This is a genomic window from Pseudomonas sp. LAIL14HWK12:I10, from assembly GCF_900184205.1.
Lineage (GTDB): Bacteria > Pseudomonadota > Gammaproteobacteria > Pseudomonadales > Pseudomonadaceae > Aquipseudomonas > Aquipseudomonas kermanshahensis.
Window position 1 is genome coordinate 36,245 of record NZ_FXWU01000013.1, and the last position, 55,863, is coordinate 92,107.

Below are 55,863 nucleotides of genomic sequence, written 5' to 3' on the forward strand. Positions count from 1 at the left end.
CGATCTCATAGGCGCTAAAAATCTATCGCCATCCCCCTGGCGGCCCTAACGCTATCACCTAACAAACACCAGGCAAAAAAAAGGCCGCTGCAATCGCAGCGGCCAATCGAGACGTTAGATCAAGGAGCTTCAAAATCTACGTCGGTGAACCTCGCAGGCCTGAAGGGCGGGGGGGGGTAGTGCCCTTCAGGCCGGCCAGTGAGTTAAGAATAAGCGCTTGATCCTGTAGGAAAAATAGCCGCTTACGACATTCACCTTTACGTTTCGGGCAACAGTGCCCATTCCGCTCACCCTTCAGCCGCGTACCCCATCCGCCAGCTGGTATCGCGCGCTGCAGCCAGCAACCGCTGCGCCGCAGGCCCGTGCTCGTCGGCATGGAAAATCGACGTCGGGCCGACCACAGTCATCACCGCAGCGATCTGCCCCAGGGCATTGAATACCGGTGCAGACAACGCATCCACACCCGGCATCAACAGGCCATGCACATGGTGCAGGCCACGTTCACGGATGCCCTCCAGCACGGCCGCATAATCGCTGGCGCTGTGCTGCAGCGCTGCCAGCTCCCGGTCGCGCAGCTCGTCAGTTTCGCGCGCCGGCAGGTAGGCGGCGAACACCAGGCCGGTGGACGAACTGAGCAGCGGCAGCACCGACCCGATCTGGGTCACCACCGTAACCGCACGCACCGCAGGCTCGATGCTGACCACGGTCGCGCCCTGATTGCCCCAAACGGCAATGAAGCAGCTCTCGTTCAGTTCATCGCGCAGCTGCGACAACGGCAGCGCCGCGATCTTCAGCACATCGATGCTGCCCAATGCCGCCAACCCCACGCGCAACGCCTCACGCCCCAGGCCATAGTGGTTGGTGGCCGCATCCTGTTCGGCAAAGCCGCTGGCAATGAGCGCCTGCAGGTAGCGGTGCACCTTGCTGGCCGGCATCTGCACATGCTCCGCCAGGCGTGAAAGGGACGTGGAGGGGGAGAGTTCGGCGAGTGCCTTGAGGATATCGGTGCCGACTTCCGCCGAGCGGACCTTCTGCTTGCCGTTATCGGTGGGTGAGCTGGCTTTGGCCATGGGCATAGGTATCCGGATTCGTCGAGTCGCGCCTTTATAGCTTGACGCCTTGCTCGTAGCAAATTACGTTATTCGTAATCTGATTACGATAAAAACAATGCAGACGTGCTGCCACCCCAGCAGCCAGCTGCCAGCAACGGCTCTGCCAGAGCCCGGAGGCATCGATGAACCGCGACACGTCCCCCGACCTTCACTACCTGAGCGGCTTCGGCAACGAGTTCGCCAGCGAAGCACTGCCAGGTGCATTGCCGGTCGGGCAGAATTCGCCGCAGAAAGCCCCCTACGGCTTGTATGCCGAACTGCTTTCGGGCACGGCGTTCACCATGACCCGCAGTGAGTTGCGCCGCACCTGGCTGTACCGCATACGCCCGTCTGCACTGCACCCACGCTTCGAGCGCCTGGCACGTCAGCCGCTGAGTGGGCCGCTGGGCGCCGTCACCCCAAACCGCCTGCGCTGGAACCCGCAGCCCATCCCTGCCGAGCCCACCGATTTCATCGAAGGCTGGGTGCCGATGGTGGCCAACGCGCCCGCAGATAAACCGGCGGGCGTGAGCATCTACATCTACAGTGCCAACCGCTCCATGGAGCGGGTGTTCTTCAATGCCGACGGTGAACTGCTGCTGGTGCCGGAACAGGGCCGCCTGCGCATCGCTACCGAGCTTGGGGTCATGGACGTCGAGCCGCTGGAAATCGCGGTGATCCCACGGGGCATGAAGTTTCGCGTCGAGCTGCTCGATGGCCAGGCGCGTGGCTACCTGGCCGAAAACCACGGCGCGCCGCTGCGCATTCCGGACCTCGGGCCCATCGGCAGCAATGGCCTGGCCAACCCGCGTGACTTCCTCACGCCGGTGGCGCATTACGAAGAAGCCGAGGGCCCGGTGCAACTGGTGCAGAAGTTCCTCGGCGAACACTGGGCCTGCGAGTTGCAGCATTCGCCGCTGGACGTGGTCGCCTGGCATGGCAGCAACGTGCCCTACAAATACGACCTGCGCCGCTTCAACACCATCGGCACGGTCAGCTTCGACCACCCGGACCCGTCCATCTTCACCGTGCTGACGTCGCCCACCAGCGTGCATGGCCTGGCCAACATGGACTTCGTGATCTTCCCGCCGCGCTGGATGGTGGCCGAGAACACCTTCCGTCCGCCATGGTTCCACCGCAACCTGATGAACGAGTTCATGGGCCTGATCCAAGGTGCCTACGATGCCAAGGCCGAGGGTTTCCTGCCGGGCGGCGCTTCGCTGCACGGGGTGATGAGCGCCCATGGCCCCGACGCCGAGACGTGCGACAAGGCCATCGCCGCCGACCTCGCGCCGCACAAGATCGACAACACCATGGCCTTCATGTTCGAGACCAGCCAAGTGCTGCGCCCGAGCCGCCATGCGCTCGAATGCCCGCAATTGCAGGCCGACTACGATAGTTGCTGGGCCACCTTGCCGAGCACCTTCAACCCGAACCGGAGATAACCCATGAACCAGACCGCCATTACCCGTAGCTGGGTCGAGCATGCCAACGGGCACAGCGATTTCCCGCTGCAAAACCTGCCGTTGGGCATCTTCAGCCGGCCGGGTGAAGCGCTGCGCTGCGGCGTGGCCATCGGCGATGCCATCCTTGACCTGGAAGCGGTGCTCGCTGCGGGTTTGTTCGACGGCGAAGCCAAGGCAGCGGTGGAGGCTACCCGCGGTGGTGCGCTGAACGCCTTCTTCGCCCTCGGCCGTAGCGCCCGTGTCGCCCTGCGTGAGCGCCTGCTGGCGCTGCTCGGTGAGCACAGCGAACACCAGTCGGCGCTGAAAGCCGCGCTCTACCCAGCCAGTGATTGCCAACTGCATGTGCCGGCGAAGATCGGGGACTACACCGACTTCTATGTCGGCATCGAACACGCCAAGAACGTCGGCAAGCTGTTCCGCCCGGACAACCCGCTGCTGCCCAACTACAAGCATGTGCCGATCGGTTACCACGGTCGCGCTTCAACCATTCGCCCCTCCGGTACCGATGTGCGCCGCCCCAAAGGCCAAACCCTGCCAGCCGGGCACACCGAGCCAAGCTTCGGCCCCTGCGCGCGCCTGGACTACGAGCTGGAGCTGGGTATCTGGATTGGCCAGGGCAACGACATGGGCGAGTCGATCCCGGTGGGTGATGCCGCCGAGCACGTCGCCGGCTTCTGCCTGCTCAACGACTGGTCGGCGCGTGATATCCAGGCCTGGGAATACCAGCCACTGGGGCCGTTTTTGTCCAAGAGTTTCATTACCAGCATTTCGCCCTGGGTGGTGACCGCCGAGGCCCTGGAGCCGTTCCGCACTGCGCAGCCGGCGCGCCCGCAAGGCGATCCGCAGCCGCTGTCCTACCTGATGGATGCACGTGACCAGGCCAAGGGTGCGTTCGATATCGAACTGGAAGTGCTGCTGCTGACCGAGCGCATGCGCGAGCAAGGCATTGCGGCTCACCGGCTGACCCTGAGCAACACCCGCAGCATGTACTGGACCGTGGCGCAGATGGTTGCCCACCACAGCGTCAACGGTTGCCAACTGCAACCGGGCGACCTGTTCGGTTCGGGCACACTGTCGGGGGCAACGCCAGGCTCTTTTGGCAGCCTGCTAGAGATCACCGAGGGCGGCAAGCAGCCGGTGGAACTGGCCAGCGGCGAGGTGCGCAAGTTCCTCGAAGACGGCGACGAAATCATCCTGCGCGCCCGTTGCACGCGTGATGGCGTGGCCAGCATCGGCTTCGGCGAATGCCGCGGCAAAGTCATCGCAGCCAACTGAGGGGGCAGGGGTATGGAGCTGTACACCTACTACCGTTCCACCTCGTCCTACCGGGTGCGCATCGCGCTGGCGCTGAAGGGGCTGGGTTACCAGTCCTTGCCGGTCAACCTGCTCAAGGGCGAGCAGCGCGGTGCGGACTATGTCGCCGTGAACCCGCAGGGCCGTGTACCGGCCCTGCGCACCGACAGCGGTGCGCTGTTGGTGCAGTCACCGGCGATCATCGAGTACCTGGAAGAGGTTTATCCACACCCTGCGCTGCTGCCGGACACGGCCGAGGCGCGGGCCAAGGTGCGCGGTGTGGCAGCGATCATCGGCTGCGACATCCACCCGTTGCACAACGTCAGCGTGCTCAACCTGCTGCGCCAGGCCGGGCAGGACGAGCCTCAGGTCAACCAGTGGATCGCGCACTGGATCGGCCAAGGGCTGTCGGCGGTCGAGCAACTGATCGGCGACCACGGCTTCTGCTTTGGCGACACGCCGGGCTTGGCGGATGTCTACTTGCTGCCGCAGGTGTACGCTGCCGAGCGGTTCAACATCGACCTCGGCGGTTACCCGCGCATTCGTCGGGTCGCCGCCCTGGCGGCCCAGCACCCGGCGTTCATCCAGGCGCATCCTTCGCAGCAGCCGGATACCCCGGCTCAGTGAATCGAACGGTTCACCGTCGGGAGTTTGCCGATCCGCTCGGAAAGCTTCAGGCGTTGGACCGGGTCTTCTGTGAGTAGCAGGGCATGCTCCAAGTCGAAGCGTTCGGCCTGCGGGCAATCCAGAAACTGGTAGAGCGATGCGCGGGTGGTGTAGTCGCTGACTTGCACCGGGCCCAGCTGCATTACCCGTTCGGCGTCGATCAACGCAGCCAGGTGGTTGTCGTTGCTGATGTGCAATTGGCGCAGGTTGCGTGACAGGCGTTGCAGCATTTGCCGTGGGCTGGCCGTGCGCATGTGCTCTGCACTCAGCGGCACGTGTGGGCCGAACTGGCGGGCGAGCAGGTCGCGGCAATCACTGGGGTACAAGCGCCTGCCGCCGCAAGGGTCGAGCAGGTGGTCGGCGCCGGGCACGCGCAGCAGGAAGTGGCCGGGAAATGCAACGCCTTCCAGCGGGATCGACAGCCGCCCAGCCAGCTCCAAGGCCAGGATGGCCAAGGTCAATGGCTGGCCACGGCGGCGCTGCAGCACTTTGTCCATCATCGCCGCGTGCGGCCGCAACGGGTGATATTCATCTTGTTGAAAGCCCAGTGCATTGAGTTGGCGCAGCAGCGGCTGGGCCAGTTCGCACAGGGGCAGCATCGGCAGGTTGGCGCTTATCTCGCGGTGCAGGTCGTGCAGCAGGGCAAGGCTGTTCGCGGGCTCGACACTTCGGTCGTGCTCGGCGGCCATCCACAATGCGGCTTCCAGCAGGGCGACAGGCTCGCGTTCCAGGCAGGCCAGGCAGGCTTGACGTGGCTTCATGGGGCTTCTCCACACACGTTTAACTATTAGCTGTGGCGCGCGGTTTCGTCCAGTGGTCTGACCGAGGCTTCCCGTACTTGGGCCTGCCTATACTGATAGGAGCACCTCGCTGGGGAGCCCGTCGATGTTCGCGCTAATGCAAAGCACCCGTACCCAATCGCTGCACCTGTTCATCGACCCGCCAACGGGGCTGAAGGCGGTGGTGGCGATCCACAGCGAGCAGCTGGGCCCGGCCATGGGCGGTTGTCGCTACCTGCCTTACGCCGATGACGAGAGTGCCATGGTCGACGCGATCCGCTTGGCCCAGGGCATGAGCTACAAGGCCGCGCTGGCCGGTTTGGCCTTGGGCGGCGGCAAGGCAGTGATCATGCGCAACCCCCATGTGGAAAACCGCGCTGCGCTGTTCGAGGCGTTCGGCCGTTTCGTCGATACCTTGCAGGGGCGCTTCATCACGGCTGTGGACAGCGGTACCTCGACGGTGGATATGGACTGCATCGCGCAGAGCACGCCGCATGTGACCAGCACAACAGCCTCGGGGGACCCTTCGCCCCATGCCGCCATGGGTGTGTTCGCCGGCATCCGCGCCACGTCGAAAGCACGGCTGGGCAGTAACAACCTGGAAGGCTTGCGGGTGGCCGTACAAGGGCTGGGTAACGTTGGCTATGCCTTGGCCGAGCAACTGCACGCGGCGGGAGCGGAGCTGTTGGTGAGCGACCTGGACCCCGGGCGGGTGCGGTTGGCGGTCGAGCAGTTCAATGCCCACCCGGTGACCAACGATGCCTTGATCAGCACCCCCTGCGACATCTTCGCCCCGTGTGGTGTAGGGCCTGTGCTGAACGGGCAGAGCGTGATGCAGCTGCGCTGTGCGGCGGTGGCGGGGGCGGCGAACAACCAGCTGACCACCCTGCAGGTTGCTGACCAGTTGGAATCGCGCGGAATACTGTATGCGCCCGACTACGTGATCAATGCCGGTGGGCTGATCTACGTAGCGTTGACCCATCGTGGCGAAGACCTGGGGACCATCACCGCGCACCTGGCGCGCATTCCTACGCGGCTGACTGAAGTGTTTGGCCATGCCCAGGCAGAGAAGCGCTCGCCGGCGCGGGTGGCGCAGATGCTGGCAGAGCGGCTGCTCTACGGCTAAGCCTGACGCTTCCCCTGTAGGAGCAGCCCAAGGCTGCTCTTACTGGGCTTGGCCTTCGAGCAACTCTGCCAACGCATCTGGCTGGCTCTTGAACGCCCGGGCGAACACGTCGCGGTTCTTGGCCATGTAGATACCGGCTTCCTCGACCTGTTGCTCGGTCAGCGATGGCACCGCCTTGTGCAGCACTTCTGCCAGACGCTCGGCCAGTTCGAGCATCTTGTCGTGACGATCTGCTTCGGCCTTATCCATGAACAAGCGCTCCGGGTCGCGGCTGCTGCGGTACACCACTTCGACGGCCATTCATCACCTCTATGCCTTTTTGCTGGTTGGGTTGCGTTTTACTGTATCTTTATACAGTAATGGCATTGGGCATCGTTGCGCAACCAGAATCTTCCCGCAAAAGCGTAGCCCACAGGTGCCTTGCGGCAATCGGTCGCCTTCCAAGGCGAGGGCCTGGCCCTTTAACTGCATGGCACAAGCGTCACACAGGTGACGCATCATCCTTCATGGCGTATCGGGGAATGGGACAATCGTGAACATCAAATGGGCTGAAAAGCTGCGCAAGGGCCTGCACGGCTCGGCCGACTCGCTGGGCAACCTGTGCGTCGAGGCATTCCATTATCTGGCGCTATTCGGCATTGGCGCCATCACCGCCTACGCGGCGGTGATGACCTTCCTGGACATGCTCGGCAAAGGCGGGGTCAGTGTCGATGACATCCTGCTGCTGTTCATCTACCTGGAGCTGGGGGCCATGGTTGGGATCTACTTCAAGACCAACCACATGCCCATCCGCTTTTTGCTGTACGTGGCGATCACCGCGCTGACGCGCCTGCTGATCGGCGATGTCTCGCACCACAAGGCGCCGGACGAGGGGCTGTTGTACCTGTGCGGTGGCATCCTGTTGCTGGCGTTCTCGATCCTGGTGGTGCGCTACGCGTCGTACCGCTACCCCTCGACCAAGGTGCTGGATGCCAATGGCAAGGAAGTGGACGAGGGCAAGTAGCCCTCAGTTGGCCACGAAGTGACGCGGCGCATGCTGCGCATCGCGGGTGAGTGCGGCGAGCACTTGCATCGGGTTCTGGCTCAGTTCGATGGCCAGGCCCAGGCGGATGCTGTCGATGACCCGCTGCAAGCGCACCGGGTCGTTGCGCTGGGCCTGGCTGATCAGGCGCTTGGCGACCACGCCAGCGTCGTCGGCGAGGGTGAGCATGATGCTGCCATCCAAGTCGACGATGCTCAGGTTGACCCGGTACTCGGGGGCGAAGGCGGCGCTGATCTGTGCGAAGGGGTTGTTCATGGTCATGCGTTCTGCAGCGATTGAGTGCAGGGGTTGACCGGCATGAGCGCGCGTTGGTTCAGCGCCGTTGATCGACAGAAACGAAAACGCCCGGCACTAGGCCGGGCGTTTTGTTACCACCCTCAGGCGTCAGGGTCACTTAGCTCCAGCACGCCGCGCTTGCTGCGCAACTTGCCGTAGAAGTGTTCAAGCGCGTGGTTGAGCTTGGTGGCTGCGCCATCGACCGCCTGGTCCAGCGAGGTGGCGGTGTGGGTCACGGAAATCGGTTGGTGGCCTTTCGGGCGAGCCTCCATTTGGCAACGTTTGTCATGCGGTCCGGGTTTGGCGCCGTTTTCGTCGCGCAGGTGCACCTCGATGCGGGTGAGGTCGTCCTCGTAACGTTCCAGTGAGCTTTCCAGCGTACTGCGGACCCACTCGTCGAGCCGGGCGTTACCTTCGATATGGTTGCTGCTGTTGACCTGGATTTGCATGATTCAATCCTTATTCAGCTTGCTCGCATGGAGGCGTGCCTAGGCCCTTGAGACCCTTGGAATTTCTGCGCCTCTTGACTCTAAGGTCAGGCAACGGCGGAATGATTTCAAGCCCTTTTTGAAAATAAATTTCTTGTTGCAACTGCAAGGCGAGGGCCGCGCAGCGACCCCCGTGTTTCGTCAGAAGGCTACCGAGGTCTGCACGTAGAGGGTCCGTGGTTCACCCACATACTTACCCTTGTTGTTGTCGTCGAACGAACGCGTGTAGTACTCGCGGTTGAACAGGTTCTTCACGCCTACCGCCACCTTCAGGTTCGACAGCTGCGGGCCAAAGTCATACCCGGCGCGGGTGCTGACCAGCATGTAGCCGGGGATACGCCCGGTGCTGCCATCGGCACTTTCCTGGCCGGTATTGGCGTTGTCGGCATACTGGCTGCTCTGGAAGCTGCTATCCAGGTCCACCTGCCACGGGCCTTCGGTGTAGCCGACGCCAAAGGTGCCCTTGTGCCGTGAAGAGAACGGCACCTGATTACCCTTGTTCGGGCCGTCTTCGCGAATGGTGGCATCGACGAATGCGTAGCTGGCATGCACGTCGAAGCCGGCCAGTGCCGGGCTCAGGCCGTCGAGGGCATAGCGGATGCTGGTCTCGATGCCTTGGTGACGGGTCTCACCGCGTGCAATCACCGAATCGTTGGTCTGGTTGCTTTCATACTGGTTGTCGAAGTTGATCAGAAACGCGCCGATCTCCGCTTGCACGTCGCCATTGTCGTAGCGGGTGCCGACTTCCCAGGTGCGGGCTTTTTCGGGTTTTACTTCACCGCTGCTGACGCGGTTGGGCATCTGGCTGTACTGCACGCTGCCGAACGAACCCTCGGTGTTGGCATACAGGTTCCAGCTGTCGGTGAGGTGGTACATCACGTTCAACGCCGGCAACGCGGTGTTGTAGCTGCCCTGGTAACGCTGGCCATTGAGCGTGTTGCTCTGTTCGGAGTCGATCATCTCGTAGCGTACGCCCGGGGTGATGGTCCAGCGGCCGATGTCGATACGGTCGTCCAGGTAGATGGCGTGGGCTTCGGTGCTGCCGCGGGTATCGCGGTCGTTGCGGCTGGCAGTGGTCGGCAGGTCGCCGTTGACCGGTTCGCGGAAGCGCAATTCGTGGCCGGCTTCGTTGACATAGCGGTAGCCGATGCCCAGTTCGTGCCAGCTGTCACCCAGCGCAACGCCTTGGGAGAACCGGGTTTCGATACCGCGCACCCAGTATTCGCGCGGCGACAGCGAAACGAAGCTGCCCTGGTCGAGGTAGCCACTGCGCAGGGTTTTGGTGAAGAAGCTGTTGACGCTGAACTGGCGGTCGTCCTGCTTGTAGTCGTAGCCGACGTTGACCAGCGTGCGACGGCCCCAGAACTTGTCCTTCAGGCGCGTCGACTGGTACGGGTCGGCATCGAAATCGGCGGTGCTCAGGCCGCCGGGCATGTCGGCTTCGCCTTCGTAGTATTGGGCCATGGCGTGCAGGCTGTTGGCCTCATCCAGTTGCAGCTTGCCCTTGAGGATCAGGTCATCGATCTGCGTGTCGCTGTGCTCGCGCCAGTCGCCGCCACGGGTGCCAGAGTAGAGCAGGGCGCCGCCCAGGCCGTTGGCATTGGTGCCGCCGACCAGCAGGTTGGCGCTGTTCTTGAAACCGTCGTGGCTCGAGGACGGGCTGATCTGGTTTTGCATGGCGGCCTTGAAGGTGGCCTCCTCAGGGATTGCACGGGTCACGAAGTTGACGATGCCGCCGACGTTCTGCGGGCCATAGCGCACCGCGCCGCCGCCGCGCACCACGTCCACGGCATCCATGTTGCCCATGCTGATCGGCGCCAGTGACAACTGAGGCTGGCCGTACGGCGCGAACGGCACCGGGATGCCGTCCATCAGCACGGTGGAGCGCGACGCCAGGCGTGGGTTGAGGCCACGGATACCAAAGTTCAGCGCCAGGTCGTGGCTGCCGGTGCCGTTGTTGTCTGGCGCATTCACCCCAGGGATGCGGTTGAGCACGTCGCGCGCGGTGGTGGCGCCGCTGCGTTCGAAGGCTTCACGGCGCACGACGTCGCGGGCGCCGGGGTGTTCGAAGACGTTGTCTTGCTGGGCTTCGGCCAACCAGTCGCCGACCACCGTTGAAGCCCCCAGCTCGACGGCGGCGCTGGTGCTGGCGGCACTCAGCGGCTGCAGGCTGAAGGCGTTGTCGGTTTCTTGCCGGGCTTGCAGGCCACTGCCGCGCAGCAGCGCGTCGAGGCCCTGGCGCACATCGTACTGGCCGTCCAGGCCTGGGGTGTTCATGCCTTGGGTCAGTTGCGAGCCGAACGAGATCAATGCGCCGCTCTCGCGACCGAACTGGTTGAGGGCGTCTTCAAGGGAGCCGGCGGCGATGTGGTAAGTGCGCGCTTCGGCGTGGGCCGCGGGGCTGGCGAGGCCGAGGGTGGTGGCGAGCAGCAGGGCGTGGACGAGGGGGCTGGGGCGCAACGGCATGGGTGAGGTCCTGAGAGAAGGGGGTTGCCTTGTCTGTCACGCGAACGTTGGGAAATGGCTCAGGTGAATGCAAAAAATCTGCGGCTGCTGTGCAGCCTATGGCCGGCAAGCCAGCTTCCACAGGGGCCTCACAAGGTCTGAGCCTGCGCAGTTACCTGTGGGAGCGGGCTTGCCCGCGAAGAGGCCGGAACAAGCACCACAAGACAGTTGCTCCCACAGGGGCTGTAGTTATTGCGAGGGTGGCGCTGTAGGTGGGGGCCCGGCAACCTCACGTCAGGCTATCGACCGTCACCCAGTACCGGGTAAACCGTCGCACCCGCACCGGCAATGCCACCTCCAGCATCTGCAGAATTCGCTCACTGTCATCCAGCGGGTAAGACCCGGAAATCCGCAAGTCGGCGACCCGCTCGCTGCACCCCAGTTGCCCCTGCCGGTAGCGGCCGAGCTCGGCCAGGAAATCCCCCAGGCGCATCTGCGACGCTACCAGCATGCCGTCGACCCAGGCCCCGGCATTGCGGTCCAGCGCTGTGACCGCCCGCCAGCCGTTGCCCCCCAATCGGGCCTGTTGCCCTGCCAGCAAGGCCTCACCCGACACAGTGGCGACGCCACTGAACACCGACACCAGGCTGAACCCGTCGTACTGGCGCACGTTGAAACGGCCGCTGTCCAACTGCAGCGCAGCTTCGCCGGTGCGCAGCAGCAAGGGCCGGGCATCCTTGGCCACCTCCAGCGCCAGTTCGCCTTCGAGCAGGCGCACCACCCGCTGGTGCCCATCAAAGCGCACATCGGCAGCGCTACGGGTGTTGAGTTGCAGCATGCTGCCGTCTTCCAGGTTCAGCCGCCGACGCTGGCCGACCGGGCTGCGGTAGTCGGCCATTAGCCCTGGCAACGGGTTGTGCTGCTGCAGCCCCAACCCTGTGGCACTGGCCACACCGAGCAGCAACAGGGCCTTGAGCGCACGCCGTCGAGCGGCCGATGGCGGCGCTTGCAGCGTCGCATGCACCACGGGCGAAGCCACCCCACGTAGCCGCTGATTGACCTGCTGAATATGCGCCCAGGCGCGCTGGTGTTCGTGGTCGGCTTGTAACCAGTGCTCCAGCGCCAACTGCTGGGCCCGATCAAAATCATCACCCTGGGACTCGATCAACCAATGCACGGCCTGCTCGGCTACCTGCGGAGAAAACTGGGTATTCACAGGGCGAAGTAACAGCGCATGGCCGCCTTGTTCAGGTAGCGTTTTACCGTGGCCAGTGACACGTTCAGCTCACGCGCGATTTCGCCCTGGCCCAGGCCGTCGACTTGCGCCAGCAGGAAGGCACGCTTGACCAGCGCTGGCAGGCCATCCAGCAGGCGGTCTAGCTCCAGCAGCGTCTCGAAGATGATCGCTTTCTGTTCTTCGCTCGGTGCCACGTCTTCCGGCACCTGAGCCAAGGCCTGGAGGTAGGCGCGCTCCAGTTCCTGGCGCCGGAAGTGATTGCACAGCACCCGCTTGGCGACCGTGGCCAGGAACGCCCGCGGTTCGATCAATTGCGGTGTCTCGCGTGCTTGAAGCAGGCGTACGTAAGTGTCCTGCGCCAGGTCAGCGGCACTCTGCGGGCAGCCAAGGCGGCGGCGCAACCAGCCGGTCAGCCAGTTGTGATGGGCGTGATAGAGGCCTTCGACCGTGGAGGAAAGGGCGCTGGACACCGTGGATACTCCGGCGCCAAGATGCGCGATTGGAAGTAATAATTGTTCGCATTGTAGTGAGCGACCCGGTGCTCGGCAATCCTCCAGGGGCAGATCGCCGGCCCGCCCGCGATGGGCGGCTAAGCCGCGGCAATATTTTGCTTATGCGAATTGAAATCATTATTATTGCAGCCCCGAAAATGCCCGGACCTCCGCCATGAAGCGCAACGCCGCCGGTATCCCGCTCAATTACCGCCTGGCCGTGGCCTCACGCTGCCTGGCTGCAACGCTGGGTGGTTATCTGCTGGCATCCATGGCCAGTGTCAGCATCGCCCTGCTGGCGCCCTTGCCACGGGTCGACGCGACCCTCACGGGCTTGCTGTTGTCGTTCGTCTTCTACGTGCTGGCGTTCATCTGGTGCTTCGCTTGCCGTAGCGCCTGGCGTGCCTGGTGGGGCGTGCTGTTGCCAAGCGTGCTGCTGGGCGTGGTCAGCGGTTTTGCCTACTGGATGAAAAACCCATGAAAGAAGGCTTTCGCCAGGCCATGGCCTGGTTGCACACCTGGACCGGCCTGATCTTCGGCTGGTTGCTGTTCGCCATCTTCCTCACTGGCACGCTTTCGTACTTCAAGGACGAGATCAACCACTGGACCCAGCCCGAGGTGCGCAGCCATGCGCTCGACCCGGTAAACAGCCTGGGCTTGGCCCAGCGCTACCTGGAGGCCAACGCCGCGCACGCCAGCAACTGGATGATCCGCTTGCCCAACGCGCGCGAGGCGGCGCTGAACGTGGGCTGGCGCGACCCCGAGGCGGGGCGCCGCGGCTTTGCCAGCAAAAGCCTCGATGCGCAGACTGGCCAGCCAGTCGAGGCGCGCGATAGCCGTGGCGGCGAATTCTTCTACCGCTTCCACTTCCAGCTGGAGATGCCGTACCCGTTCGGCCGTTGGCTGTCGACGTTCTGTGCCTTCATCATGCTGCTGGGCTTGGTTACCGGGATCATCACCCACAAGAAGATCTTCAAAGAGTTCTTCACCTTCCGCCCTGGCAAAGGCCAGCGCTCGTGGCTGGACGGGCACAACGCAATCGGCGTGCTGGTGCTGCCGTTCCACCTGATGATCAGCTACAGCAGCCTGGTGTTGTTCATGTACATGGTGATGCCTGCCGGCATTCTGGCCAGCTATGGCGGCAATACCGGCGAGTACTTCAACGAGCTGTTCGGCCGCGACGATGCGCCCAAGGCTGCCAACGTCGCGACGCCCCTGGTGCCGTTGCCGACGCTGTACGCCAAAGTCGAGGAACTGGCGCCGGGTGCACGCATCGGTTTCATCCAGCTGCAAAACCCCGGTGACCGCAATGCCCGGGTCACCTTCACTCAGTCCTCGGCCGACAACGTCGCCTACCGGCGCAGCACCCACTGGACCTTCGATGGCGCCAGCGGCGCGCTGCTGACCCAGGGTGCACCGGAGAGTGGTGCGATGATGACGGCCTTCAGTTTTGCCGGCCTGCACATGGGCAATTTCGCCGGGCCCTGGCTGCGCTGGTTGTACTTTGTCTTCGGCGTGGCCGGCACAGCAGTCATCGGCACAGGGTTGGTGATGTGGCTGGGCAAGCGTCAGCTCAAGCATGCCAAGAGCGCGCACATGCCCGGCGAATTGCGCTTGGTCGAGGTGCTCAACATTGCCAGCATGAGTGGCCTGCTGCTGGCGGTGGCAGGGTTCTTCTGGGCCAATCGGCTGATCCCTGTGGCTGCCGAGGGCCGCGCCGATTGGGAGGTCAACACGTTCTTCCTGGTCTGGGCACTGTCGCTGGTGCATGCCGTGCTGCGTTCCGGGCGCCGCGCCTGGGGCGAGCAACTGGCGCTGGGGGCGCTGGCCTTCGCCTTGCTGCCGCTGCTCAATGGCCTGACCACAGGCCAGGGCCTCGATCAGTCATTGCGGTCTGGCGACTGGGCCATGGCCGGGTTCGACCTCACGGCGCTGGCCACCGGCGTGTTTCTCGCCTGGACGGCCAGCAAGATGCTGCGCCCGGCAAAGCCTGTTACCAAGCGCGCCTCACGCGCTGCCCAAAAACCGACGGTCGAGGGCGGCGAGGTGAGCGGATGCTAGGTAGTGCGCTGATCGGCTTCGCGGGCTTCGTCGCCCTGTGCCTGGCCATGGAAAAACACTTCAATGAGCTGCTTGGGCGCAAACCACAGGCGCAACAGTTGCGTGTGCTGCGCGTTGGTGGTTGGCTGCTGCTGGTGCTGTCGCTGGTCCTCAGCGTGCACATGCGGGGCTGGGCGCATGGCTTGGTGGAAGGGATAGCGGTGTTGATGGCGGGGGTGACCCTGTGGGTGTTCGCCCTGCCGTACCAGCCCCGCCTGTTGCTGGGCCTTGCCGCCGTCAGCGTGGTGCTCGGCCCGCTGTTGGCCGTGCTTGCTGTGTGACGCCTTGAGCGAGCCGGGTGACATGATCGAGCCAGACGCTGACAACACCGGCGGCCGTGCGCGCTTCGTGCAGGTGTTTCTGGCGCAGCGTGCGCGCATGGAGGCATTGGTCAGCCGCCGGGTCGGTTGCCGGGCCACGGCATCGGACCTGGTCCAGGAGTTGTTCCTGCGCTTCTGGCGCCGCCCCGAGGTCAAGGTCGAAGCACTGGACACCTACCTTTTGCGCTGCGCCGGCAACCTTGCCATCGACCACCTGCGTAGCGAAGGCAGCCGCGAGCGTGTGGCCGAAGCCACGCAAGCCGTGGATGAGCAGTCCAGTGCTGCAGAACCTGAGCAAGCCCTGGAGGTCGATCACGACCTGCAACGCATCGAGGCTGCGTTGCGTGCCTTGCCCGATCGCACGCGGCAGATCTTCCTGCTCAATCGTATCCACGGCTGCACGTACAGCGAGATCGCCACGGCCATGCAACTGTCCCAGAGCGCCGTTGAAAAGCATATGATGCGCGCCCTCGAAGCGTGCAAGGCGAGTGTCGCCGAGCCCGTTTCCACCCTACGCAGGCCAGGGAGCGCCCGTCGATGAGCCGTCCGAATCCGATCACTGCCGCGCAGTCACAGGCCGCGCTGCAGTGGCTGAGCCGCATCAACGAACAGCCTGAGCAAGCCCAAGGTGCGGCGTTCAAGCGTTGGTTGCTGGCCGACCCGGGGCATCGAGAGGCGTACGCACAGGCTCAGGCGCTGTGGCAGATGAGCGCGGCGCCAGCGGCGCGGCTGGCCGATGAAGAGCGTGAGGGCCTGCAAAAGTACCTGGATGCCATGGCCAAGGCGCCTGCCCGAGGCCGTTGGCGCCAACGCGTCGCCGCCTTGGCGGTTGCAGCCTGCCTGGTGCTGGCGGTTGGCACCGTGGGGGGGTGGCACCCTGGCTACTGGCTGCAGGACCTGCAGGCCGACTACAGCAGCGCCGGCAACGTCCGCCAGGTGACCCTGGCCGATCAATCGCAGGTGACACTCGATGCAGGCAGCGCAATCACGGTCGACTTCGCCCAAGGCGAGCGCCGTGTGCGGCTGCTGCGCGGGGCGGCGTTCTTCCAGGTCACCCACACCGGCGAGCCGTTTCTGGTCGCTGCCGCAGGCGGTGAGGTGCGGGTGCTGGGCACCCAGTTCGAGGTGCGTGAGCAGGGGGATGGCGCGCAGGTGACGGTGCGCAGTGGGCGGGTCGCGGTGACGCCGGGGCAAGGCGCGGCCGCCCGTGAACTGACGGCCAATCAGCAGCTGGCTTACGTTGACGGCCATGCGGGCAGCACCGTGAGCGTAGACAGCGAGAGCCGCCTGGCTTGGCGCCAGGGCTGGCTGAATTACTACCAAGTGCCGCTGGCGCAGGTGGTCGAAGACCTCGGGCGGTACTACCCGGGGCGCATCCTGCTGCTCGAGGGTGAGTTGGGGCAGCGCAAGGTCAGTGGCAGTTTCCCGGTGCAAGCGCCTTTGGCAGCGCTCGATTCACTTGGCAATGTGATGGGCTTTTCCCGGCAGACCGTCTTGGGGCGGTTGACGATTATCCGCTAGGCACCTGTTCCAGAACCTGTGGGCTTGCCCGCGAAGAGGCCGGCCCAGGAAAAAAATTCAATTAACGGATGAGGTAACAGGACGTGGCATCCGTGTAATGAGTGGAAGTGCGATTCATTCGCAATCAACACCCACTTACAGGTCAGCGTCCATGAAGTTTACCCCGCGTTGCGTCCCCCTCTGGCTCGGCCTTTCGGTGTGCCCGGTCATCGCCATCGCACCGCTGGCCGGGGCGGCCGAGCAGGTACAGGCGTACACGTTTGCCCAGCCGAGCCAACCTTTGGCCCAGGCGCTCAATGCCTTCAGCCGAGCCACCGGCCAGAGCGTGGTGTACACCCTCGAGCTTCCTGGCCTGCAGGCCCCTGCCCTCAACGGCACCTTCAGCGCAGAGCAGGCGCTGCAGCAATTGCTGGGCACTTCCGGCCTGGCCTGGCGCCGCGTCGATGCCCGCACCTTCACCCTCGAAGCCGTGAGTAACGACGGGGCACTCAACCTGCAGGCCACCACCGTGACCTCGCAGATGGACGCCTACAGCTATCAGCCCCCGGCCACGGCCTCGATCATGCGTGGCCAGGGCCCGAACCAGGACATCCCCCAGGCCATCAACGTGGTCCCGGCCCAGGTCATTCGCGACCAGGCCCCGCGCAACCTCGATGATGCCTTGACCAACGTCAGCGGCATTACCCAGGGCAACAACTTTGGCGGCACTTCCGACACCGTGATGAAGCGCGGCTTTGGCGACAACCGCGACGGTTCGATCATGCGTGACGGCATGCCCATCGTGCAGGGCCGCAGCCTTAATGCCAGCACCGAGCGGGTCGAAGTGCTCAAGGGCCCGGCCTCGCTGCTGTATGGTATCCAGGATCCAGGCGGGGTCATCAACGTGGTCAGCAAGCGCCCGCAACTGCAGCAGTACAACGCCCTGACGGTGCGTGGCTCGACCTACGGCAGCGGCAAAAATGGCAGCGGTGGTGGTTTCGACAGCACCGGCGCACTCGGCGACAGCAACTTCGCCTACCGCCTGATCGTCGACCACGAAGATGAGGACTACTGGCGCAACTTCGGTGTGCACCGCGAATCGCTGGTAGCGCCATCGCTGGCCTGGCTGGGCGAGGACACCCAGGTGGTGGTGGCGTACGAGCACCGCGAGTTTCTTTACCCGTTCGACCGCGGCACGGCCTTTGGCCGCAACGGCCACCCCTTGGACATTCCGGCCACGCGTCGCCTGGATGAGCCATTCAACGACATGGAAGGGCGCTCTGACCTGTATCGCCTGGAGGTCGACCATCAATTGGCCGACGACTGGAAGCTGCACTTCGGCTACAGCTTCAACCGCGAGACCTACGACGCTAGCCAGGTCCGCGTGACGGGCGTCAACGAAGCCACGGGCACGCTGACGCGCAGCATCGACGGCACGCACAACGCCATGAGCCGCGACCAGTTCGCCACCCTGAGCCTTGCGGGCAACGTCGAGCTGGGCGGCCTGCAGCATGACCTGTTGTTCGGCCTCGATCACGAAGACCGCAAGGTATTTCGTGGCGACCTGATCCGCCAGACGGCGCAGTCTACCTTCAGCTATGAAAACCCGGTCTACGGCCAGGAAGTGGAGGGCAGCAGCGTGCGCGCCAGCGACAGCGACCAGACCGACAAACTGCGCACCGACGCGCTGTTCGTGCAGGACGCCCTGCACCTGGACGAGCACTGGATCCTGGTGGCCGGTGCGCGCTTCCAGCAGTTCGACCAATACGCCGGCCGCGGTCGCCCGTTCAAAGCCAATACCGACACTAGCGGCCAGGCCTGGGTGCCGCATGCCGGCATCGTCTACAAGGTCGATGACCAGCTGTCGTTCTATGGCAGCTACAGCGAGTCGTTCAAGCCCAACTCCAGCATTGCGCCGTTGACCGGCGGGGTGGTGCTGGATGCGTCGGTAGCGCCCGAAGAGGGCAAATCGTGGGAGCTGGGGGCCAAGCTCGACATGCCAGGCAGCCTGACCGGCACCTTGGCGCTGTTCGACATCACCAAGCGTAATGTGCTGGTCGCCAACTTCGACACGGGTACCGGCGAGACGGTCTACAGCAATGCTGGCGAGGTCAATTCACGCGGTGTGGAGCTTGACCTGACTGGGCAGCTCAGCGAGCGCTGGAGCCTGATCGGCAGTTATGCCTTTACCGATGCCAAGGTCACCAAAGACCCGGACCTTGAAGGCAACCGCCTGCAGAACGTGGCCAAGCACAGTGGCTCGCTTTCGGCGGTGTATGACTTTGGCCGTGTGTTTGGTGGCGACCGGCTGCGCTTTGGTGCAGGTGCCCGTTATGTGGGCGAGCGTTCGGGCAACTCGACCAACACTTTCGACCTGCCCAGCTATACCGTTGCTGATGCATTTGCCACGTACGAGACCCAGCTCGACGAACACAACGTGCGCCTGCAGTTGAACGTGAAGAACCTGTTCGACAAGGTTTACTACAGCTCGGCAGTGAACCAGTACTTTGTCGCAGTTGGCGATGCGCGGCAGGTGAGCCTGTCCAGCACCTTCGAGTTCTAAGGGCTGAAGGCTGTGCGATAGTCGCCAGGCGTCGCTCCGAGTGCCTGGCGGAAGCGGTTGCTGAAATGGCTGGCACTGGCAAACCCGCACAGCAACGCCACCTCTCCCAGCGGCAGGTGACCCAAGCGCAGCAACTGGCAAGCACGGTGCAGCCGTCGTGCCAGCAGGTACTGGTGTGGCGGCAAGCCGAAACTGGTGCGGAACATGCGCGCGAAGTGGTACTCGGAAAGGTTGCAGCGCAGGGCCAGTTCACCGAGGGTGATGGGCTGGTCCAGGTGCGCCTCGATGTACTCCACCAACTGCCGACGCAGGTTCGGCGCCAAGCCGCCTTTCAGGCGCAGCCCTTGACGTTGCCCAACCTGGCTGAGCACTGCGTGGTCGACGATTTCATGCGCCAGGCTGCTGGCCAGCAGGCGCTCGCCGGGCTCGTCCCAGGCCAGGTTGATCAACTGGCGAAAGCGCGCCGACTGTTGCGGGTCATCGAGGAACGTCGCCTCCTGCAGCTCCAATTCCCGCGGCTCACGGTCCAGCAGGCGCACGCAACCCAGGGCGAACTGCGCCTCGCTGACGTACAGGTGCGCCAGGCGAATCGCGCCGTTGACCACCCAGTTCGACTCATGGCCGGCCGGCATGATGCACAGCTTGTTCGGTGCGCCCTTGTCGGCCGGTCGCTGGCGACGGAAGGTGCCGGTGCCATCGGCGATGTAGCACGACAGCGTGTGATGGCTGGGCGCCTGGTAATCGCGGGCATCGTCGCGGTTGCGCCACAGCGCCGCAGCCAAGCCGTCGCCCAGGTGCGCGCTCAGCTCCAGGCGGGCGTGGGGCGAGGCATGCATGGCATTGAAGACGTGCAGCTGGGAGAGTGGGGTCATGGGCGATTCCTCTGAGGCCATCGTACTGCGCTTGCGTTGCGCTGACAGCTACCTGGGTTGGAAAAGCGCAAGTTTGTGCAAGCGCAGGGCAGTGGCCAGGGGGAACACTGGGGGCCCTGGCGAGGGCTGCGCCCTCGTTCGCAGGCAAGCCAGCTCCTACAGGTACGGCGCCGTCCTCCTGTAGGCGCTGGTTTGCCTACGATGGGCCGCAAGGCGGCCCCAGGTTGTATGGTCGAACGCCTGAGGAGGCCCCACCTGTGAACCTGTCCCTGTACCTGCTCACCGTCCTGATCTGGGGCACCACCTGGATCGCCCTGAAACTGCAACTGGGCGTGGTCGCCATCCCGGCGTCCATCGTCTACCGCTTCGCTTTGGCCGGCCTGATCCTGTTCGCCATCCTGTTGCTCACCCGCCGCCTGCAACCCATGAACCGCCGCGGCCACCTGATCTGCCTGGCCCAAGGCCTGTGCCTGTTCTGCGTCAACTTCATGTGCTTCCTCACCGCCAGCCAGTGGATCGCCAGCGGCCTGATCGCCGTGGTGTTCTCCACCGCGACCCTGTGGAACGCACTCAACGCCCGGGTGTTCTTTGGCCAGAAGATCGCTGCCAACGTGTTGGGTGGCGGTGCACTGGGGCTGCTGGGCCTGGGCCTGCTGTTCTGGCCCGAACTGTCCCACCATGCCGCCAGCCGCGAAACCCTGTACGGCCTCGGCTTGGCCTTGTTCGGCACGCTGTGCTTCTCGGCCGGCAACATGCTGTCGAGCATGCAGCAGAAAGCAGGGCTCAAGCCCATGACCACCAATGCCTGGGGCATGGTCTATGGCGCGGCGATGCTGACGGTTTATTGCCTGTTCAGCGGAATTCCCTTCGCCATGGAATGGAACACGCGTTACATCGGCTCGCTGATGTACCTGGTCATCCCGGGCTCGGTGATTGGCTTCACCGCCTACCTGACCCTGGTTGGGCGCATGGGGCCGGAGCGCGCGGCTTATTGCACGGTGCTGTTCCCGCTGGTGGCCTTAAACGTGTCGGCGTTTTTCGAAGGCTATCAATGGACGGCGCCGGCGCTGTTGGGGGTGGTGTTGGTAATGGGGGGGAATGTACTGGTATTTCGCAAACTCAAAGCTACACGCATTTCTACAGTCCCCTTACTCAGGCCGTGATGCTGAAGTATCGGTGGGTGAAATATCACCCGGTACGCATTTCATGATGCGCTGAATATGACAGTGACGGCCTCTGTATCGCTGGAATCGTTACCTGCGCGTGAGAGGGCCGTATACATAACCGTATACTCGCCATAAATAGGTTTGCCAGCAATGAAGAATGTATCTTTAGGTATTTTACCTGTGATGGAGTCACCCTCTTCCGCGCGTGGAGGTGTCGGCAACGTCACGCTAATCTTCTCGGGTCCGATTATAGTAACAATGCAGTGGTCTCCAACTCTGTTATAGGTGAAAGGTGGGGCTGTAAAATCTAAGCTGTCATGCTTGTCGAAGTAGGTGAGGTTGAATGCTGTGGTATCCATTTCCAAGGGGGGTGCTTGGATGGGTTTTTTTAAGTCGACGGTGAAAGAGGTTGTGACATCCCATTCATTATCGTCTCTTTTTGATTTTAATATGTAACGAAGTGATTGTTTCTGGCTCTTTTTGAATCGATTCGAAGGAAGTTGGAAGTTTAGTTTCTCTGGAAGCGGTGTATGGAAGTCTTGTGTAAGGATTGGCAGTTCCGGGGACTCGCTGCTGTGCGTAATGTAAAAAACGGAGGGTACTGGCCATTCGCTTGTTTTGGCGATGGTTATATTTAAAAACTCTGCCATCTTGGCGGTCTTGATGAGGTTTTCTTCAGGTCCCGGGATATCTACAACGTCATCAAATTGGATGTCTTGAAGAATCGGGTCGGTCTTTTTCATTTTGGTAGTCCTCAGAATAGCAATGAAGGTAGTGTTCTTCTGCATTGTTAATCTGAGGTGTAGCGGGTGTCACCTAGCAAAAATGATAGGTGCGTAGCGTTGGCAATGGGCCAATAAGCGAGTTGTTTCAGATTGCTCGCTTATCGCAAGGGGTGAGTGCAGAGGGAGTGCGCCATTCGCCAGCAGCTTTGCGAATGGCGCGATAAAGTCAGTTGAAAACGCTCAATGCTTCCACACCTGCGGGTTCACTAAATCCTGCGGCCGCTCGCCCAGCAGCGCCGCACGCAGGTTGTCCATCGCCCGGTTGGCCATGGCCTCGCGGGTTTCTGCGGTGGCCGAGCCGATGTGCGGCAGGGTCAGGGCGTTGGGCAGTTTGAACAGTGGAGAATCGCTCAGCGGTTCCTTCTCGTAGACATCCAGGCCAGCACCGCGAATCGTGCCGTTCTGCAGGGCTTCGATCAGCGCTGCTTCATCGACCACCGGGCCGCGGGCGATGTTGATCAGGAAGGCGCTTGGCTTCATCAGCTTCAGCTCCCGTGCACCGATCAGCTTGCGGGTGGCGTCTGACAACGGCACCACGATGCAGACGAAATCGGCTTCGGCCAGCAGTTGCTCCAGGCTGCGGAACTGCGCCCCCAGCTCTTGCTCCAGTGCGGCCTTGCGGCTGTTGCCGGTATAGATGACCGGCATGTTGAACCCGAACCGGCCGCGGCGGGCAACGGCGGCGCCGATGTTGCCCATGCCGACGATGCCCAAGGTCTTGCCGTGCACATCGCTGCCGAAGTGCGCCGGGCCGACGGTGGCTTGCCACTGGCCGGCTTTGGTCCAGGCATCCAGCTCGGCCGTGCGCCGGGCGCAGCCCATGATCAGCGAGAAGCCCAGGTCTGCGGTGCTTTCGGTGAGTACGTCGGGGGTGTTGGTCAGGGCGATGCCGCGTTCATTGAAGTAGTCGACGTCATAGTTGTCGTAGCCGACCGAGACGCTGGACACCACTTCAAGCTTGGCCGCGCCTTCGAGTTGCGCACGGCCAAGCTTGCGGCCGACGCCGATCAGGCCGTGGGCCTCGGGCAGGGCTTCGTTGAACTGGGCGTTGATGTCGCCGAGCTTGGGGTTCGGCAGGATCACGTTGAAGTCTTGTTGCAGGCGCTCGGCCATGGCCGGGGTGATGCGGCTGAAGGCCAGGACGGTCTTTTTCATCGGCAACTCTCTGCAAGGCTAGGGTGGACTGCCAGGCAGTTGACCGCGTTGCGGTCATTCGCAGCACAAGGCTGCTCCTACAAAGGTCGGTGTAGGAGCAGCCTTGTGCTGCGAATGGAGGGCATCGCCCTCCCATGGTCCTGGCGCTGGATGCAATGGTTAGCAACCTACCATTGCTCCTCCCCTCAATGCAGCATGTTTCTCAGTTGGCGATCTGCACCTGATGGGTTTTCAGGTCTGCCTCATGCGCGGCCAGAATTTCCGGCAGCGAGTTGCGCAGGTATTCAACCCAGGTCTTGATCTTGGCATCCAGGTATTGGCGCGACGGGTAGATGGCGTACAGGTTCAGCTCTTGCAGCCGATACTCGGGCAGCACCCGCACCAGGCTGCCGTCACGCAGCCCGTCGATGGCCGAATAGATCGGCAGCACGCCCACGCCCATGCCACTGCGGATCGCGGTTTTCATGGCGTCGGCGGTGTTCACCTGGAACGGCGAGCTGGTGATGTTGACCATTTCCTGGCCTTCCGGGCCGTCGAACAGCCACTTCTCCAGCGGGATCACCGGGCTGACCATGCGCAGGCAGGCGTGCTTGAGCAGGTCGGCAGGTTTGTGTGCGATGCCGTTGCGCACGATGTAGTCGGGCGAAGCGCAGACGATGCTGTAGGTGATCCCCAAGCGCTGCGACACGAAGCCCGAGTCCGGCAGCTCGGTGGCCAGCACGATGGACACGTCGTAGCCCTCGTCGAGCAGGTCCGGCACGCGGTTGGCCATGGTCAGGTCGAAGGTCACGTCCGGGTGCGATTCGCGGTAGCGGGCAATGGCATCGACCACGAAGTGTTGGCCCACCCCGGTCATGGAGTGAACCTTCAATTGCCCGGCCGGGCGGGCATGGGCGTCGCTGGCCTCGGCCTCGGCTTCTTCAACGTAGGTAAGAATCTGTTCGCAGCGCATCAGGTAGCGCTTGCCGGCCTCGGTCAGCGCGATGCGGCGGGTAGTACGGTTGAGCAGCCGAGTTTGCAGATGGGCTTCCAGATTGGAGACCGCCCGCGACACGTTCGCGGTGGTCGTATCCAGTTGCGCCGCGGCAGCCGTGAAGCTGCCAAGCTGGGCTACGCAACTGAAAGCACGCATATTTTGCAGGGTGTCCATGGGTCACTCTCAAGGTAGAGGACAAAATTGTGTCACGAAGTAACGACGAAGTTATTAAAAGATGCCTTCGACCAAAGGCTGATTATCGCGCGTTTGGTAACAAAGATTCGCAGGAATATGCGCTTATCGCCAGTCCTGCCGCCCCCTAGAATTGCCCGGCCCCTCCACCTCTTCCTCGGGAAATCGCAGCTGTGCCGCGTCGCATCATCAGAACGCTTCAAGTGTTCAGTGCCTGTGCCCTTACCCTCACCTTGAGCGGCTGTATCGGAACCTGGGGCATTGCCCCGCAAAGCAAGACATTACACGCCAATACCCTGACCACCGACGCGGCGATACGCGAAGCGGCCACCGACGCGCACTGGCCCGACCAGCAGTGGTGGCAGGCCTATCGCGACCCCCAGCTGAACCGCTGGGTCGCATTGGCCGTCGAGGGCAGCCCGAACCTGGCCATGGCCCTGGCGCGGGTGCGCGAGGCCAAGGCCATGGCCGGTGTGGTCGAGTCGGCAGAAAAGCTGCAAGCCAATGGCCAGGCCACACTCAAGCGCCACAACTGGCCCGAGGATCAGTTCTACGGGCCTGGTGCGCTGTCGGGCGCCAATACCTGGGACAACAACGCCGCCATCGGTTTCAGCTATGCCCTAGACCTCTGGGGCCGCGAGCGCAATGCCAGCGAGCAGGCTGTGGACCAAGCGCACATGAGTGTGGCCGAGGCCCGCCAGGCGCAGCTCGAGCTGCAGAACAACGTGGTGCGTGCCTATATCCAGCTAAGCCTGCACTTCGCCCAGCGCGATATCGTCAAGGCTGAACTGGAGCAGCAGGAGCAGATCCTGGCCCTGGCCAAGCGTCGGCTGGACGCTGGCATCGGCACCCATTTCGAAGTCAGCCAGGCCGAAGCGCCGCTGCCCGAAACCCATCGTCAGCTCGACAGCCTTGACGAAGAGATCGCCCTGACCCGCAACCAGCTTGCTGCGTTGGCCGGCAAGGGGCCAGGGGAGGGCGCGCAGATCCAGCGCCCGACCCTGACCCTCGGCGCCCCGCTCACGCTGCCATCGGCGCTGCCCGCCGAGCTGGTCGGCCAGCGCCCGGACGTGGTCGCCAGCCGTTGGCAGGTGGCCGCGCAAGCCCGTGGCATCGACGTCGCGCATGCCGGCTTCTTCCCCAATGTCGACCTGGTCGGCAGCCTCGGTTTCATGGCCACCGGCGGCGGCCCGCTGGAGTTTCTCACCGGGCGCAAGTTCAACTACAACGTCGGCCCGGCAATCAGCCTGCCGGTCTTCGACGGCGGCCGCCTGCGCTCGCAACTGGGCGTCGCTTCAGCGGGCTATGACATGGCCGTCGCGCGCTACAACCAGGCCGTGGTCGGTGCGTTGAAGAACATCTCCGATCAGTTGATCCGCCGCGAGTCGATGAAAGAGCAATCGCACTTTGCCGCCGAATCGGTCGCCGCCGCGCAGAAGACCTACGACATCGCCATGGTCGCCTTCCAGCGTGGCCTGACCGACTACCTCAACGTGCTCAACGCGCAGACCTTGCTGTTCCGTCAGCAGCAGGTACAGCAGCAGGTGCAGGCCGCCCGCCTGATCGCCCATGCCGAGCTGGTCACCGCCCTTGGGGGTGGCCTGCAAGCGGGCAAGGACGTGCCGGAGCAAGAGCGCCAGGCCGCACCGAAAACCCCGGCCACCCTGGCCATTTTCGACAAGCAGCCGGATAACGCCGAATGAGCACCTCAAGCCTGCCCGTGCGCTGGCTGCAGAGCCTGGAGTGGCGCCGGGGCTTCTTTGCCTGGGCGCGCACCGATGGCGTGACCTGGGTCTACATCTTCAAGGTGCTGGCCGCCGCCTTCATCACCCTGTGGCTGGCCATGCGCCTGGAACTGCCGCAGCCGCGCACGGCGATGATCACCGTGTTCATCGTCATGCAGCCGCAAAGCGGCCACGTGTTCGCCAAGAGTTTCTACCGGGTGCTCGGCACCCTGGCAGGCTCGGCGATGATGGTCGCACTGATCGCCATTTTCCCGCAGAACACCGAGCTGTTCCTGCCCAGCCTGGCTTTGTGGGTCGGCTTGTGTTCGGCAGGTGCGATGCGCTACCGCACCTTCCGCGCCTATGGTTTCGTGCTGGCCGGCTACACCGCGGCGATGATCGGCTTGCCGGTACTGGAGCACCCCGATCAAGCCTTTATGGCGGCCGTGTGGCGGGTGCTGGAAATCGCCCTGGGGATTTTGGTTTCAACGTTCGTCAGCGCCGCGATCCTGCCGCAGTCGGCCAGCGCCGCCATGCGTAACGCCCTCTATCAGCGCTTTGGTGTGTTCGCCGGCGTGGTGGTCGAAGCCCTGCGCGGTGATAGCCAGCGCGACCGTTTTGAAAGCAGCAACGTGCGTTTCATCGCCGAGGCTGTGGGCCTTGAAAGCCTGCGTAACGTCACCGCCTTCGAAGACCCGCACATGCGCAGGCGCAGTGGCCGGTTGGTGCGCATGAACAGCGAGTTCATGGCCATCACCACGCGCTTCAATGCCCTGCACCGGCTGCTCGAACGCCTGCGCGCCCGTGGCCCGCTGCAGATCGTCAGCGCCATCGAGCCGGGCCTGGACACCTTGGTCGAACTGCTTCAGCCCTACGTGGGCCGCGCCTTGACCGACTCCGACGCGCTGCGCCTGACGCTTGAGCTGGCCGCCTACAAGGAGGGCCTGCAAGCCCAGGTGCGTGGCTTGCGCGCCGAGTATCAGCAAACCAACCCCAGCGAGTCCGACCTGCTCGACTTCCACACGGCCTTCGAGCTGCTGTATCGCTTTGTCGACGAGATGTTCAGCTACGCCGAGACCCATGCCTCGCTGGCCGTGCACAAGCACGAGCGCGAGCAGTGGGACGAGCCCTATGTGGCGCAGACCAGTTGGCTGGTGTCGTTGGCTGCTGGCGTGCGCGCCTCGGCGGTGCTGTTGCTGCTGGGCAGTTACTGGTTGCTCAGCGACTGGCCCAGCGGCGCCATGATGACGCTGATCGCCACGGTCACCGTGGGCCTGTCGGCGGCGTCGCCCAACCCTAAGCGCATGTCATTCCAGATGGCCTGTGGCACGGCGATCGGGGCCTTCGTCGGGTTCTTCGAAACCTTCTTCGTGTTCCCCTGGATCGACGGATTCCCGCTGCTGTGCATGGTCCTGGCACCGGTCTTCGTGCTGGGGGCGTTCCTGTCTTCGCGGCCGGCGTACGCCGGTTACGGCATCGGTTTGCTGGTGTTTTTCGCCATCGGTTCGGTGCCCAACAACCTGACCGTCTACGACCCTTACACCTTCATCAACGACTACATCGGCATGGTCATCGGCATGTTCGTCTGCGCCGCGGCCGGGGCGATCATCCTGCCGCCCAACAGCCGCTGGCTGTGGAGCCGGCTGGAGCAGGAACTGCGTGAACAGGTGCTGTTCGCCATCAGTGGTCGCTTGCGCGGCCTGGGTTCGGCCTTCGAGAGCCGCACCCGCGACCTGCTGCACCAAGCCTATGGCCTGGCTGCCGGCAAGCCGAAGGTGCAGAGCGAGCTGATGGGCTGGATGTTCACCGTGCTGGAAATCGGCCACGCCATCATCGAGCTGCGCAAGGAACAGGCCCGCGCCCCGATCCACCCGGCCTACGCCGAGTCGCAGCCATGGCGCCAGGCCATCCGCGTCATGGGCCGCGCCCTGGCGCGTTTGTTCCTGCAGCCCAGCGCCAGCAACCACGAGCGCGCACTGGTGGCGGTGGACCATGCCATCAGCCGCGTGCAGGCCACCGACGAACCCTTCGCCCGGCATTTCGACACCTCGGTGCTACGCCGCGCGCAAAGCTACCTGCACTTCATCCGTTCTTCCCTGCTGGACCCACAGTCGCCGCTGGCACCGGCGAAAGGACTGCACCATGCCCCGTGAAATCATGCCCCGTGAAATCGCCTTCCATGGCGTGTACATGCCCACCATGACCTTGATGTTCCTGTTCGCCCTGGGCCTGGCCTGGGGCCTGGACCGCTTCATCGCCAGCCATGACGGCTACCGCTTTTTCTGGCACCCGGCGCTGCTGCGCCTGAGCCTGTTCGTCTGCCTTTTCGGCGCCCTCGCGCTGTCTGTCTACTGGTGAGAAACCTTCGATGAAAAAGTTCTTCAGCCTGATCGCCACCCTGCTGGTGCTGGTGGCCGCCGTGGCGATCGGCCGCCAGTTGTGGCTGCACTACATGACCACGCCCTGGACCCGCGACGGGCGCGTGCGTGCCGACATCATCAACGTCGCTGCCGACGTGCCCGGCTACGTGGTGGGTGTACCGGTCAAGGACAACCAGCGGGTGAAGAAGGGCGACCTGTTGATCCAGATCGACCCTGAGCACTACCAAATGGCCGTCGACCAGGCCAAGGCGCTGGTTGCCTCGCGCAAGGCCACCTGGGAGATGCGCAAGGTCAACGCCAAGCGCCGCGCCGACATGGACAACCTGGTGATCTCCAAAGAAAACCGCGACGACGCCAGCAACATCGCCAACTCGGCCCAGGCGGATTATCAACAGGCCCTGGCCGAACTGGCGGCCGCAGAGCTGAACCTCAAGCGCACGCACATCGTGGCCACGGTGGACGGTTATGTGACCAACCTGAACATCCACAAGGGCGACTATGCGCGCACCGGTGAGCCGGTGATGGCGGTGGTCGACGAGAACTCGTTCTGGGTTTATGGCTTCTTCGAAGAGACCAAGCTGCCGCACGTGAAGGTGGGTGACCAGGCCGAGCTGCAGATGATGAGCGGCGAGCGCATCAAAGGCCACGTAGAGAGCATCGCCCGCGGTATTTATGACCGCGACAACCCCCAGAGCCGCGAGCTGATCGCCGATGTGAACCCGACCTTCAACTGGGTGCGGTTGGCGCAGCGCGTGCCGGTGCGGATCCACATCGATGAAGTGCCGGAAGGGTTTTTGCTGGCGGCGGGGACGACGTGTACGGTGGTGGTGAAGCCTAGCGAGGAATGAATACCGATAGCGGCTCTCAGTCACATGCCAGTGAGAGCCGCACTAGATGTTCAGTGAAGATTTAAATCTGTGTGTTGCCGCGCCTGCCTCTCGCAGTAACGCGTCCCAATCATCAGGAGGGTGGCCGGTGAGCAGCATCTTCTGGAAGACTTTGTAAGCATCGTCAGTGCGCTCGTAGGCTCGCTTGCTCGTCTCGTCATTTACCCATGCCAGCACGATTATCCTGCTGGGGGTGTGGTAGCGAAAGAACAGCCGGTATTGCTGAAAGAACTTCGCTCGAAACCAGTGCTTGTGGTCGCCTCCTAGCGCTGAACCTTGACGGTACTCAGGCTTGGTCGGGTCTTGCGGGATGACGTCAAACGCCAATCGTTTGATCGCGGCCAGCCGCTTGTACGCGTTCTTTTTCGTGTAGCCGATCGGGTCTTTCTGCAGCTGTGCCGCGACTTGCTCACTGAGCGCGTCCAGTTCGGCTAAGAACAGCGGGTGAGCAAATACAGTCCATCCATGAATAGTTAAAGGCTTCCTCGCATCACTCATTCATCTTCCGCCGATAGAGGTTGATCCAGGTCGATCTCGGCGTCGCCCACGAGGCTGTCGAGGCGAGCGATGAGGTCAGCATCGACAACTTGCAGACGTTGCGGATGGGTGGCGATATCGTGGGCCAGAAAATTCAGGAACTGGCCTAGCACAGGGTCGTCTTCGGTTGCTTCTGCGCGGGTGAGTATCACCTCCCCGTCGGGTTGAATCGAGTAATGGATCTTGTCACGCTTTTTCAAGCCCAGCGCGCGACGCACTGTTTCGGGTACGGTTGTCTGGTAACGATCGGTCAGGGTGGATTCAACTTCGAAGGTGGCGGCCATGGCCATATCCTTTGCATTGCAACAATGAATGCAAGGTAATGCGATTGCATTACACGGTCAATGCAGTGCATTGGGGAGCTGATGAATGGTTCAGGCCGCGCCCACCAATACCGGCACTTCTACCCGGTCAATCACCTTCGCGCTGATCGAAGGATCCAGCAATCGCCCCAATCGTGACAGGTGGCGATGACCCATGATGATCAGTTCGCAACGCAGATCTTGCGCCTTGCTGACGATGGCCTCGACCGGCTGCCCGGCCACCATGCAGCCCTGGCTGGTGAAGCCGGCGTCCTGCAGCTCGCGCACGGCCTTGGCTACCGCGTGGTCGGCATGCTGTTGCTCCTCGCAGGCAGCGGGGTATTCCTCCAGTTCTTCGGCGGTGTAGGGCGCGGGTTGCTCGTGCACGGCGAAAGTGCTGTCGATGGCCAGCAGCACATGCAGCTCGTGTTCGGCGGGGCGGCAGTAGCGGCGGGCGAGGGTGAGCAGGGCAGCGGATGCGGGGGAGGCGTCGATGGCGATGAGCACGGAGCTGGGCATAGGGATCCTTGTTGCGGCTGGCTAAGGTTTTGCCTGTCCGGGCCTCTTCGCGGGCAAGCCCGCTCCCACAGGTAATGCACAAACTTGTGAGCATGTGACATTCCGGTGGGAGCGGGCTTGCCCGCGAAGAGGCCGGACCTGCCAATGCTTCATTTATGGCCGAACCCGGCTGCTGAATAAATGCCCCACCACGCACGACCTTATTGCGTCAGACGCAATCCTCCAACCTGCTACCATCGCCGTTCCCACAATCGCCACGGAAAACGGCCATGCAACTCCCGGACATGAACCTGCTCGTCGCCCTCGACGCCTTGCTTGACGAAGGCAGTGTGGTGGGCGCCGCGCAGCGCATGAACCTGAGCCCGGCCGCCATGAGCCGGACCCTGGGGCGCATTCGCGATGCCTTGGGCGACCCGATCCTGGTGCGCGCCGGCCGTGGCTTGGTGCCGACACCCCGTGCGCTGGCGCTGCGCGAGCAGGTGCATGGGCTGGTGGAGCAGGCCGGGCAGGTGTTCCGCAGCCGTGACGATGTCGACCTGGTCAACCTGGACCGGGCCTTCAACATCCGCACCAACGACCTGTTCATCGCCCTGTACGGCGCCCAGCTGTTGCGCATGATGCTGGCCCAGGCACCGCGTACGGTGCTGCGTTTCGTGCCCGAGGGCAGTGGCGACGATGATGCGGTGCTGCGCAACGGGCATATCGACTTGATCATCAGCTCGGCCGTCGAGCTGGGCCCGGAAATCAAGGTGCAGAGCCTGTTCAACACCTACTTCGTAGGCTTGGCGCGCGAGGGCCACCCGATCTTCGATGCCGAGATTACCCCTGAGCGGTTCGCCGCCTACCCGCAGATCAGCGTGTCGCGCCGGGGCAGAGCCAACGGGCCGATCGATGTGGCATTGGCCAACCACAAGGTCGAACGGCGGGTGGCGCTGATCACCACGAGCTTCCACTCGGCGATGTTTTCGCTGCCGGATTCGGACCTGATCCTGCCGATACCGGCCAACATCCTCAACAGTGTGCAGCGCTTGAAACTGCCCCTGCGCTCATTCGAGATCCCGGTGCCACTGGAGAAGGTCAACGTGATGCAGGCCTGGCACCCGCGGTTCGACAATGACCCGGCCCACCGCTGGCTGCGCCAAACGTTGAAGGTGTGCGGCAGCATCGACCCGTAACAGAGTCCGATTGCGTCTGGCGCAATATAAACCTGCCAACAAGTCAGTTTTCGTAAGCATTCGACCTTCTTAGACTTGCTCCAGCCCTGAAATTGTTGCTGGAGATGTATTCCCATGAGTTCCCTGACCGCGCCTTCTGCTGCGCTGGCTGCCGCCCCCGCGCCGGCCGCCCCCGTGCAGACGGCATTCGGCCTGCAGGTGGTGGTGGGGTTGTTTGGGGTGTTGCTGGCAGTACTCTGCGCTGGCCTCAACGAGGCGGTGACCAAGATTTCGCTGGCCGATATCCGCGGCGCCATGGGCATCGGGGCCGACGAAGGCGCCTGGCTGCTGGCCGCGTACAGCGCGGCTTCGGTGTCGGCGATGGCCTTTGCACCCTGGCTTGCCACGACCTTTTCCCTGCGCCGCTTCACCTTGTCTGCCATTGGCGTGTTCGCCGTGCTGGGCCTGCTGCAACCGTTCGCCCCCAACCTGCACAGCCTGATGCTGCTGCGGGTGCTGCAAGGCTTTGCCTCGGGCGCCTTGCCGCCGATGCTGATGAGCGTCGCGCTGCGTTTTCTGCCACCGGGCATCAAGGTCTATGGCCTGGCCTGCTACGCCCTGACCGCCACCTTTGGGCCGAACCTCGGCACACCGCTGGCGGGCCTGTGGACCGAGTACGTCGGCTGGCAGTGGGCTTTCTGGCAGATCATCCTGCCGTCGCTGCTGGCGATGTTCTGTGTCGGCTGGGGCCTGCCCCAGGACCCGTTGCGCCTGGAGCGCTTCAAACAGTTCGACTGGCGTGGCGTGCTGCTGGGCCTGCCGGCCATCAGTTGCATCGTCCTCGGCTTGTCGCTGGGTGACCGTTGGGGCTGGTTCGACTCGCCGCTGATCTGCTGGCTGCTGGGCGGCGGCCTGCTGTTGCTGGTGCTGTTCCTGTACAACGAGTGGTCCGAACCGCTGCCGTTCTTCCAGTTGCGCATGCTCTCGCGGCGCAACCTGAGCTTCGCCCTGGTGACCCTGGCCGGTGTGCTGGTCGTGCTCTCCGGGGTGAGCAGCATTCCGTCGGCGTACTTGGCGCAGATCCAGGGCTACCGGCCGGCGCAGACCAGCCCGCTGATGATGCTGGTGGCCATGCCGCAACTCATCGCCCTGCCGCTGACCGCAGCGCTGTGCAACATCCGCGCGGTGGACTGCCGCTGGGTACTGGCGGTGGGGCTCGGCATGCTGGCGCTGTCGTGCGTGGGCAGCAGCCTGCTGACCTCCGAGTGGATACGCGGCGACTTCTACCCGTTTTACCTGTTGCAGGTGTTTGGCCAGCCAATGGCCGTGCTGCCGCTGCTGATGCTCTCCACCAACGGCATGACCCCGCAGGAGGGCCCGTTCGCCTCGGCCTGGTTCAACACGGTCAAGGGGCTGTCGGCGGTGATTGCCGGCGGCTTGCTGGATGTCTTGGGCACTGTGCGCCGGCATTTCCATTCCAACCACCTGGTCGACAGCCTGGGCAATGCGCCGCTGATCGATGACAGCGTCGCCGGCCTTGCCCGGCGCATTCATGAACAGGCCCAGGTACTGACCTCGGCCGACCAGTACCTGGTGATGGCGTGCATCGCCGTCGCGTTGATCTGCCTGATTCCCTTTGTGCCTACCCGGATCTTCCCGCCGCGTGCGGTGGCTTGAGCCCGTGACTGAATTCGAGACTTAGAAATGACCAACAACCGCAAGACACTTTTCATCGGCTCGGTGCTCGCCGTGGCCGTGCTGGCCGGCATCGTCGGGCCTTGGATGCTGGGCAGCGATCACCGCCAGCGCACCAACGACGCCTATGTGATCGCCGATTACACCGTGGTCGCGCCCAAGGTCGCAGGCTTTATCAAAGAGGTACTGGTCGAGGACAACCAGCAAGTCACGGCAGGCCAGTTGCTCGCGACCCTCGATGCCCGCGACTACCAAGCCGCGCTCGACGCAGCCCAGGCGCAATTGCTGGTGGCCAAGGCGCAGAGTGCCGATGCCCGCGCCACGCTGGAGCGCCAAGCCGCCTTGATCGCCCAGGCCGAAGCCGCCGTGAAAGCCGCCCAGGCCGAAGCGGCGTTTGCCGATCATGAAGTCAACCGCTACAGCCGCCTGGCCGAGCAAGGTGCCGGCACCGTGCAGAACGCCCAGCAGGCGCGCAGCGGGGTCGACCAGGCCCGTGCGCGCCTGGCCAATACCCAGGCGGCGTTGGTGGCCGCACGCAAGCAGGTGGACATCCTCAGCGCCCAGGTGGCCAGCGCCGATGGCCAGCTCAAACGGGCCGAAGCGGGGCTGGAGAAAGCCCAGCTCGACCTGTCCTACACGCGCATCATCGCACCGGTGGACGGCATGGTCGGCGAGCGCGCCTTGCGTGTCGGCGCCTATGTCAATCCGGGGGCCCGGCTGTTGTCGGTGGTGCCGTTGCAACAGGCCTATGTGGTCGGCAACTTCCAGGAAACTCAGCTGACCCATGTGCAGCCCGGCCAACCGGTCAGCATCAGTGTCGATACCTTCTCGGGCGAGCAACTGCATGGCCATGTCGAGAGCATCGCACCGGCCACCGGTGTGACGTTCGCGGCGGTCAAGCCGGACAATGCCACCGGCAACTTCACCAAGGTGGTGCAGCGCATCCCCGTGAAGATCGTGTTCGATGATGGCCAGCCGCTGCTTGCACGGCTGCGCGTGGGCATGTCGGTGGAAGCCACCATCGATACCCGCGGCGACAAACTCGACGGCAAAGAGGTGAGCGCGCGATGAAGCCGGCATTACGCTTGAGCCCGGTGTTGCTGGCGTTGCTGATGGCCGGCTGTACCCTCGGGCCAGATTTCAAACGCCCAGACAGCCAGGCCCCGCAACAGTGGGCAGGCTTGCAAGGTGAGGCCGCGGCCAGCCAGCCGCAGGCCGAACCGCTGGAACTGCGCTGGTGGGATAGCTTCCACGATGCCCGGCTCAGCGCGCTGATCCAGCGGGTCGCCGAACGCAATCTGGACTTGCAGATGGCCAGTGCGCGGCTGCTGCAAAGCCGTGCCTTGCGCAGTACGGTAGCAGCGGATGAAGCGCCCTCGGTCGATGTGAACGCAGGCTACAGCCGCGCTCGCAACAGCGCCGAAGGGCTGAGTGACCCCTCGGGCCACGCGGGCAAATCGGCATTCAACCTGTGGCAGGGTGACCTGGTCGCGGGGTGGGAGCTGGACCTCTGGGGCCGAGTACGCCGGCAAGTGGAGGCTGCCGATGCGACGGTCGAAGTGGCCGAGAATGACCGCCGTGGCGTGTTGCTGGCGCTGTTGTCGGAAACCGCTGGCAACTACATTCAGCTGCGTGCGGTGCAGCACACCCTGGACGTCACCCGTGACAACCTGAAGGTGGCGCAGCACAGCCTGAAGTTGTCCGAGAATCGCCAGGCCGAAGGGGTCGCCACCCGCCTCGACGTGGCCCAGGCCAGTGCCCAGGTCGCCTCCATCGAAGCCCGCCTGCCCAGCCTTGAGGCCAAGCGCGACGACTTGATCAACGCCCTCAGCCTGCTCGCGGCCGAGCCGCCCCGCAGCCTTCAGGCACAGTTGCTCGAAGGGGGTGAACTGCCCGCGCCCCAGCAGCAGTTCGCCATCGGCCTGCCGTCGGAGTTGGCCGAGCGCCGGCCGGACATTCGCCAGGCCGAGGCGCGCCTGCATGCGGCCACCGCCAGTATCGGCGTGGCCAAGGCCGACTTCTACCCGAGCATTCGGCTGTCGGGCAGCCTGGGCTTCCAGGCCATGCAGCTGTCTGACTTCGGCGGCTGGGACTCGCGCCGCTTCGCCTTTGGCCCGCAACTGTCACTGCCGATTTTTGAAGGTGGGCGGCTCAAAGGCACGCTGGAACTGCGTGAGGCGCAGCAGCAGGAAGCCGCGCTCAACTACCGCAAGGTGGTGCTCGGTGCCTGGCATGAAATCGACGATGTGCTGCGCCTGTATAACGCCAGCCAATTGCGTCGCGACCATTTGGCCGAGGCGGTGCGGCAGAACCGTATCGCCTTGGAGACTGCCCAGCGCCAGTATGTGGAAGGGGCGGTGGACTTTCTCAATGTGCTGACCGTGCAAGGTGCGTTGCTGGCCAGCGAAGAGCAGTGGATCGACAGCTCGGCGGCGGTTTCCCAGGCGTTGGTGGGGCTGTACAAGGCGCTGGGTGGGGGCTGGCAGGCGTTTGATACACAGCCTGCGAACAAGGTTTGATAGGTGTTGTGGCTGTACCGGCCTCTTCGCGGGTAAACCCGCTCCCACAGGTACCGCACAGATTTTGAGCACTGTGCAGTACTTGTAGGAGCGGGTTTACCCGCGAAGAGGCCAGTACAGCCACTCAAAAATCAAAGCGGCCGCAGCAACCCAAACCGCTTGCGCAACACCCAGTCCAGCAACCGCCGCGGCAACAGCCTGGCAATCAGCGGCAACGCCGTGCTGCCATTACCCAGCCTGACCACTGCAGGCACCGCTGTTTTGCGTGTAGCCGCCAACACCCCTTGGGCAAACACCGCCGCAGGCGTCGGCCGGTCCTGCGATGCCCGCGCCCGTGCCTGCACATATTCGCGCAGTGGCCACCACGGCGAATCCGCAGCCAACACCTGATCGGCCTGGCGCTGGGCATTGCTGGCGAACTGCGAGGCGATCGCCCCCGGCTGCACTTCCATCAGCCGAATGCCAAACGGCGCCAACTCCAGGCGCAGGGCATCGCTCAGGGCGTTGACGGCAGCCTTCGACGCGCAGTAGGCCCCCGCGAACGGCGTGACCAGCACCCCAGAAACGCTGCCGATATTCACCACCAGCCCACGCGCGCGGCGCAGCAGCGGGAACAACGCGCGGGTCACGCCGACCACGGCGAAAACGTTGGTTTCGAATTGCTGGCGCATGGCGTCCACACCCCCGTCGAGCAATGGGCCCATGGCACCGTAGCCGGCATTGTTGATCAGCATGTCGAGGCGGCCGTGGCGTGCTTCCAGCTCCTGGGCCAGTTGGGTCAGGGCTTGGCCATCATTGACGTCCAGTTGCCGGGCGGTGAAACCGGCGGCGGCTAAATGCGCGACGTCTTCAGGTTTGCGGGCGGTGGCCCAGACTTCATGGCCGGCATCGCGGAAGGCGTCGGCCAGGGCGCGGCCGATGCCGCTGGAACAACCGGTGATCAGGACAGTGGGCATGAGGGAGGCCTTGGGTCAGGGGAAAGTTGTCGTCTTTACCGGCGCGAAAGGGCCGGTAAAAACAGCAGATCAGTTGGCGAATGTACCTTGCAGATGCGCTGCACGAAACATCAGCGTCTGCGCCTTGGGCCTAAAGCGCCGTTTAGTGGGTGGGGGAGGGATTGCCCAGTGTGATATCCACAGAGACTTCAAAGTCTGAGTTGTTTGAGGTGAAAGTAAATTCGCTTTTGCCTTTGAGGTAGGTCGGCGCTCCCAAAGGGTCTATTGGGTTGAATTTAAGTTCTGTCACCTCCAGCCAGCCCGTGCCCTCGGTGGTCGGTATGGGAGTCCAATCGTCGGTCCAGTTGTCGTAGTGAGCAACAGTCTCGGTTGTATTTGCTACAAGGTCGGTTTTGCCAAGTCTAAAATTATTAAACATCGAAATGTAAAACACGTGCGTCACGTGCCCCGATTCGATGAGAATTGCACTAATAAATCCTCTGTGCAAAGACAATTGCGAATAGGTTTCAACGGTGCGGGTTTCATGGGTGTTTGTATTGGTGATCGTTAATTCGACTTTGCCGTCTACAAGGTTGCTGCGCGATAATGCTCGGTTGAATGATGGATGGCTCATGATATATTCTATTTGTGGGTTAGGAGTGGCCAATTTAAACGTGATGCTGAAAGCTAGGTACTCTTATAAGTACTAGGTGGGCACCTTGGCCGATGCTGAGCGACTGTAGGTTCGAGCTGCGTAGTATCGGGCAGATCTTCAGTCAGGTCCGCCTTTTCCCAATGCAACGCTTGCAAACTGGTCGGGTTCGACATGCTCGGCAAGTTGATCGGAGCATACCTCGCATATGTACCAGTACCGCAATCCTTCCTGTGGCGTTAACGTAGTTTCAGGCGACACGCTAATCGTGCGCTTGTCTATCAAACAGTCCTAACTATTAGGAAATCCGTAGGGGAGCTGGATAAATGTTAAATTTTTACGATTACCAAAAGCGGGCGCTGGTGGAGTGTGTCGAAGATTTCAATGCCAGTGCCGTTGAACAAAGTGTCTATAAATATTACCAGGGCGCAGTGGTGGGCGAACTTAGTGTCAAAGGTAAAAATGAAAATAATGAAGGGTCTTGGCCGTTTCGTAGCTCGAAAATCGGGGTGCGATATAATGATCTACCCCCCACTTCTCTCTGGGGCGGTGCAAGTGTCGAGGGTGTCGGAACAGTGGGCGCTATGGTCCATCCGTATTACCGAGGCGGAGAGTTTGCAGGGTTCAGTGTGTTGGCTTTGAAGGGGGGTGGCTTCCACCCCAGTAGATTCATGGATCCCCCTGTTGTCGCGCCGGGGGGGAAGGATAGCTTTTCCTGTAGTTTTGCGGTGAGCTTTAAAATCAACCAGACCGAATACAAGCTGGTGGTGGATAAGTTTGAGGTTGATTTCACCAAGGCGGACATTTGAAATATGCCCGGGTAAGGAATGCAAGGTTCGCTAAGGCGTGCAATAGCGAACCCCGGGTTAGACGGCGCGAAAGTTTTGACCGATTGCCCATGCTCAATCGGCGCCGAAGTGCACGCATATACACCCTCACAGTGCCCGATATAGTCCTCGTCCAGGTGGCTCCCGGATTGCACGTCGATCAATTGGCGAATGTACCTTGCAAGTGCTCGGCGCGAAACTCGAGTGTCTGCGGCCGATAGCCAGAGCGCAGTGGCGGCAAGGGCAGGCAATCCTTCCACTCGGCACCCGGCTGCAGCTCACCCGGCCCCCGGTAACGCGGCGCGCTGTAGGTGTTCTCGGCCAGGTTGACGGTATCGCCCGGCGCATACGCCCCCACCCGCCAACGCAGTTCGGTCAGCGGGGCCTTGTTGCCGTTCTTCATGTGAACCTGCAGCGCACGGTCGGCGGGGCATTGATCCGGGGCATAGCTCAGGCGCAAGTCCAGGCGTGCCAGTTGCGCGGCTTCGCGGGTGTCTTGCCAGGCCACGAATAGGGCGACCAGGCCGATGCCGCACACGGCGGCCAGGGATATCGGCAACGCCTTCGCTGGGTAACGCAGCAGCAGTACCAGCCAGGTGAGAATTAGCAGGGCGCCGATGATCATGGAGACAACCTTGATTGGACTGATCTGGCCATCCTAGCACTTCTGCGAGTACCGCCGCAGCGGCCCCCATCCTAATCTGAAAACGCATTAAAACTGGCTGCCTTAGTTGGCATCTGTGCGACAGGCAGCGTGTTATCACTCATTAAAATCATCAGTTTTCGGAGTCAATCATGAGCGTACTTAATACCAAGACCGGCAACGCATCGGGTGCGATGACTGCCACCCTGCCAACAGGCGAGCAGTTCATTGCTCAAGGCGTCTGGTGCGACCCGCTCGGCGGTGTGCTGGGTATCCGCAACCCCGCGCAGGGCGTTGAAGAATTCATCTACATTGGCTTCCCGTTGGGCATCAAGGATGGTGACCATACCCTCGGTGAGGGGGGCACATCGGCTTACTTGGGGAGTGACGTATCAGGCCATGCGCACAGTGGCGTCATTCAAAACCTGGTATGGAACCGAGAGGAGTGTGGGGTCGCGGGTCAGTTTGACTTCAAAGGCAAAGATGAATATGCGCGTGACTTTCACGTCTCAAAGGGTGTGTTTGATATTGCCTATGAAAAGCCCGCCTCTACGCTGCAGCGCAACATCGCAAGTGCTGCCTCTGCGGTGATCGTTCCAGCACTGAAAGATAATGCCGAGTTCAACGCTAATGAACGGGGTTACAGCGGTGACCGTGAGCGCCCGAACTTTGTCGCAGTCAAGCAGTCCATCGGCCTTGAGGGTGGCCTGCTGGCCCTGGGGGCGGTGTTCCTTCTGGAGTACGATCAAAACAACCAACCTTCGGTCAAGCGCGCCTTTGCCAGCGTCAATCACGGTTTGATCGCGGCTGAAAATTACGCCATCACCCAGTTGGCGTGGGAACCAGGTAAAGCCTTGTCCTTCGCCTTCACGCTTGCATTCCACTACAACGCTCAGCCTTTCACATTTCAGGCAGGCCGTGTCGACCTGAAGCTGTAAATCAGCAAAGCGGTCACCCGAAAGCCCCGCCTCTTTGCAGGAGGCGGGGCGGGCTTCGCATTACTGCGCGATGGTCTTCACCGAAACCCCACGCTCGACCGGCGTGGAAGTGCGCCCATACACATCTTCGAAGCGCTCGATGTCATCTTCGCCCAGGTAGCTGCCGGACTGCACTTCGATGATCTCCAGTGGGATCTTGCCCGGGTTGCGCAGGCGGTGCACCGAGGCGATCGGGATGTAGGTCGACTGGTTCTCGGTGAGCAGGAACACGTTCTCGTCGCAGGTCACCTCGGCGGTGCCGGACACCACGATCCAGTGCTCGGCGCGGTGGTGGTGCATCTGCAGCGACAGGCTGGCGCCTGGTTTGACGGTGATGTGCTTGACCTGGAAGCGGCCGCCCATGTCCACCGAATCGTACGAGCCCCATGGGCGGTACACTTCCAGGTGGTTCTGGGTCTCGCTGCGGCCTTGCTCGTCGAGGGTCTTGACCATCTGCTTGACGCCTTGGACCTTGTCCTTGTGGGCAATCATCATGGCGTCCTTGGTCTCGACCACGACGATGTTCTCCAGGCCGATCACCGACACCAGCTTGCCGTTGCCGTGGATCATGCAGTTGCGGCTGTCTTGCACCACCACATCGCCCTTGGTGACGTTGCCGTTGTTGTCCTTCTCGTGCACATCCCACAGCGATGACCAGCAGCCCACGTCGCTCCAGCCGGCCGACATCGGCACCACGCAGGCGCGCTGGGTCTTTTCCATCACCGCGTAGTCGATGGAGTTGTCCGGGCAGCAGGCGAAGGTGGCTTCGTCGATGTTCAGCACATCGCCGTCTGCCTGGCTGCGCTCCAGGGCCAGCACGCAGGTGTCGTAAATGTCGGCGTCGTGCTTTTTCAGCTCTTCGAGGTAGCGGCTGGCGCGGAACAGGAACATGCCGCTGTTCCAGAAGTAGCCCCCGGCCTTGACGAACTCGGCGGCGCGTTTCTCGTCGGGCTTTTCAACGAACTGCGCCACCCGCGCCACACCTTCAGGCAGCAGTGCGTCCTGGCTGGAGCGGATGTAGCCATAGCCGGTCTCGGGTTTGGTCGCCGGCACGCCGAACAGCACCATCTCGCCACGCTCGGCGGCCACGGTGGCCAGGGCCAGGGCGCGCTGCAGGGCTTTCTGATCGTCGATCACGTGGTCAGCGGGCAGCACCAGCATCAGGTCGTCGCGGCCTTCGCTGACCAGCTTCATCGCGGTCATCGCCACGGCTGGGGCGGTGTTGCGGCCGAACGGTTCCATCAGGATGCCCTGGGTTTTCAGCTTCAGTGCCGAGAGCTGTTCCTGAACGATGAACGTGTGGTCCTTGTTGCAGACCACGATCGGCGCGTCCATGCCTTCGAACACCAGGCGTTGGATAGTTTGTTGGAACAGCGTGTGCTCACCGGTCAGGGCCAGGAACTGCTTGGGGAACTGCTTGCGCGACAGAGGCCACAGACGCGAACCGCTACCACCAGAAAGAATTACCGGGATCATGATGTTTCTCCAATAAGGTCGTTAATGAGGCAGGGGATCAGTTAGTGGACACTGGGCGGGTAACCCAGACCGGCGACAGGCTGCTGCCGGAACCGGTGACGTACAGCACGGCGGCTTCGCCGCGCTCCAGGGCGACGGGTTTGACGTCGCTGACTTTCTTGTCGCCTGCATACAGGGCGAGGTTGACCTTGACCGGGTTGATCTCACGCTCGCCACGGCCTTTGGCGGCGACCGGCGTTACCACTTCGGTCTTGCCATCGGCGGTCTTCAGGGTCAGCGACTGGTCGCTGAGGTTCTGTACGCGTACCAGGGCTTTCTGCTTGTTCTTGAACGGTGGCTCTTCGATCAGTTGCGGGTTGCCGCTGCCGCTGTTGACCAGGGTGTAGTACTTGTCCGAGGCCAGCTTGACCGGCACGCTCTTGCCGCCCACCTGGGCGGTGTAGTCACCGCCTGGGAGGAAGCTGAAATCGCTGCTGGCCTGGGCGCCGACCTGCTTGATCTGGGTGTTGCCGACCGAGGCAGCGGCAGGTGCGCTAGCGGCGTTGTACAGGCGCACGAAGGTCGAACCTTTCGGTGCGGTCGGGCCGTACAGCGCGGCGTCGGCACCGGCGAAGGCCTGCATCGAGGCAAGGGACAGGCCTGCTGCGAGGGTGAGGGCTTTGGCAATGGAAGTCTTGGTAGTCATGTGCATTTCCTCTCTTTCGATCAGTGGTTCGTCCGGGTGGACGACAGGGCCAGGTTTTCTTCGGATTTACGGGAGTTCTTCAGCTGGGCGATCCACTGCGGATCGAAGCTGCTGAGGTCGTTTTTCATGGGCAGATAACGTTCTGGGAATTCCCACACCACGACTTGTGGCGCGGCATTTTTGAAGGCATCGCTTTGCAGGTACTTGAGCATCGGCAGCAACGGGCCGTGGCCGTCTTCGGCGTAGTTGGCGACGTCGCTGCGCAAGGCTTGCTGCAAGGCACCGAGGAAGTTCCAGTGCGGGTTGGCGCTGTAGCTGGTGCCGACCAGTGCGACCGGGATCTGGCTGTCGGCGAACAGCGCGTCGCCCGCATCGCCAGCGGCTTCGGCTGGGCGCGTGGTGCGTTGCTGCAGGTTGTCCGGGCTCGGCAGCAGGTTGCTGAACAGCGGGTCGAGCGGCAGGAAGTTGGTCAGGTCGCCTTTGTAGGGCGCCGTGTTGCCGGTTTCGGTGATGAAGGTTTGCGGGTCGCCATTGAGCAGGCTCTGGCGGCTGACCGCTTCGGCCAGGGCTTGTGCGGCGACTTCGGCGCCCATCGGCGTCCAGTGCGTGTCGGTGCGCAGGAACACCTGGCCGCGGGCCTTGGCCTGTTCCATGGGCGCCATCAGGTCTGGGGCGAACACGTTGGCCTGGCGGGCTTGGGCATGGAAGCGGTTGTACAGGTCGTCGTGCAGGCTGGCGGGCAGCTCCTTGCCGACGTATTCGGAATAGACCCGCGCCTTGGCCGGCACGATTGCCAGCACCAGCTGGCTGCCGTGTTGTTGCAGGGTGTCGCGCACGCCACGGATCAGCGCCAGGTTTTCTTGCATCAGTTGCTCGGCACCGGCGGTGGGTTTGAACTCTTCATCGCTGAACAACCACTGGTCGCGGCCCAGCACCACGCCCGGGCGGCCTTCGTTGAACAGCTTGAAGTCCAGCGCCGCCCAGAGGTTGGTGCCCAGGCGCTTGATCGGGAACTGCTCGTCGTAGTGGGTCTCGGCAGCCTTGGCCAGCTTGCCGTTGAGCAGGGTCATTTGCGCGGTGCGCTGGAAGCTTTCCAGGCCGCCGGTGGACCAGGCGCCCATGCCGACCAGCAGGCCGAGGAACGACAGCGAATAGGTAATGCGTAATGTCCGGGTCATGGTCATCAACCTCAGAACTGGAAGTAAAGGAACGGCGAATAGCTCTGCGCCGAAAGCTTGAGGATCGAGGCCACGAACAGCAGCAGGACCAGGGCGCGGGTCATCACCCGAGTCCAGTCCAGGCCGATCGAGCCGTCGGCGTTGACCTGCACCGGGGTTGCCTTGGGTGTCGGCTTGGCATTGCGGTAGAAGTCGCGCAGGCCGAAGAACGCCAGGGTGAGGTAGGCGATCACCAGGGTGGCCACCTGCAAGCCGGTCAGCTGGGCGCGGTTGAGCTCCGACAGCTGCCATTCGCCAAAGCTGAACATGGCGGCGTACATGCGCCCGGCCACGTGCAGGTTCTCGGCGCGGAAAATCACCCAGCCGACCACGACCAGCAGGAAGGTGAAGGCCCACTTGACCGGGTTGAAACGCTGCGGGTTGGTGTCGATGCCCAGCGCCCGCTCGATCGCCAGCCACATACCGTGCCAGGCGCCCCAGAGGATGTAGGTGAAGTTGGCGCCGTGCCACAGCCCGCCCAGCAGCATGGTCAGGAACAGGTTGCGGTAGGTGTTGAAGGTGCCTTTGCGGTTGCCGCCCAGGGTGATGTACAGGTAGTCGCGCAGCCAGGTCGACAGGCTGATGTGCCAGCGGCGCCAGAACTCGGTGATCGACTGGCTGATGTAGGGCTGCTTGAAGTTCTCCATGAAGCGGAAGCCCATCATCAGGCCCAGGCCGATGGCCATGTCGCTGTAGCCGCTGAAGTCGAAGTACAGCTGCGCGGTGTAGGCCAGGGCGCCCAGCCAGGCATCGCCGGTGGTCGGGTTCTGCAGGGCGAAACAGTGGTCGGCCACCACCGCCAGGGTGTCGGCGATGAACACTTTCTTGATGAAGCCCTGCATGAAGCGGGTGCAGCCTTCGGAGAATTTGTCCAGGGTGTGGGTGCGGTTGTTGAACTGGTCGACCAGGTCTTTGAAGCGCAGCACGGGGCCGGCGATCAGGTGCGGGAAGATCGCCACGAACGCCGCGAAGTCGATCAGGTTGCGGGTGGCTGGGGTGTCGCCGCGGTACACGTCGATGATGTAGCTGATCGACTCGAAGATGTAGAACGAGATACCGATCGGCAACAGCACGTGGGTGAGGATGAACGGCTCCAGGCCGAACGAGGTGATGATCGCATTGAGGCTGTCGACGCCGAAGTTGGCGTATTTGAAGTAGCCGAGGATGGCCAGGTCGACGCCTACGCCCAGCAGCAGCCAGCGCTGGGCCGGTTTGGTACGCACGCCGGCGGCGCCGACTTTCAGGCCGATCCAGTAGTTCCACAGGGTCACGCCGGCGAACAGGGCGAGGAAGTCCACCCGCCACCAGGCATAGAAGATGTAGCTGGCGATCAGCAGCAGCAGGTTGCGATAGCGTTGCCCGCTCAGGTAGTACAGGCCGAGAAAGATCGGCAAGAACAGGAACAGGAACACGTTGGACGAGAAGACCATCCCGGTTCTCCTAATTTGTTCACAGCATCCAGGGCAAAGCGCCCCCCAAACCCCCCACGCAATGTGGCGGGCTACCTAGATTCCTGTAGGAGCTGGCTTGCCTGCGATGCAAGGCGAAGCCTTGCCCAGCGATAGTCAGGGGCCGCTTCGCGGCCCATCGCCGGCAAGCCGGCTCCCACAGGGTTTTGCGTTATTTCTTCGAAGCCGCGCTCGGGTCATAGACCCGGGTCAGGTTGCCGCCGAGCCTGAAGCTGTCGAACGGCTGCATACCGTGCTTGCGCTGCAGGGTGTCGCCGACGCACTGGTACAGCGCGCACCAGGGCTCGAGCCAGGCGTACTTGCTGTCGACCTTGAGGTCTTTCATGTCCTGTTTTGTACCGGCGCGTTCAGCGAAATGGCGCGGGTCACGGGCGCCGGCCAGCACGCCTTCACCCAGGCGCTGCAGGGCGAAGTTGTTCTCGCTGCGCAGGTCCACGCCATTGACCTTGGCAAAGCTGGCGATCATCGCCAGCGGTGGCAGGGCATAGTTGTGATAAGCCAGGGCGCGCTGCTTGCGTTTGATTTCGTTGGGCAGGAAGCCTTGGTCGTCGATCTGGTTGGCGCCGACCTTGTATTCCTTCACAGCCCAGTCGAACAGGTCGCGACGGTCGGTGGCCACGGCGGTGGCCATCACCGACCAGGCCGCCCAGTAGCTGTGGTTGTTGATCTTCTCCAGCGGCAGGTCGCTCCAGTCGCGCACGGTCTGCTCGGCCAGGCGGGCGAACCAACGCTCGATCTGCTTGGCCTCGGCCTGGTGCGCGGCCAGGGGCTGCGCGTTGGAGAACTTCAGGCGCAGCCACGATCCGCTCATGCTGCCCAGCGCCCATTTGCGCATCGACTTGCCGGTGTGGTTGTAGTCGGTGGACAGCAGGGCGTCGGCCCGCGCCCAGGTTTCGAGCCAGGCCAGCGTGCAGTCGAGCTGCGCCGGGCGGCCGTCACGCATGTACTGGCCGACCATCTTGCTGACGCCTTTCTCCAGCGTGGTGATGTCGGCCGTGGAGTCGCGGAAGGCTTTTTCCGAGGCCACATTGAGGGTCGCCCGAGCCTTGTCGGAGCCTTCGTACTTGCTGCGAAACTGCAGCGCGCCGGTGTACGGCTTGGGGGCAGGTTCGCAGCGGAACTTGCCATCGCTGGTCTTGAGCTTTTCGATCCCCTCGTAGTAACCCAGGGGCGGTACCAGCGCGGCGTGCGCGGCGCCGCCGAACAGGGCCAGGCTGAGCAGGGCGGGGCTGATGAGTCGCTTGAATGGGGTCATGGTCGCCTCACTGGCCGGCTTGCGCGGTTTGCGCAGGCACGGCGAAGTTGTTGCGTTTGCAGAGTTTGGCCTCGACCTTCTGGGTGCCTTTCTCCGGCCCCTGGACCTCGAAGGCCAACAGGTTCTGGCTGGCCCAGTCTTCGTCTTCGCGCATCTGGAAGACGAAGCGGCCGTCGGTGTCGGAGGTTTCCGGTTTCTCCAGCTTGATGTCCTCGTGGCGGCCGTTGAGGTACCAGAGGGTGGCCTGCAGCACCTTCACCGAAGGGTCTTCGAACTTGACGTCCATCTGCAGGTTGCGGTTGATCAGGTCTTTGATCACACCGCCCTTGCCGTTGACCATCAGCTCGTTCTTGCCGGGCTTGAGCGTGGTGCTGGCGCTCATCAGCGCCGGGCGCGCGTCACAGCCATCGTCGAGCAGGCCGAGGATCTGCCGCCAGATGGTTTCCTGGTCCAGGCGATACAGCGGGGAGAACTCCCAGATCAGGATCTTCGGCGGGTTTTTCTGGAACTCTTCGCTGCCCAGGTACTGGATCATCGAGCCTTCCAGGCCACCGCCAGGGAAGGCGACGTTGAGCACGTCGGCGCCAATGTACTGTTCGAGGAAGCCCGAGAAGTTGTAGTTCTTGCCGCTGTGGCTGGTACCGACCAAGGTGATCTGCGCGTTGCCGCCATCGCCGAACAGGTCGTCGCCGCCGCTCGCGCCTTTTGGCTCGGTGGCGAACTGGTCCATGTACTGCACGGCGTAACTGGTGCCGCAGAGCTGGCCGGCGACGTTGTGCAGGGTGCCGGTCTTGCCCATGCGCCCGGACTTCTTGGTTTCGAATTCCTTGCGTGGGATGCCTTCGAAGGCCGGCATGTGGTGCACGGTGTCGGCCACGATCTTGGCGGCGCGCTCGGCGCCATACGGCGTCCAGTGCTGGTCACCGCGGAAGTAGAAGTCTTTGCCCTGGTCGGCGGCGGCCAGTTGCTCGTTGGTCAGCGGCGACAGGTCGGGCACGTTGTAGCCCATCTTGCTGAAGCGCTGGAGCATGGCCTGGTAGTTGCCCAGGGCCTTCTGGTAGTCGAAGGCGGCTTTTTCTTCCGGCTTGAGCATGTTGCGGTTCACCAGGCCACGGGTCGGCTGGTAGACCACGACCAGTTCCACGCCGCGCTTCTTGAACGCGTCGTGCACCTGCTGCAGGCGCTTGTAGCCGGCGGGGGTGGTGTTGAACTCGGTGCGCAGGTCCTCGCGGGTACGGAATAGCCAGTCGCCCTGGGCCTGTACCAGCGTGGTGAAGTTCTGCTGGTAGCGGGTGGTGTAGCGGCTGGCGTCGTGCGCCTCGGGGCACAGTTGGCAGCAGGGTTCGGCGCTGAACGTCGGAGCTTTCACCTCGTCGGCGCGCACGCCCTGGCTGATCGCCAGAAGGGCGGCGGACAGGCCCAGCAGTTTCATCAGGTGTGGAGTCATGGTCTGGGCTTCCTTAATCGATCATTTCGGTCTGGCGTTCGACCGGGTCGATCAGCACAGCCTTTTGCTGGCGCACCAGCAGGTCGAGGATTTCGTCCTGGCGCTCGCCGAGGATGCCGTTGAGGCTGATGCCGTTGGCCTTGCGCGGCGCGAGCATCGACACCTTGTACAACTCGACCGACAGCGGCGAGTCGATCGACAGCGGCCCGGAGCCGTTGGCCGCCAGCTCACCGCCCACCACGATCAGCGAGACTTTGGTGTCGAACGGGTCGAGGGCGATGTCGCGGTCGGTGTCGGACAAGTCTTTGATGTGCCCGTAGACACCCACCAGGCCATTGGCCATGGCGACGTTTTCGTACAGGCGGATGTTCACGCTATTGCGCACGCGGATGCCGTGGCGGCGGTTGTTGATCAGCTTGTTGCCCCAGATCAGGTTGTCGCCGCTTTCGTACAAGGTGATGCCGTCGGTGTGGTTGCGGTAGATCTCGTTGTAGGCGATCAGGTTGTTCACGCTGTTACGGTCGATCACCACGCCCGAGAGCTTGTTGTCGTAGCTCTTGTTGTTGATGATCCAGCTGTCGTTGACCTCACGCGAGACGATGATCCCGTGCTTTTTCTTGGTGCCGTACACCGTGTTGCCGGCGATGATCAGTCGGTGCGAACGGTCGTGCGGGTCAATGCCGTAGACGATGTTGTCGCGGTAGGTGTTGTCCTTGACCACGAAGTCCTGCGTCTCGTAGCAGTAGAAGCCGTACCACATGTCGCTGAACTCCGAGCCGATGATCCAGCCGGTCGGCTCCGGGCGGCCCATGCGCTTGGCCATGTTCGGCGTGTACTGCGAGATGCTCACACCGTACGACTTGGACTTGGCGTAGCCGAAGCTGGCCATCTTGGTGTTGACGATGTAGGTCTCGGTGCCGCCCCACGACAGCAGGAACGGGCGGAATTCCTTGGGCGAGCGGAAGGTCGCCGGGCCGTTGTCCTTCTCGCGCCAGCCGGTGACCTGGGTGTCGCTGACGAACAGCTTGCCGTCGTTGACCAGAAACGCGCCGCCCTCCTGGGACAGGCGCAGTTGCTTGACCTTGCCGTTGATTTCGAGGATGCCCTTCTGCCCGACCACGATTGGCAGGCGCGCCAGGTACACCCCCGGCTCGACTTCGCTGAGGTACTGCTTGGGTACCTTTTTGCTCAGCTCGACCAAGTCGACATGGCCGTCATCGACGAAGATCGCCTGGGGGATGCCGTGCTGGCGTTGCACCCATTCGGCGGCCTTGTTGTCGCCACCGATGAACTCCTTCAGCGACTCTTCCTGCAGCATGCGGCGCACGCTGACTTTGCCTTTGTGGCGGCGGTCGATCTTGTTCTGCACGGCCTCGGCAGTGAAGCCGCTGAGGTCGGGCAGTTTCGGTGGGTCCATGTGCAGCGGCTCGGTGGGCGCGCTGGACACGGTGTAGGTCTTGGCCTGCTGCAGTTCCTTGGCGATCACCGTGGGTTCTGCGGCGACGGCAAGGCCTGAGGCCAGCAGCAAGGCGCTGGCCAGGAGGCTGTGACGTAGGTGCGGGTGAAGGGGCATGACAAGAAATCCTCTACCGGCCTCAGAAGCGCCAGATCACGTCGACAAAGGCACGGTGCATGTACGAGTCCGCTTCCTTGCCATAGGCGTCACCTGGCTTGAACACACCGGCGCGCAGGCGCACCAGCGCGGACGGTTCGTCGATTGCCTGGCTCATCGAAGCGGGCAACAGGCCCTGCTTGAAGTACTTGGTGACGACCACGTCCATCTCCTGGCCGAGGTCTTTTTCGCCATTGATCAGCGGGCGGTTCACGCCGTTGTCGTTGACCGCAGCGTTGATGCCGCTGGAGCCAATGTTCTGCTCGCCATCGACGCGCCAGAACTTGTGGTAGATCAGGCTGGCGTCGTAGTCGTCGCGCAGTTGCCACGAGGCAAACAGGGTGGCCGCCTGCAGGTTGCCCAACTCGCCACGGAAGGCCTCGCCGAAGCGGTGCACACGCGAGCGGGTACCGGTGAAGTTGGAGCGGTTGCTCTCAAGGCCGGTCTGCTCGAAGTTGTTCGAGCCGTCATCGCCACCGCCGCCGCTGCCACGGGCGTAGGCCGCACCGACTTGCCAGTTGGGGTCAAGGCGCAGGCGGATGCCGAGGTCGGTGGCCCAGGCGTTGACGTCGCCGCTCTGCTTGCCGGTGGCCACTTGATCGTCGCCCACCTGTTGGCTGCTGAGCTTGTCGCGGTCACCGGTCAGCCAGGTCAGGCTGCCCCAGTAGTTGACGGTGTGGTCGTTGCGCCAGTTGTAGGCGTCACTGTTGGCTTCCAGGCCCAGCCAGGTGAGGTCGCCGGTGCGGGTCTTGTCGAGCGCGTCGATCGTCTCGCCGGGGCTTTTCAGGCTGCCGCTGTCATGGGTGTGGTGGGCACGCAGGCCGACCCAGTGGCCGGGGGTCCATTGCGTGGCGACGTTACCGTAGAGGTGCGTGCGGTCTTTGTCTTCCGGGGCCAGTTCGGTGAGGTCGGTGCGGTACTCGCTGAAGCGCTGAGCCACGCCCAGGTCGGCCTTGAGCAGGGTGGTGTCGAAGGTCCAGTTGAGGGCTTCGATGTTGGTGTCGCGCCACATGCCGTCGTCGCTGCGCAGGCGCTGGCGGCCTAAGCGCAGTTGCTCGCCAGGGTACTGGGTGAGGCCGCTGTAGCCGACCCAGAACTCGCGCATGGCCAGGTAGCTTTTGTCCGGCTTGCGGCTGTCGTCACCGGTGTCGGTGGTGGTGCCGTCGTCGTTCTGGCGCAGGGTGTCGGTTTCGATGGTGTCGGTGGCCGCGACGGCCTGGCCCATGGCGTAGGCGCTCCAGTTGCCGCGCTCGCCGTACACCCAGGGGCGCAGGTCGAGGCCGAGGCCGTTGACGTCACCGCCGGGCCGGGTGCCGAGGTCGCGATCGTCTTCCGACTGGCCGGTGATTTTCACGTCCAGGCCGAAGTTTTTCTGCGCGGTCATGTCGGCCAGGGTCGGGCAGGACCACAGCAGGGCGAAGCTCAGGCCGATGCCGGCTTTCACGAAGGGATTGAGCGTCATAGCGAGTCCTCACCGTCTACTTCTTGTTCGTCGTCTTGCAGGGCTTCGAGGGCCAGGGTGCTGTTGGCGCCTTGGGCCATGCTGCCGCGCGCCTGTTTTTCCTGCGTCAGCAGGGTTTGCGCCTGGCTGCGCTGGTCTGGCGTGAGTTGCTGATCGAGTTGCTGCAGCAGTTCGGCCGACTGTGGCGTCGGGTTGGCCTGCGACAGTTGCGCGAACACCCAGGCGTTGCCAGGTTGCGGGCGGATGCCATGGCCTTCGCTGAACAGCTGGGCCAAGGCATAGTCGGCGCTGTTCTGGCCGCCACGGGCGGCAGCGAGCAGGTGGTCGACGGCCTTCTGTGGCTCGACATTGCCTAGGTAACCGCGGCGGTACAGCTGGCCCAGGTAGTAATGGGCGCTGACCTCGCCAGCGTCGGCGGCGGCCTGCAGGTGCTGTTCGGCTTTTACCGCATCGGCGGGCAGCGTCTTGCCTTCGTAGTAGAGGCGGCCCAGCAGCAGTTCGGCGCGTGGCTGTTCGGCGGCGCGGCCTTTGTCGATGTAGGCCAGTAGCTGGTCGGTGTCGCCCAGCTCGGGGAAGTCGTAGACCAGTTGCGCAAGGCTGACCCACGACGCCGGGTTGGCCGGCGCCACCTGTTCGAGCAGGTCCTTGGCGGTTTTTTCGTCGGTCTGGCCGAGGCTGCGGTCAGCCAGCACACGGGCGACGCTGTCGACCCGGGTGGCCGGTACGGCGCCGCGGGCATAGGCCGCCTTGAGCTGGCCGAGCAGGGCGGCTTGCTGGTCGGGCTGGCCGCGCTTCTGGTACACGGTGGCCAGTTCGACGTAGCAGATGTCGGTGGTATTGAGCGCGGCTTTGCAGATGCTCTCGACCTCGCCCAGGTGCTGGTCGTAGGTGCCTTGGGTGCGATACAGCAGCACCTGGGCCAGGCCCGCTTCCGGGTTGCCGGCGGCGCGCCACTGGTCGATCTGTTGCTGCGCGTTGACGTTGGGGAAGCTCTGCGGGTATTGCAGGTAGAGCATCGCCAGCGGGATCAAGGTATTGCTTTCGCCTTGCTGGGCGGCGCGTTTGAGCAGCGTTTCGGCCTCTTCACGTTCAGCCTGGGTGCTGTCGGGCTTGGCCACCAGCAGGCGGCCTAGCCGAGCCTGGGCCCGTGGCGAAGTGGAGGATGCGGCGCGGTAGGTGGCTTCGGCTTGCTTGATCTGCGCCGGGTCGCGGGTGGCGACCTTGATGTCGGCCAGGCCGACTTGCGCATCGCTGTAGCCGAGGTCGGCCAGGGCCTTGTAGTTGCGCTCGGCCAAGGCGGTGTCGCCGCGCTTGAGGGCTTCGTTGGCCAGGCGCTGGTCAGGCAGGCCGGCACAGCCGGCCAGCGTGATGGCGGCGGCTAGGGCGCACATCCCAAGGTTCACACGGACCCTGTGGGAGCCGGCTTGCCGGCGAGAGGCCTGCGCGGGCGACACATCTGCTGGGCGAGTGCTGCGCACTCGATCGCCGGCAAGCCGGCTCCCACAGGTATCGGGTTGTGTGCTAATCATCGGCTTGTCCTCTTACAGCCCACGGGCCACGGCTTTGTCGATCAGCCAGTTGAACGACGGCCCGCGGTCGCTGCTGACCGAAGCAGGGCGCCCGGCAAGTTCTGCTGGCAGGCCGCTGTCAGGCTTGATCTGCACACGGATGTCGGAGGCCAGGTCTTCGCTGTTGAGGCTGGCGCTGCTGACGATCTGGCCGGTGCGCACTTCGTCTTCGCCGGCCACCTGGAAGTTGACCCGGGTGCCGGGCGTGACCTCGTCGAACTGGCGGTAGCTGAAGCGCGCTTCGACCATCGGGTTGGTGGTGCGTGGGATCAGCTGGAAGATCGGTTGGCCCTTGGCGGCGTACTGGCCGTCATCCACCAGTTGGCGGGCGACCACGCAATCGCAGGGGCTGGTGAGGGTGCCGGAAAGCTGCTTGCCGAACAGTTCCTCAACCTTGGCCGGCTCCAGTTGCGAGTCGTCCAGGTGGCCTTTGAGCATGTCCAGCATGCTGGTGCTGAAACTCGCCAGGGGCGCGCCCTTGACCACTTGGCCGCCGCTTTCAACCAAGCTGTTCACGGTGCCGTCGCGGGGCATGGTGACGCTGGTGGTGGGCACTGCGACCACGCCAGCTTCGGCGTGGCTGACGAAGTACATGCCGTACAGCGACTTGGCAACGAAACCGAAGGCGGCCACGCCGATCACGAACACGCCGAGGGTCACGCTGACCGCCTTGAGGCGGCCGAAGGCGGTCAGGCCGGCACCGCCATCCTTCTGCTTGCGCGCCTTGGTGAAGTTGTCGCGCTGCAGCGTGCTGAGCACATCACCGATGCTGATCAGCTCACCCGACAGGTGGCTGGTGATGATGTGCCGCAGGGTGGCGATGTCGCGCGGCTCCAGGTTCTGGAACTGCGCGCCGGTACGGCCATTGCTGGGGTTGAAGGAGCGCACCTGGAACTCGATGTCGATCGACAGGCCCAGGTTGTCGACCACGAACTGCAGCCGCCCGCGCAGCACATCGCCCACCGACAGTTGCTGTTTGGTGTGGAAGCTCAGGCCACCGGCGGACAGGTCATCGACCTTCACTTCGTGGGTTTGGCGCTGGTTATCCAGGAAGCGCAGCTTGGCTGGAATGCGCACCCGGGCGTGTTGGCGCTGGGCTTCGGACTCATGCACGACGTTGACGTTCACGGCGGTATTCATGGTGGTTTGTTCCTGTTAGATCCGATCCGGTTGGGCTCACACGACCATGAACAGCACAGCAACGAAGATGCTGGCCGCCGAGAAGGTCATGGTCCGCGAGGACCAGGTGTTGAACCATTGTTGAAAGCTGGCGAGGTCACGTTTGAGGGCAGTGGGCTGGCGGGTCCAGGACTGCTTGTCGAGGCGGAAGAACACGTAGATCTTCATCATCGCGCCGACGATCTGGTTGTAATAAAGGATCAGCGGATAGGCCGGCCCGACCTTGTGCCCGGAGCACAGCAGCATCACGGTCAGGATCAGGCGAGTGATGCCGATCCACAGCAGGTACACCAGCAGGAAACCCAGGCCAAACTTGAGGCTGGCGATCACCGCCACGGTCAGGCCCAGCAGGCTGGTCCACATCGACACGCGCTGGTCGAACAGGACGATGCTGGTGAACAGCCCAAGGCGCCGCAGGCCCAGGCCCAACGCGCGGGAGTTCTGCCGCAGGTTGTTGCCGTACCAGCGGTACATCAGTTTGCGGCTGGCCTTGAGGAAGCTTTTTTCGGGCGGGTGCTCGACGGTGTTGATGGCGGCATCCGGCACGTAGAAGGTGTCGTAGCCCAAGCGCATCAGGCTGAACCAGCTGGACTTGTCGTCACCGGTGAGGAACTTGAAGCGGCCCAGGCGCCAGTGCATCAGCGAGTCGCTTTCGACGTCGGCGATGAACTCGGGGTTGGTCACCACACTGGCGCGGAACATCGACATGCGCCCGGTCATGGTCAGCACGCGCTTGGACAGGGCCATCGAACACATGTTGATGTGGCGCTGGGCGAAGCGCAGCTTGTGCCACTCGCTCATGATGTAGCCGCCGCGCACTTCGCAGAATTCGTTGGTGGTCAGGCCACCGACATTGGGGTAGAGCTTGAACCACGGCACGGTCTTGCAGACCACGCCATCGGCCAGCACGGTGTCGCCGTCGATCACGGCCACCACGGCGTTTTCGTCTGGCAGCATCCGCGAGATGGCGCGAAAACCATAGGCCAGGCCGTCACGCTTGCCGGTGCCGGCGATGCGCACGATGTCCAGCTTGACGTGTGCCGGCGGGTTGTATTTGGCCCACAGGCTTTTCACCAGCAGCTCGTCCGACATCTCCACCAGCGAGCAGACCACCGTGGTGGGGAAGCCGCAGTTGATAGCTTCGCGGATCACCGAGCTGTACACCTGCGCGGTGGTCAGCGCATCGATACGAAAGCTGGTGACCATCAGGTACACGTGGGACGGGTCTGCAGCCTTGCCCAGCTTCTGCACCTTGCGGCGCAGGTACGGGTAGACGGCGTACAGGAAGATCATGCCGCGGATGAAATGGGTGGCGCCCATCGAGTAGCGCCAGATGCCGACTGCGCCGACCAGGAAGATGAAGTGCTTCGACTGCGAGTCGAAGATATCGGCCGGCAGGGCCAGGGCGATCAACATGAGCAGGCTCATGTAGAGCAGCCACCCGGCGCACTGCAACAGCACTGTCTGGAGCCTTTGCATGTTCAGCATCCGTCGCGAAATCAGGGAAGGAAGGGCAGCGCGTGTTCCCTGAGGAGCACCTGCGCTGCCCGGCCAAGGGTGTTACCAGCAGATGCCTTCGGTACGGCTGGTGCCGCAGGTGGCTTTGCTCATGAAGCCCACCAGGTCGATCACCTGTTTGCCTTCCGGCGCTTGCTGGGCAAGGGCGCGGAACTGCTCGTCACGGTTGCCCAGGACGATGATGTCGGCGTTGTCGATGACCTGCTGGAAGTCGGCGTTGAGCAGCGAGGAAACGTGCGGGATCTTCGATTCGATGTAGTCCTTGTTGGCGCCGTGAACACGGGCGTACTGGACGTTCTCGTCGTAGATGCCCAGCTGGTAGCCCTTGCCGATCAGGCGTTCGGCCAGTTCCACCAGCGGGCTTTCACGCAGGTCGTCGGTACCGGCCTTGAAGCTCAGGCCGAGCAAGGCGACCTTGCGCTTGTCGTGGGCTTCGATCAGCTCGAAGGCGTTCTGCACCTGCGACTCGTTGCTGGCCATCAGCGAATCGAGCAGTGGCGCTCGCACGTCGAGGCTGGCGGCGCGGTAGGTGAGGGCGCGCACGTCCTTCGGCAGGCACGAGCCGCCGAAGGCGAAGCCTGGGCGCATGTAGTACTGCGACAGGTTCAGTACCTTGTCCTGGCAGACCACGTCCATTACGTCGCGACCATCGACACCCACTGCCTTGGCGATGTTGCCGATTTCGTTGGCGAAGGTGACCTTGGTGGCGTGCCACACGTTGCAGGTGTACTTGATCATCTCGGCCACTTCGATCGGCTTGCGGATGATCGGTGCGTCGAGTTCTTCGTACAGGCTTTGCAGCACGTCGCCGCTGGCGCTGTCCAGTTCACCGATGACCGTCATCGGTGGCTGGTCGTAGTCCTTGATCGCGGTGCTTTCGCGCAGGAACTCAGGGTTGACCGCAACACCGAAGTCGACCCCGGCCTTTTTGCCCGAGCAGTCTTCGAGGATCGGGATCACCACGTTCTTCACGGTGCCCGGCAGCACGGTGCTGCGGACCACGATGGTGTGGCGGCGGGTGGTGTCACGCAGCACGTAGCCGATTTCGCGGCACACCGACTCGATGTACTCAAGGCCCAGGTCGCCGTTCTTCTTGCTGGGCGTACCGACGCAGATCATCGACACATCGCTGGCGCGGATGGCCTCGGCGAAGTCGGTGGTGCCGCGCAGGCGGCCATTGGCGATGCCCTGTTG

The 55,863-nt window shown here is 63.2% G+C and carries 52 protein-coding genes (1 of these 52 running past the window's edge); 22 read left to right on the top strand and 30 right to left on the bottom strand.

Features of this window, described 5'->3' with window-relative positions:
- Positions 1 to 287 precede the first annotated feature (287 nt).
- On the bottom strand, positions 288 to 1,070 hold the full coding sequence (locus tag QOS90_RS23570; RefSeq protein ID WP_027595260.1) for an IclR family transcriptional regulator: 783 nt from the start codon (positions 1,068 to 1,070) through the stop codon (positions 288 to 290).
- 164 nt (positions 1,071 to 1,234) lie between these two features.
- On the opposite strand from QOS90_RS23570, the gene hmgA reads away from it, so the two are divergent.
- The 3 genes from hmgA to maiA are packed head-to-tail and all read left to right on the top strand — an operon-like array spanning position 1,235 to position 4,477.
- Complete coding sequence (gene hmgA / locus QOS90_RS23575) at positions 1,235 to 2,536, top strand: homogentisate 1,2-dioxygenase (protein WP_085273948.1); 1,302 nt, start codon at positions 1,235 to 1,237, stop codon at positions 2,534 to 2,536.
- 3 nt (positions 2,537 to 2,539) lie between these two features.
- A complete protein-coding gene (gene fahA / locus QOS90_RS23580) occupies positions 2,540 to 3,832 on the top strand; it encodes a fumarylacetoacetase (RefSeq protein ID WP_085273949.1) in 1,293 nt (430 codons plus the stop codon).
- A gap of 12 nt (positions 3,833 to 3,844) precedes the next feature.
- A complete protein-coding gene (gene maiA / locus QOS90_RS23585; RefSeq protein ID WP_085273950.1) occupies positions 3,845 to 4,477 on the top strand; it encodes a maleylacetoacetate isomerase in 633 nt (210 codons plus the stop codon).
- On the opposite strand, the gene QOS90_RS23590 is transcribed toward maiA, so the two are convergent.
- Entirely contained in the window at positions 4,471 to 5,277 is an 807-nt protein-coding gene (locus QOS90_RS23590; RefSeq protein WP_027595264.1) for a SirB1 family protein, read from the bottom strand. The two genes, maiA and QOS90_RS23590, sit on opposite strands and share 7 nt — an antisense overlap.
- Before the next feature lie 124 nt (positions 5,278 to 5,401).
- Here QOS90_RS23590 and QOS90_RS23595 point away from each other — a divergent pair, with 124 nt between their 5' ends.
- Positions 5,402 to 6,421 carry a Glu/Leu/Phe/Val dehydrogenase family protein gene (locus QOS90_RS23595; RefSeq protein ID WP_027595265.1) on the top strand — a complete coding sequence of 340 codons (1,020 nt, stop codon included), beginning with the start codon at positions 5,402 to 5,404 and terminating at the stop codon, positions 6,419 to 6,421.
- A 39-nt stretch (positions 6,422 to 6,460) separates the two neighbouring features.
- On the opposite strand, the gene QOS90_RS23600 is transcribed toward QOS90_RS23595, so the two are convergent.
- Positions 6,461 to 6,721, bottom strand: a complete 261-nt coding sequence (locus QOS90_RS23600; protein WP_027595266.1) for a YebG family protein — start codon at positions 6,719 to 6,721, stop codon at positions 6,461 to 6,463.
- 232 nt (positions 6,722 to 6,953) lie between these two features.
- Here QOS90_RS23600 and QOS90_RS23605 point away from each other — a divergent pair, with 232 nt between their 5' ends.
- Positions 6,954 to 7,424, top strand: a complete 471-nt coding sequence (locus QOS90_RS23605; protein ID WP_027595267.1) for a phosphate-starvation-inducible protein PsiE — start codon at positions 6,954 to 6,956, stop codon at positions 7,422 to 7,424.
- 3 nt (positions 7,425 to 7,427) lie between these two features.
- On the opposite strand, the gene QOS90_RS23610 is transcribed toward QOS90_RS23605, so the two are convergent.
- The 5 genes from QOS90_RS23610 to QOS90_RS23630 form a co-directional block, all read right to left on the bottom strand.
- On the bottom strand, positions 7,428 to 7,718 hold the full coding sequence (locus tag QOS90_RS23610; RefSeq protein WP_027595268.1) for a DUF3509 domain-containing protein: 291 nt from the start codon (positions 7,716 to 7,718) through the stop codon (positions 7,428 to 7,430).
- Between the two features lie 122 nt (positions 7,719 to 7,840).
- Positions 7,841 to 8,188: an HPF/RaiA family ribosome-associated protein gene (locus QOS90_RS23615; RefSeq protein ID WP_027595269.1), complete on the bottom strand. Its 348-nt coding sequence runs from the start codon at positions 8,186 to 8,188 to the stop codon at positions 7,841 to 7,843.
- A 180-nt stretch (positions 8,189 to 8,368) separates the two neighbouring features.
- A complete protein-coding gene (gene fecA / locus QOS90_RS23620; RefSeq protein ID WP_085273951.1) occupies positions 8,369 to 10,693 on the bottom strand; it encodes a TonB-dependent Fe(3+) dicitrate receptor FecA in 2,325 nt (774 codons plus the stop codon).
- Between the two features lie 268 nt (positions 10,694 to 10,961).
- Positions 10,962 to 11,888 carry a FecR domain-containing protein gene (locus QOS90_RS23625; RefSeq protein WP_085273952.1) on the bottom strand — a complete coding sequence of 309 codons (927 nt, stop codon included), beginning with the start codon at positions 11,886 to 11,888 and terminating at the stop codon, positions 10,962 to 10,964.
- Positions 11,885 to 12,379: a sigma-70 family RNA polymerase sigma factor gene (locus tag QOS90_RS23630; protein ID WP_085273953.1), complete on the bottom strand. Its 495-nt coding sequence runs from the start codon at positions 12,377 to 12,379 to the stop codon at positions 11,885 to 11,887. The genes QOS90_RS23625 and QOS90_RS23630 overlap by 4 nt, the downstream gene beginning before the upstream one ends.
- A 196-nt stretch (positions 12,380 to 12,575) precedes the next feature.
- Between QOS90_RS23630 and QOS90_RS23635 the strand changes: the two genes are divergently transcribed.
- From QOS90_RS23635 to QOS90_RS23660, 6 genes are all read left to right on the top strand, one after another.
- On the top strand, positions 12,576 to 12,881 hold the full coding sequence (locus QOS90_RS23635) for a DUF3649 domain-containing protein (RefSeq protein WP_085273954.1): 306 nt from the start codon (positions 12,576 to 12,578) through the stop codon (positions 12,879 to 12,881).
- Positions 12,878 to 14,461, top strand: coding sequence for a PepSY-associated TM helix domain-containing protein (locus tag QOS90_RS23640; protein WP_085273955.1), 1,584 nt, complete (start codon positions 12,878 to 12,880; stop codon positions 14,459 to 14,461). The genes QOS90_RS23635 and QOS90_RS23640 overlap by 4 nt, the downstream gene beginning before the upstream one ends.
- Positions 14,455 to 14,781, top strand: coding sequence for a DUF3325 domain-containing protein (locus tag QOS90_RS23645; protein ID WP_085273956.1), 327 nt, complete (start codon positions 14,455 to 14,457; stop codon positions 14,779 to 14,781). Before QOS90_RS23640 ends, QOS90_RS23645 begins: the two co-directional genes overlap by 7 nt.
- A 22-nt stretch (positions 14,782 to 14,803) precedes the next feature.
- Positions 14,804 to 15,361, top strand: a complete 558-nt coding sequence (locus tag QOS90_RS23650; protein WP_085273957.1) for an RNA polymerase sigma factor — start codon at positions 14,804 to 14,806, stop codon at positions 15,359 to 15,361.
- On the top strand, positions 15,358 to 16,341 hold the full coding sequence (locus QOS90_RS23655; RefSeq protein WP_085273958.1) for a FecR family protein: 984 nt from the start codon (positions 15,358 to 15,360) through the stop codon (positions 16,339 to 16,341). The genes QOS90_RS23650 and QOS90_RS23655 overlap by 4 nt, the downstream gene beginning before the upstream one ends.
- A 151-nt stretch (positions 16,342 to 16,492) precedes the next feature.
- Positions 16,493 to 18,883, top strand: a complete 2,391-nt coding sequence (locus tag QOS90_RS23660) for a TonB-dependent siderophore receptor (protein ID WP_085273959.1) — start codon at positions 16,493 to 16,495, stop codon at positions 18,881 to 18,883.
- Here QOS90_RS23660 and QOS90_RS23665 read toward each other — a convergent pair.
- Positions 18,880 to 19,755, bottom strand: coding sequence for a helix-turn-helix domain-containing protein (locus QOS90_RS23665; RefSeq protein ID WP_085273960.1), 876 nt, complete (start codon positions 19,753 to 19,755; stop codon positions 18,880 to 18,882). The genes QOS90_RS23660 and QOS90_RS23665 overlap by 4 nt on opposite strands.
- A gap of 257 nt (positions 19,756 to 20,012) precedes the next feature.
- Between QOS90_RS23665 and QOS90_RS23670 the strand changes: the two genes are divergently transcribed.
- Positions 20,013 to 20,918: a DMT family transporter gene (locus tag QOS90_RS23670; protein WP_085273961.1), complete on the top strand. Its 906-nt coding sequence runs from the start codon at positions 20,013 to 20,015 to the stop codon at positions 20,916 to 20,918.
- Positions 20,919 to 20,959: 41 nt separating this feature from the next.
- On the opposite strand, the gene QOS90_RS23675 is transcribed toward QOS90_RS23670, so the two are convergent.
- The 3 genes from QOS90_RS23675 to QOS90_RS23685 form a co-directional block, all read right to left on the bottom strand.
- The gene (locus QOS90_RS23675) at positions 20,960 to 21,664 is read right to left on the bottom strand and encodes a hypothetical protein (RefSeq protein WP_143491097.1); all 705 of its coding nucleotides are present in this window, start codon (positions 21,662 to 21,664) and stop codon (positions 20,960 to 20,962) included.
- 222 nt (positions 21,665 to 21,886) lie between these two features.
- Positions 21,887 to 22,861 carry a 2-hydroxyacid dehydrogenase gene (locus QOS90_RS23680; protein ID WP_027595282.1) on the bottom strand — a complete coding sequence of 325 codons (975 nt, stop codon included), beginning with the start codon at positions 22,859 to 22,861 and terminating at the stop codon, positions 21,887 to 21,889.
- Positions 22,862 to 23,063: 202 nt separating this feature from the next.
- Positions 23,064 to 24,011 (bottom strand): LysR family transcriptional regulator, encoded by a 948-nt coding sequence (locus tag QOS90_RS23685; protein ID WP_027595283.1) that lies wholly within the window; start codon positions 24,009 to 24,011, stop codon positions 23,064 to 23,066.
- 191 nt (positions 24,012 to 24,202) lie between these two features.
- Here QOS90_RS23685 and QOS90_RS23690 point away from each other — a divergent pair, with 191 nt between their 5' ends.
- The 4 genes from QOS90_RS23690 to QOS90_RS23705 are packed head-to-tail and all read left to right on the top strand — an operon-like array spanning position 24,203 to position 28,982.
- Positions 24,203 to 25,732: an efflux transporter outer membrane subunit gene (locus QOS90_RS23690; protein WP_085273963.1), complete on the top strand. Its 1,530-nt coding sequence runs from the start codon at positions 24,203 to 24,205 to the stop codon at positions 25,730 to 25,732.
- The gene (locus QOS90_RS23695; protein ID WP_027595285.1) at positions 25,729 to 27,906 is read left to right on the top strand and encodes an FUSC family protein; all 2,178 of its coding nucleotides are present in this window, start codon (positions 25,729 to 25,731) and stop codon (positions 27,904 to 27,906) included. The genes QOS90_RS23690 and QOS90_RS23695 overlap by 4 nt, the downstream gene beginning before the upstream one ends.
- A gap of 4 nt (positions 27,907 to 27,910) precedes the next feature.
- A complete protein-coding gene (locus QOS90_RS23700; RefSeq protein WP_027595286.1) occupies positions 27,911 to 28,111 on the top strand; it encodes a DUF1656 domain-containing protein in 201 nt (66 codons plus the stop codon).
- A 10-nt stretch (positions 28,112 to 28,121) separates the two neighbouring features.
- Positions 28,122 to 28,982, top strand: a complete 861-nt coding sequence (locus tag QOS90_RS23705) for an efflux RND transporter periplasmic adaptor subunit (RefSeq protein ID WP_027595287.1) — start codon at positions 28,122 to 28,124, stop codon at positions 28,980 to 28,982.
- 42 nt (positions 28,983 to 29,024) lie between these two features.
- On the opposite strand, the gene QOS90_RS23710 is transcribed toward QOS90_RS23705, so the two are convergent.
- The 3 genes from QOS90_RS23710 to QOS90_RS23720 form a co-directional block, all read right to left on the bottom strand.
- Positions 29,025 to 29,519, bottom strand: a complete 495-nt coding sequence (locus QOS90_RS23710; RefSeq protein WP_027595288.1) for a type II toxin-antitoxin system YhaV family toxin — start codon at positions 29,517 to 29,519, stop codon at positions 29,025 to 29,027.
- On the bottom strand, positions 29,516 to 29,842 hold the full coding sequence (locus QOS90_RS23715; RefSeq protein WP_027595289.1) for a type II toxin-antitoxin system PrlF family antitoxin: 327 nt from the start codon (positions 29,840 to 29,842) through the stop codon (positions 29,516 to 29,518). The genes QOS90_RS23710 and QOS90_RS23715 overlap by 4 nt, the downstream gene beginning before the upstream one ends.
- A gap of 90 nt (positions 29,843 to 29,932) precedes the next feature.
- A complete protein-coding gene (locus QOS90_RS23720) occupies positions 29,933 to 30,379 on the bottom strand; it encodes a universal stress protein (RefSeq protein ID WP_027595290.1) in 447 nt (148 codons plus the stop codon).
- 269 nt (positions 30,380 to 30,648) lie between these two features.
- Between QOS90_RS23720 and QOS90_RS23725 the strand changes: the two genes are divergently transcribed.
- The 4 genes from QOS90_RS23725 (at position 30,649) to QOS90_RS23740 (ending at position 35,747) form a co-directional block, all read left to right on the top strand.
- A complete protein-coding gene (locus QOS90_RS23725; protein WP_027595291.1) occupies positions 30,649 to 31,554 on the top strand; it encodes a LysR family transcriptional regulator in 906 nt (301 codons plus the stop codon).
- Between the two features lie 114 nt (positions 31,555 to 31,668).
- Positions 31,669 to 33,210: an MFS transporter gene (locus QOS90_RS23730; RefSeq protein WP_085273964.1), complete on the top strand. Its 1,542-nt coding sequence runs from the start codon at positions 31,669 to 31,671 to the stop codon at positions 33,208 to 33,210.
- 27 nt (positions 33,211 to 33,237) lie between these two features.
- Positions 33,238 to 34,299 carry an HlyD family secretion protein gene (locus QOS90_RS23735; RefSeq protein WP_027595293.1) on the top strand — a complete coding sequence of 354 codons (1,062 nt, stop codon included), beginning with the start codon at positions 33,238 to 33,240 and terminating at the stop codon, positions 34,297 to 34,299.
- The gene (locus tag QOS90_RS23740) at positions 34,296 to 35,747 is read left to right on the top strand and encodes an efflux transporter outer membrane subunit (protein WP_085273965.1); all 1,452 of its coding nucleotides are present in this window, start codon (positions 34,296 to 34,298) and stop codon (positions 35,745 to 35,747) included. The genes QOS90_RS23735 and QOS90_RS23740 overlap by 4 nt, the downstream gene beginning before the upstream one ends.
- A 131-nt stretch (positions 35,748 to 35,878) precedes the next feature.
- On the opposite strand, the gene QOS90_RS23745 is transcribed toward QOS90_RS23740, so the two are convergent.
- Entirely contained in the window at positions 35,879 to 36,703 is an 825-nt protein-coding gene (locus QOS90_RS23745; protein ID WP_027595295.1) for an SDR family oxidoreductase, read from the bottom strand.
- Positions 36,704 to 36,845: 142 nt separating this feature from the next.
- Positions 36,846 to 37,316, bottom strand: coding sequence for a hypothetical protein (locus tag QOS90_RS23750; protein WP_027595296.1), 471 nt, complete (start codon positions 37,314 to 37,316; stop codon positions 36,846 to 36,848).
- A gap of 344 nt (positions 37,317 to 37,660) precedes the next feature.
- Here QOS90_RS23750 and QOS90_RS23755 point away from each other — a divergent pair, with 344 nt between their 5' ends.
- Positions 37,661 to 38,143 (top strand): hypothetical protein, encoded by a 483-nt coding sequence (locus QOS90_RS23755; protein WP_027595297.1) that lies wholly within the window; start codon positions 37,661 to 37,663, stop codon positions 38,141 to 38,143.
- Positions 38,144 to 38,321: 178 nt separating this feature from the next.
- Here the strand turns inward: QOS90_RS23755 and QOS90_RS23760 are convergent, their stop codons facing one another.
- Complete coding sequence (locus QOS90_RS23760; RefSeq protein ID WP_027595298.1) at positions 38,322 to 38,786, bottom strand: hypothetical protein; 465 nt, start codon at positions 38,784 to 38,786, stop codon at positions 38,322 to 38,324.
- Between the two features lie 170 nt (positions 38,787 to 38,956).
- Between QOS90_RS23760 and QOS90_RS23765 the strand changes: the two genes are divergently transcribed.
- Positions 38,957 to 39,742, top strand: coding sequence for a hypothetical protein (locus QOS90_RS23765; protein ID WP_085273966.1), 786 nt, complete (start codon positions 38,957 to 38,959; stop codon positions 39,740 to 39,742).
- 60 nt (positions 39,743 to 39,802) lie between these two features.
- On the opposite strand, the gene QOS90_RS23770 is transcribed toward QOS90_RS23765, so the two are convergent.
- From QOS90_RS23770 to QOS90_RS23825, 12 genes are all read right to left on the bottom strand, one after another.
- The gene (locus QOS90_RS23770) at positions 39,803 to 41,257 is read right to left on the bottom strand and encodes a mannose-1-phosphate guanylyltransferase/mannose-6-phosphate isomerase (protein WP_085273967.1); all 1,455 of its coding nucleotides are present in this window, start codon (positions 41,255 to 41,257) and stop codon (positions 39,803 to 39,805) included.
- Positions 41,258 to 41,294: 37 nt separating this feature from the next.
- Positions 41,295 to 41,942, bottom strand: a complete 648-nt coding sequence (locus tag QOS90_RS23775; RefSeq protein ID WP_027595301.1) for an alginate O-acetyltransferase AlgF — start codon at positions 41,940 to 41,942, stop codon at positions 41,295 to 41,297.
- A 20-nt stretch (positions 41,943 to 41,962) separates the two neighbouring features.
- Positions 41,963 to 43,120, bottom strand: a complete 1,158-nt coding sequence (locus tag QOS90_RS23780) for an alginate O-acetyltransferase (protein WP_085273968.1) — start codon at positions 43,118 to 43,120, stop codon at positions 41,963 to 41,965.
- An 11-nt stretch (positions 43,121 to 43,131) separates the two neighbouring features.
- A complete protein-coding gene (locus QOS90_RS23785; RefSeq protein WP_085273969.1) occupies positions 43,132 to 44,589 on the bottom strand; it encodes an MBOAT family O-acyltransferase in 1,458 nt (485 codons plus the stop codon).
- 190 nt (positions 44,590 to 44,779) lie between these two features.
- Positions 44,780 to 45,883 carry a mannuronate-specific alginate lyase gene (locus QOS90_RS23790; protein WP_027595304.1) on the bottom strand — a complete coding sequence of 368 codons (1,104 nt, stop codon included), beginning with the start codon at positions 45,881 to 45,883 and terminating at the stop codon, positions 44,780 to 44,782.
- A 7-nt stretch (positions 45,884 to 45,890) separates the two neighbouring features.
- The gene (locus QOS90_RS23795) at positions 45,891 to 47,330 is read right to left on the bottom strand and encodes an alginate O-acetyltransferase (protein ID WP_085273970.1); all 1,440 of its coding nucleotides are present in this window, start codon (positions 47,328 to 47,330) and stop codon (positions 45,891 to 45,893) included.
- 13 nt (positions 47,331 to 47,343) lie between these two features.
- Entirely contained in the window at positions 47,344 to 48,903 is a 1,560-nt protein-coding gene (gene algG / locus QOS90_RS23800; protein WP_027595306.1) for a mannuronan 5-epimerase AlgG, read from the bottom strand.
- A gap of 22 nt (positions 48,904 to 48,925) precedes the next feature.
- A complete protein-coding gene (locus tag QOS90_RS23805) occupies positions 48,926 to 50,404 on the bottom strand; it encodes an alginate export family protein (RefSeq protein WP_085273971.1) in 1,479 nt (492 codons plus the stop codon).
- Positions 50,401 to 51,795, bottom strand: coding sequence for an alginate biosynthesis TPR repeat lipoprotein AlgK (algK, locus tag QOS90_RS23810; protein WP_085273972.1), 1,395 nt, complete (start codon positions 51,793 to 51,795; stop codon positions 50,401 to 50,403). Before algK ends, QOS90_RS23805 begins: the two co-directional genes overlap by 4 nt.
- Before the next feature lie 150 nt (positions 51,796 to 51,945).
- On the bottom strand, positions 51,946 to 53,112 hold the full coding sequence (locus QOS90_RS23815) for an alginate biosynthesis protein Alg44 (protein WP_027595309.1): 1,167 nt from the start codon (positions 53,110 to 53,112) through the stop codon (positions 51,946 to 51,948).
- A 36-nt stretch (positions 53,113 to 53,148) separates the two neighbouring features.
- On the bottom strand, positions 53,149 to 54,630 hold the full coding sequence (locus tag QOS90_RS23820) for a glycosyltransferase family 2 protein (RefSeq protein WP_172960386.1): 1,482 nt from the start codon (positions 54,628 to 54,630) through the stop codon (positions 53,149 to 53,151).
- 81 nt (positions 54,631 to 54,711) lie between these two features.
- Positions 54,712 to 55,863: the 3' portion of a nucleotide sugar dehydrogenase gene (locus tag QOS90_RS23825; RefSeq protein WP_027595311.1), read on the bottom strand. 165 nt of this gene lie beyond the right edge of the window; 1,152 of the gene's 1,317 nt are visible here — the last part of the coding sequence; its start codon lies beyond the right edge, outside the window; it ends in the stop codon at positions 54,712 to 54,714.

Excerpts from the sequence above, each read along its gene's own strand:
- fecA (WP_085273951.1), bottom strand. The coding sequence starts at position 10,693 with ATGCCGTTGCGCCCCAGCCCCCTCGTCCACGCCCTGCTGCTCGCCACC.
- QOS90_RS23590 (WP_027595264.1), bottom strand. The coding sequence starts at position 5,277 with ATGAAGCCACGTCAAGCCTGCCTGGCCTGCCTGGAACGCGAGCCTGTC.
- QOS90_RS23615 (WP_027595269.1), bottom strand. The coding sequence starts at position 8,188 with ATGCAAATCCAGGTCAACAGCAGCAACCATATCGAAGGTAACGCCCGG.
- algG (WP_027595306.1), bottom strand. The coding sequence starts at position 48,903 with ATGCCCCTTCACCCGCACCTACGTCACAGCCTCCTGGCCAGCGCCTTG.
- QOS90_RS23635 (WP_085273954.1), top strand. The coding sequence starts at position 12,576 with ATGAAGCGCAACGCCGCCGGTATCCCGCTCAATTACCGCCTGGCCGTG.
- QOS90_RS23715 (WP_027595289.1), bottom strand. The coding sequence starts at position 29,842 with ATGGCCGCCACCTTCGAAGTTGAATCCACCCTGACCGATCGTTACCAG.
- fahA (WP_085273949.1), top strand. The coding sequence starts at position 2,540 with ATGAACCAGACCGCCATTACCCGTAGCTGGGTCGAGCATGCCAACGGG.
- QOS90_RS23750 (WP_027595296.1), bottom strand. The coding sequence starts at position 37,316 with ATGAGCCATCCATCATTCAACCGAGCATTATCGCGCAGCAACCTTGTA.
- hmgA (WP_085273948.1), top strand. The coding sequence starts at position 1,235 with ATGAACCGCGACACGTCCCCCGACCTTCACTACCTGAGCGGCTTCGGC.
- QOS90_RS23725 (WP_027595291.1), top strand. The coding sequence starts at position 30,649 with ATGCAACTCCCGGACATGAACCTGCTCGTCGCCCTCGACGCCTTGCTT.
- QOS90_RS23785 (WP_085273969.1), bottom strand. The coding sequence starts at position 44,589 with ATGGTCTTCTCGTCCAACGTGTTCCTGTTCCTGTTCTTGCCGATCTTT.
- QOS90_RS23660 (WP_085273959.1), top strand. The coding sequence starts at position 16,493 with ATGAAGTTTACCCCGCGTTGCGTCCCCCTCTGGCTCGGCCTTTCGGTG.
- QOS90_RS23790 (WP_027595304.1), bottom strand. The coding sequence starts at position 45,883 with ATGACCCCATTCAAGCGACTCATCAGCCCCGCCCTGCTCAGCCTGGCC.
- QOS90_RS23740 (WP_085273965.1), top strand. The coding sequence starts at position 34,296 with ATGAAGCCGGCATTACGCTTGAGCCCGGTGTTGCTGGCGTTGCTGATG.
- QOS90_RS23805 (WP_085273971.1), bottom strand. The coding sequence starts at position 50,404 with ATGACGCTCAATCCCTTCGTGAAAGCCGGCATCGGCCTGAGCTTCGCC.
- QOS90_RS23755 (WP_027595297.1), top strand. The coding sequence starts at position 37,661 with ATGTTAAATTTTTACGATTACCAAAAGCGGGCGCTGGTGGAGTGTGTC.
- QOS90_RS23775 (WP_027595301.1), bottom strand. The coding sequence starts at position 41,942 with ATGACTACCAAGACTTCCATTGCCAAAGCCCTCACCCTCGCAGCAGGC.
- QOS90_RS23745 (WP_027595295.1), bottom strand. The coding sequence starts at position 36,703 with ATGCCCACTGTCCTGATCACCGGTTGTTCCAGCGGCATCGGCCGCGCC.
- QOS90_RS23600 (WP_027595266.1), bottom strand. The coding sequence starts at position 6,721 with ATGGCCGTCGAAGTGGTGTACCGCAGCAGCCGCGACCCGGAGCGCTTG.
- QOS90_RS23650 (WP_085273957.1), top strand. The coding sequence starts at position 14,804 with ATGATCGAGCCAGACGCTGACAACACCGGCGGCCGTGCGCGCTTCGTG.
- QOS90_RS23730 (WP_085273964.1), top strand. The coding sequence starts at position 31,669 with ATGAGTTCCCTGACCGCGCCTTCTGCTGCGCTGGCTGCCGCCCCCGCG.
- QOS90_RS23680 (WP_027595282.1), bottom strand. The coding sequence starts at position 22,861 with ATGAAAAAGACCGTCCTGGCCTTCAGCCGCATCACCCCGGCCATGGCC.
- algK (WP_085273972.1), bottom strand. The coding sequence starts at position 51,795 with ATGTGCGCCCTAGCCGCCGCCATCACGCTGGCCGGCTGTGCCGGCCTG.
- QOS90_RS23685 (WP_027595283.1), bottom strand. The coding sequence starts at position 24,011 with ATGGACACCCTGCAAAATATGCGTGCTTTCAGTTGCGTAGCCCAGCTT.
- QOS90_RS23570 (WP_027595260.1), bottom strand. The coding sequence starts at position 1,070 with ATGGCCAAAGCCAGCTCACCCACCGATAACGGCAAGCAGAAGGTCCGC.
- QOS90_RS23675 (WP_143491097.1), bottom strand. The coding sequence starts at position 21,664 with ATGAAAAAGACCGACCCGATTCTTCAAGACATCCAATTTGATGACGTT.
- QOS90_RS23655 (WP_085273958.1), top strand. The coding sequence starts at position 15,358 with ATGAGCCGTCCGAATCCGATCACTGCCGCGCAGTCACAGGCCGCGCTG.
- QOS90_RS23720 (WP_027595290.1), bottom strand. The coding sequence starts at position 30,379 with ATGCCCAGCTCCGTGCTCATCGCCATCGACGCCTCCCCCGCATCCGCT.
- maiA (WP_085273950.1), top strand. The coding sequence starts at position 3,845 with ATGGAGCTGTACACCTACTACCGTTCCACCTCGTCCTACCGGGTGCGC.
- QOS90_RS23610 (WP_027595268.1), bottom strand. The coding sequence starts at position 7,718 with ATGAACAACCCCTTCGCACAGATCAGCGCCGCCTTCGCCCCCGAGTAC.
- QOS90_RS23705 (WP_027595287.1), top strand. The coding sequence starts at position 28,122 with ATGAAAAAGTTCTTCAGCCTGATCGCCACCCTGCTGGTGCTGGTGGCC.
- QOS90_RS23820 (WP_172960386.1), bottom strand. The coding sequence starts at position 54,630 with ATGCAAAGGCTCCAGACAGTGCTGTTGCAGTGCGCCGGGTGGCTGCTC.
- QOS90_RS23780 (WP_085273968.1), bottom strand. The coding sequence starts at position 43,120 with ATGACCCGGACATTACGCATTACCTATTCGCTGTCGTTCCTCGGCCTG.
- QOS90_RS23695 (WP_027595285.1), top strand. The coding sequence starts at position 25,729 with ATGAGCACCTCAAGCCTGCCCGTGCGCTGGCTGCAGAGCCTGGAGTGG.
- QOS90_RS23765 (WP_085273966.1), top strand. The coding sequence starts at position 38,957 with ATGAGCGTACTTAATACCAAGACCGGCAACGCATCGGGTGCGATGACT.
- QOS90_RS23815 (WP_027595309.1), bottom strand. The coding sequence starts at position 53,112 with ATGAATACCGCCGTGAACGTCAACGTCGTGCATGAGTCCGAAGCCCAG.
- QOS90_RS23640 (WP_085273955.1), top strand. The coding sequence starts at position 12,878 with ATGAAAGAAGGCTTTCGCCAGGCCATGGCCTGGTTGCACACCTGGACC.
- QOS90_RS23795 (WP_085273970.1), bottom strand. The coding sequence starts at position 47,330 with ATGACTCCACACCTGATGAAACTGCTGGGCCTGTCCGCCGCCCTTCTG.
- QOS90_RS23665 (WP_085273960.1), bottom strand. The coding sequence starts at position 19,755 with ATGACCCCACTCTCCCAGCTGCACGTCTTCAATGCCATGCATGCCTCG.
- QOS90_RS23710 (WP_027595288.1), bottom strand. The coding sequence starts at position 29,519 with ATGAGTGATGCGAGGAAGCCTTTAACTATTCATGGATGGACTGTATTT.
- QOS90_RS23645 (WP_085273956.1), top strand. The coding sequence starts at position 14,455 with ATGCTAGGTAGTGCGCTGATCGGCTTCGCGGGCTTCGTCGCCCTGTGC.
- QOS90_RS23735 (WP_027595293.1), top strand. The coding sequence starts at position 33,238 with ATGACCAACAACCGCAAGACACTTTTCATCGGCTCGGTGCTCGCCGTG.
- QOS90_RS23700 (WP_027595286.1), top strand. The coding sequence starts at position 27,911 with ATGCCCCGTGAAATCGCCTTCCATGGCGTGTACATGCCCACCATGACC.
- QOS90_RS23760 (WP_027595298.1), bottom strand. The coding sequence starts at position 38,786 with ATGATCATCGGCGCCCTGCTAATTCTCACCTGGCTGGTACTGCTGCTG.
- QOS90_RS23770 (WP_085273967.1), bottom strand. The coding sequence starts at position 41,257 with ATGATCCCGGTAATTCTTTCTGGTGGTAGCGGTTCGCGTCTGTGGCCT.
- QOS90_RS23595 (WP_027595265.1), top strand. The coding sequence starts at position 5,402 with ATGTTCGCGCTAATGCAAAGCACCCGTACCCAATCGCTGCACCTGTTC.